The sequence below is a fragment of the Streptacidiphilus fuscans genome (genome assembly GCF_015690355.1).
Classification (GTDB): Bacteria; Actinomycetota; Actinomycetes; order Streptomycetales; family Streptomycetaceae; genus Streptacidiphilus; species Streptacidiphilus fuscans.
Map to the genome: position 1 here is coordinate 742,956 of NZ_JADPRT010000001.1, position 42,479 is coordinate 785,434.

At 70.8% G+C, this 42,479-nt stretch carries 38 protein-coding genes; 22 read left to right on the forward strand and 16 right to left on the reverse strand.

Features of this window, described 5'->3' with window-relative positions; all coding sequences use genetic code 11:
- Positions 1-305: 305 nt before the first annotated feature.
- Positions 306-515, reverse strand: coding sequence for a hypothetical protein (locus I2501_RS03435; protein ID WP_196192244.1), 210 nt, complete (start codon positions 513-515; stop codon positions 306-308).
- A 131-nt stretch (positions 516-646) separates the two neighbouring features.
- Positions 647-1,090, reverse strand: coding sequence for a cupin domain-containing protein (locus tag I2501_RS03440; RefSeq protein ID WP_196192245.1), 444 nt, complete (start codon positions 1,088-1,090; stop codon positions 647-649).
- 276 nt (positions 1,091-1,366) lie between these two features.
- On the opposite strand from I2501_RS03440, the gene I2501_RS03445 reads away from it, so the two are divergent.
- The gene (locus I2501_RS03445; protein ID WP_196192246.1) at positions 1,367-2,362 is read left to right on the forward strand and encodes a quinone oxidoreductase family protein; all 996 of its coding nucleotides are present in this window, start codon (positions 1,367-1,369) and stop codon (positions 2,360-2,362) included.
- Positions 2,363-2,827: 465 nt separating this feature from the next.
- On the opposite strand, the gene I2501_RS03450 is transcribed toward I2501_RS03445, so the two are convergent.
- Positions 2,828-3,484 carry a hypothetical protein gene (locus tag I2501_RS03450; RefSeq protein ID WP_196192247.1) on the reverse strand — a complete coding sequence of 219 codons (657 nt, stop codon included), beginning with the start codon at positions 3,482-3,484 and terminating at the stop codon, positions 2,828-2,830.
- A 263-nt stretch (positions 3,485-3,747) separates the two neighbouring features.
- Complete coding sequence (locus tag I2501_RS03455; RefSeq protein ID WP_196192248.1) at positions 3,748-5,454, reverse strand: hypothetical protein; 1,707 nt, start codon at positions 5,452-5,454, stop codon at positions 3,748-3,750.
- Between the two features lie 412 nt (positions 5,455-5,866).
- Here I2501_RS03455 and I2501_RS03460 point away from each other — a divergent pair, with 412 nt between their 5' ends.
- The 3 genes from I2501_RS03460 to I2501_RS03470 all read left to right on the forward strand — a co-directional run bounded on the left by I2501_RS03460 (position 5,867) and on the right by I2501_RS03470 (position 8,914).
- Positions 5,867-6,769, forward strand: coding sequence for an NADP-dependent oxidoreductase (locus I2501_RS03460; protein WP_196192249.1), 903 nt, complete (start codon positions 5,867-5,869; stop codon positions 6,767-6,769).
- 304 nt (positions 6,770-7,073) lie between these two features.
- Positions 7,074-8,057, forward strand: a complete 984-nt coding sequence (locus I2501_RS03465) for a hypothetical protein (protein ID WP_196192250.1) — start codon at positions 7,074-7,076, stop codon at positions 8,055-8,057.
- A gap of 191 nt (positions 8,058-8,248) precedes the next feature.
- Complete coding sequence (locus I2501_RS03470) at positions 8,249-8,914, forward strand: adenylate kinase family protein (protein ID WP_196192251.1); 666 nt, start codon at positions 8,249-8,251, stop codon at positions 8,912-8,914.
- Between the two features lie 69 nt (positions 8,915-8,983).
- On the opposite strand, the gene I2501_RS03475 is transcribed toward I2501_RS03470, so the two are convergent.
- Complete coding sequence (locus I2501_RS03475; RefSeq protein ID WP_196192252.1) at positions 8,984-9,202, reverse strand: hypothetical protein; 219 nt, start codon at positions 9,200-9,202, stop codon at positions 8,984-8,986.
- Positions 9,203-9,457: 255 nt separating this feature from the next.
- Between I2501_RS03475 and I2501_RS03480 the strand changes: the two genes are divergently transcribed.
- A complete protein-coding gene (locus tag I2501_RS03480) occupies positions 9,458-10,180 on the forward strand; it encodes a DUF2625 family protein (RefSeq protein WP_196192253.1) in 723 nt (240 codons plus the stop codon).
- Positions 10,181-10,352: 172 nt separating this feature from the next.
- Here I2501_RS03480 and I2501_RS03485 read toward each other — a convergent pair whose 3' ends face one another.
- Positions 10,353-11,786 (reverse strand): hypothetical protein, encoded by a 1,434-nt coding sequence (locus tag I2501_RS03485; protein ID WP_196192254.1) that lies wholly within the window; start codon positions 11,784-11,786, stop codon positions 10,353-10,355.
- A gap of 168 nt (positions 11,787-11,954) precedes the next feature.
- Here I2501_RS03485 and I2501_RS03490 point away from each other — a divergent pair, with 168 nt between their 5' ends.
- The 3 genes from I2501_RS03490 (at position 11,955) to I2501_RS03500 (ending at position 14,264) form a co-directional block, all read left to right on the forward strand.
- On the forward strand, positions 11,955-12,485 hold the full coding sequence (locus I2501_RS03490) for an AAA family ATPase (protein WP_196192255.1): 531 nt from the start codon (positions 11,955-11,957) through the stop codon (positions 12,483-12,485).
- Between the two features lie 160 nt (positions 12,486-12,645).
- Positions 12,646-13,545, forward strand: coding sequence for a polysaccharide deacetylase family protein (locus I2501_RS03495; protein ID WP_196192256.1), 900 nt, complete (start codon positions 12,646-12,648; stop codon positions 13,543-13,545).
- Between the two features lie 86 nt (positions 13,546-13,631).
- Positions 13,632-14,264: a maleylpyruvate isomerase N-terminal domain-containing protein gene (locus I2501_RS03500; RefSeq protein WP_236045752.1), complete on the forward strand. Its 633-nt coding sequence runs from the start codon at positions 13,632-13,634 to the stop codon at positions 14,262-14,264.
- Positions 14,265-14,425: 161 nt separating this feature from the next.
- Here I2501_RS03500 and I2501_RS03505 read toward each other — a convergent pair whose 3' ends face one another.
- Entirely contained in the window at positions 14,426-15,058 is a 633-nt protein-coding gene (locus I2501_RS03505) for a TetR/AcrR family transcriptional regulator (RefSeq protein WP_196192258.1), read from the reverse strand.
- Positions 15,059-15,130: 72 nt separating this feature from the next.
- On the opposite strand from I2501_RS03505, the gene I2501_RS03510 reads away from it, so the two are divergent.
- The 7 genes from I2501_RS03510 (at position 15,131) to I2501_RS03540 (ending at position 23,840) form a co-directional block, all read left to right on the forward strand.
- Entirely contained in the window at positions 15,131-15,910 is a 780-nt protein-coding gene (locus I2501_RS03510; RefSeq protein WP_196192259.1) for an MBL fold metallo-hydrolase, read from the forward strand.
- 99 nt (positions 15,911-16,009) lie between these two features.
- Positions 16,010-16,876 (forward strand): oxidoreductase, encoded by an 867-nt coding sequence (locus tag I2501_RS03515; protein WP_196192260.1) that lies wholly within the window; start codon positions 16,010-16,012, stop codon positions 16,874-16,876.
- Positions 16,877-17,010: 134 nt separating this feature from the next.
- A complete protein-coding gene (locus I2501_RS03520; RefSeq protein WP_196192261.1) occupies positions 17,011-17,685 on the forward strand; it encodes a formylglycine-generating enzyme family protein in 675 nt (224 codons plus the stop codon).
- 491 nt (positions 17,686-18,176) lie between these two features.
- Positions 18,177-19,691, forward strand: coding sequence for an FAD-dependent oxidoreductase (locus I2501_RS03525; RefSeq protein WP_328806180.1), 1,515 nt, complete (start codon positions 18,177-18,179; stop codon positions 19,689-19,691).
- A 249-nt stretch (positions 19,692-19,940) separates the two neighbouring features.
- Complete coding sequence (locus tag I2501_RS03530; RefSeq protein WP_196192263.1) at positions 19,941-20,900, forward strand: DMT family transporter; 960 nt, start codon at positions 19,941-19,943, stop codon at positions 20,898-20,900.
- A 121-nt stretch (positions 20,901-21,021) separates the two neighbouring features.
- Positions 21,022-22,413, forward strand: a complete 1,392-nt coding sequence (locus I2501_RS03535) for an amidohydrolase (protein ID WP_196192264.1) — start codon at positions 21,022-21,024, stop codon at positions 22,411-22,413.
- Entirely contained in the window at positions 22,410-23,840 is a 1,431-nt protein-coding gene (locus I2501_RS03540) for an MFS transporter (protein WP_196192265.1), read from the forward strand. Before I2501_RS03535 ends, I2501_RS03540 begins: the two co-directional genes overlap by 4 nt.
- Here I2501_RS03540 and I2501_RS03545 read toward each other — a convergent pair.
- Positions 23,807-24,430, reverse strand: a complete 624-nt coding sequence (locus I2501_RS03545) for a DJ-1/PfpI family protein (protein ID WP_196192266.1) — start codon at positions 24,428-24,430, stop codon at positions 23,807-23,809. The two genes, I2501_RS03540 and I2501_RS03545, sit on opposite strands and share 34 nt — an antisense overlap.
- 88 nt (positions 24,431-24,518) lie before the next feature.
- Here I2501_RS03545 and I2501_RS03550 point away from each other — a divergent pair, with 88 nt between their 5' ends.
- Positions 24,519-25,856, forward strand: a complete 1,338-nt coding sequence (locus I2501_RS03550; protein WP_196192267.1) for an aminotransferase-like domain-containing protein — start codon at positions 24,519-24,521, stop codon at positions 25,854-25,856.
- Positions 25,857-25,898: 42 nt separating this feature from the next.
- Here the strand turns inward: I2501_RS03550 and I2501_RS03555 are convergent, their stop codons facing one another.
- Complete coding sequence (locus I2501_RS03555; RefSeq protein ID WP_196192268.1) at positions 25,899-26,987, reverse strand: alcohol dehydrogenase catalytic domain-containing protein; 1,089 nt, start codon at positions 26,985-26,987, stop codon at positions 25,899-25,901.
- A 104-nt stretch (positions 26,988-27,091) separates the two neighbouring features.
- Here I2501_RS03555 and I2501_RS03560 point away from each other — a divergent pair, with 104 nt between their 5' ends.
- Complete coding sequence (locus I2501_RS03560) at positions 27,092-27,985, forward strand: LysR family transcriptional regulator (RefSeq protein ID WP_196192269.1); 894 nt, start codon at positions 27,092-27,094, stop codon at positions 27,983-27,985.
- A 12-nt stretch (positions 27,986-27,997) separates the two neighbouring features.
- Here I2501_RS03560 and I2501_RS03565 read toward each other — a convergent pair whose 3' ends face one another.
- The 3 genes from I2501_RS03565 to yczR all read right to left on the reverse strand — a co-directional run bounded on the left by I2501_RS03565 (position 27,998) and on the right by yczR (position 31,935).
- Positions 27,998-28,630, reverse strand: a complete 633-nt coding sequence (locus tag I2501_RS03565) for a nitroreductase family protein (RefSeq protein ID WP_196192270.1) — start codon at positions 28,628-28,630, stop codon at positions 27,998-28,000.
- 382 nt (positions 28,631-29,012) lie between these two features.
- Entirely contained in the window at positions 29,013-30,290 is a 1,278-nt protein-coding gene (locus I2501_RS03570; protein WP_236045753.1) for an aminotransferase class V-fold PLP-dependent enzyme, read from the reverse strand.
- Positions 30,291-30,411: 121 nt separating this feature from the next.
- Complete coding sequence (yczR, locus tag I2501_RS03575) at positions 30,412-31,935, reverse strand: MocR-like transcription factor YczR (RefSeq protein WP_196192271.1); 1,524 nt, start codon at positions 31,933-31,935, stop codon at positions 30,412-30,414.
- 255 nt (positions 31,936-32,190) lie between these two features.
- On the opposite strand from yczR, the gene I2501_RS03580 reads away from it, so the two are divergent.
- Positions 32,191-32,703 (forward strand): universal stress protein, encoded by a 513-nt coding sequence (locus I2501_RS03580; protein ID WP_196192272.1) that lies wholly within the window; start codon positions 32,191-32,193, stop codon positions 32,701-32,703.
- Between the two features lie 166 nt (positions 32,704-32,869).
- On the opposite strand, the gene I2501_RS03585 is transcribed toward I2501_RS03580, so the two are convergent.
- Positions 32,870-33,577: a DUF2182 domain-containing protein gene (locus I2501_RS03585; protein WP_196192273.1), complete on the reverse strand. Its 708-nt coding sequence runs from the start codon at positions 33,575-33,577 to the stop codon at positions 32,870-32,872.
- Between I2501_RS03585 and I2501_RS40140 the strand changes: the two genes are divergently transcribed.
- Positions 33,576-33,698, forward strand: coding sequence for a hypothetical protein (locus tag I2501_RS40140; RefSeq protein WP_268926844.1), 123 nt, complete (start codon positions 33,576-33,578; stop codon positions 33,696-33,698). The genes I2501_RS03585 and I2501_RS40140 overlap by 2 nt on opposite strands.
- Positions 33,699-33,732: 34 nt before the next feature.
- Here the strand turns inward: I2501_RS40140 and I2501_RS03590 are convergent, their stop codons facing one another.
- The 3 genes from I2501_RS03590 to I2501_RS03600 form a co-directional block, all read right to left on the reverse strand.
- The gene (locus I2501_RS03590) at positions 33,733-34,329 is read right to left on the reverse strand and encodes a DUF1326 domain-containing protein (protein ID WP_196192274.1); all 597 of its coding nucleotides are present in this window, start codon (positions 34,327-34,329) and stop codon (positions 33,733-33,735) included.
- Between the two features lie 101 nt (positions 34,330-34,430).
- Positions 34,431-35,156, reverse strand: coding sequence for an iron-containing redox enzyme family protein (locus I2501_RS03595; protein ID WP_196192275.1), 726 nt, complete (start codon positions 35,154-35,156; stop codon positions 34,431-34,433).
- Positions 35,157-35,254: 98 nt separating this feature from the next.
- Positions 35,255-35,908 carry a hypothetical protein gene (locus tag I2501_RS03600; RefSeq protein ID WP_196192276.1) on the reverse strand — a complete coding sequence of 218 codons (654 nt, stop codon included), beginning with the start codon at positions 35,906-35,908 and terminating at the stop codon, positions 35,255-35,257.
- A 403-nt stretch (positions 35,909-36,311) separates the two neighbouring features.
- On the opposite strand from I2501_RS03600, the gene I2501_RS38985 reads away from it, so the two are divergent.
- Genes I2501_RS38985 through I2501_RS03615 form a run of 3 tightly spaced genes read left to right on the forward strand, consistent with a single transcriptional unit; the run spans position 36,312 to position 42,303 of the window.
- Positions 36,312-37,403 carry a hypothetical protein gene (locus I2501_RS38985; protein WP_196192277.1) on the forward strand — a complete coding sequence of 364 codons (1,092 nt, stop codon included), beginning with the start codon at positions 36,312-36,314 and terminating at the stop codon, positions 37,401-37,403.
- A gap of 11 nt (positions 37,404-37,414) precedes the next feature.
- On the forward strand, positions 37,415-39,286 hold the full coding sequence (locus I2501_RS03610; protein ID WP_196192278.1) for an HSP90 family protein: 1,872 nt from the start codon (positions 37,415-37,417) through the stop codon (positions 39,284-39,286).
- A complete protein-coding gene (locus I2501_RS03615) occupies positions 39,283-42,303 on the forward strand; it encodes a tetratricopeptide repeat protein (protein WP_196192279.1) in 3,021 nt (1,006 codons plus the stop codon). Before I2501_RS03610 ends, I2501_RS03615 begins: the two co-directional genes overlap by 4 nt.
- The last annotated feature ends 176 nt before the right edge of the window (positions 42,304-42,479 follow it).

Here is a 42,479-nt window from a genome sequence, read left to right on the forward strand (position 1 = left end):
CCGTTGGCGGGGGTGGGGGGGGGGGGGGGGGGGGGGGCGCGGGGGGTCGCCGGGGGGGCCCCCCCCCCCCCCACCGAAGGGGATCAGGGGCTCGTCGACATCGAGGAAGAGCAACGGCCGAACAGATTCGACTCCTGCCTCCATGCGCGCACAGTACTCCTGGAGCTGCACAGTGCGTTGCCCATGCGAAACGAGAGCGGAGTCGGAGTCGGGGAGAGCGTCGCTCAGCACAGTCCAGCGGCCCACTCCGCCAGCACGGAGAAATCGTCCGTGCGCAGCCCGAACCGGGGGTCAACCCCGCGGGCTCACTCCCGCCATGACCCCCACCATTCCTCCCCTCCACGCTCCTCATGCTCCGCCTGATGGCTGTCGGCCTCGCTCCCACCTGCCGGGCCGCCACGGAGTCTGCGGTGACGGAGCACGATGTCACGGCTGAGCACGGTGATCATCAGGAGTATCAGCGCCGTCATCGGCAGGACCACCACGAACAGCACGACCAGCTTGAACACCTGCACGCGCACCCCCGGGTCAACCAGCTAGGCCGAGCAAGGCCGGGTGAACAGCATCTTCCACCGCCACCAGCCGTTCACCCCCCCGATCTCCGGAGGCGACATCCTCCATGTCCGGGTGGGCCAGCAGCGAATGCCTACTCGCTGCCGGCGTCTACCTCGGTGTCGTGCTCCACCGGCGCCCACAGGCTCGGCATGTTGACCACGATGCCCTCCTGACTGCTGCGCGCGATCACCACGACGGCCTCCTGCTCGCCGGGGTTCTCTTCGCGGTGTGGCACGTAAGGCGGTACGAAGATGTAGTCGCCCGGCTCGGTCTCGATCCGCACTTCCTGCTCGCCCTCGGCGAAGACGAACACGGGATTGCCGGACAGGACGAAAATGGCGGTCTCCGTCCTGCCGTGGTGGTGATCACCGGAGCTGGTGCCTGGCGAGACGTGGGTCTGCCCCATCCACACCTTTGTCGAGCCGACGGTTTTGCCGGCGATCGCCTCGTAGCGCGTCATGCCCGTGGTCTGGCTCGTGTTCCCGCTCAGCTCCGAGCCACGGACGTGTCGCAGTTCGCCGTGCCAGTGATCCATGGGGTTCTCTCATCTGCCGTATGAATGCTGACTGCCGCGTTCGCGCTGGCGCGGGCGCGGGCGTGTCCGTTTGAACAGGCCCGCGGCTCGGCTCCGGGGAGGTCGGCGATCGTCACTTCCACCGCGATGGGCGCGGAGCCAGCCCATGCCCTCAGCCTAGCTGTGTCGGGCGGCGACGCGGTCACTCCCCGAGGACGAGTTGAAGCCTCACGCCCCCTGTCCCGCCCTGCAACTGACAGCATGGCAGTACACGAACCGATGTTCTTGGAGGTGCTCATGCGAGCCGTGCGGGTGGACAGCTTCGGTGGCCCCGAGGTGCTGAGGGTTGTCGACGTGCCCGACCCTGTGCCAGGCCCGGGCCAGGTGGTCGTCCAGATCGAAGCGGCAGGCGTGAACCGCGCCGACGCGCTCACGCGAGCCGGTCACTACCACCGGGGTGGCAAGCCGCCCCTGGTCCTCGGCCTCGAGGGGGCCGGCGTGGTCGTCGCCCTCGGGGAGGGCGTGGAGGACTTCCGCATCGGGCAGAAGGTGCTGGCGACCGGTGCCGCGAACGCTCCGGGCTTCTACGCCGAAAAGGCCGCCGTGGCCGTCGAGCGCACGGTCGCGCTGCCTGACGACCTCGACCTCGTGCAGGCCGCTGCGCTTCCCATCGCCTGGCTGAGCGCGTGGTACTGCCTGCATCATCTGGGCCGCATCGAGTCGGGGCACACGGTGTTGGTCCATGCCGCTGCCAGCGGTGTCGGCAGTGCCGCGGTTCAGATCGCCAAGGACGCGGGAGCGCGGGTGATCGCCGCCGCAGGCTCGCCCGCCAAGACGGAGTGGGTGGCGAAGCTGGGCGCGGACGAGGTTCTGGACTCCCGTGCGCTGACTCAGGAACAGCTGCTGGCAAGGGTGATGGACCTGACCGACGGCCAGGGAGCGGACGTGGTCCTGGACACCGTAGGCGGTGAGGTCTTCGCGCTCAGCCTCAAGGCGGCCGCGTTCGGTGGCCGGGTCGTGGCCCTGGCCAACGTCGCACTGCAGCCCAGCACGATCGACACGCGCGATTTCTACCCGAAGAACGTCAGCATCCACGGTTACCAGAGCACCAGCCTCATGGAGCACGGATACGACCCGCGTGGCGACCTTGAGCAGCTGGTCGCGAGGGCAGCCCAGGGGGCGTTCGAGGTCCCGGTGGACAGCGTCTTCTCCCTGGAGGACGCGCCCGCCGCGCACCAGCGGCTGGAGGCTCGCGCCAACTGCGGAAAGATCATGATCAGCACCACGCTGTGAAGCCGATCTCCAGCCTTGGCACCGTCCGCCGGACCGCTCGCGTGCAGGCGAGAAGGGGAGAGGGGCTGACGCTCCGTCGGACTTGACGGGCCACCAGATTCCGGGCCGGTACCACGGCGCGGCCGTGGTACCGCAGCGTCTACCCGCAGCGGTGAGCCTTCCGTCAGAATGAGCCTGTGGAATTCGAGGGTTCTCGTCCAGTCGCTCCGCAGCTCCTCCTCGCGGACCGCATCGGGTGGTTCGCGCTGGAGCATCCCGTGTTCATTCCCGCGGGTTGTCGCTTCTGGAGCGAGTCAGACGCGTTGGTAGTCGAGGAGCCCACAGGCGGGCAACACAGGTATCCGGGCAGTCGGATCCGCTGACCTCGCCTCACGCGTGCCACTGCACCGGCCGCCGTCTGCTCCGGCCGCCGTCTGCTCCGGCCAGGTCACCTCAACGTCGCCCAACGGGCACGCTGTTGGGCGTTCAGCTCTCAGGCTCCGGGGCTGGGCGACCGACGAGGTAGATGCGGTTGCGGAGTTCGGTTTCTGCCCAGTCCAGGTCCGTCCAGAGATCCAGCCAGATCTGGTCCTTCCTGTCGGCTGGCTCGTCGAGTCGGACCGCGACCCAGCTGAAAGTGCCGGTGAGGACTTCTCGCTTTGATGCGGTGACGGACAGGGCGAAGGACAGAGTCAGTCCGGCCCTGGTGACGATGATCTGGTCGTCGTGGCCGGGGTCACGGCGGGCGCCCGTGAGGTAGCGGGGTGTGTCGAGGATCTTGACCCAGTCCAACACTGCTTTTGGATCTTGGCCGGTCAGGCAGTTCGTGATGGAGTCACGCAGCGCCTGAACGGGATCATCACCGATCCAGGCGAGCCAGTGGTCGGACTCGGTGAGCTTGGCGAAGTCGTCCTTGGGAGGACCGTAGTCCGGGTTCTCCATGAACTCGCCGGTCAGCTTGCCGTCCGGACCGACGATCCAGACTCCTTGGACAGCCTCGCCGGGTATGAAGCCGTTGGGGTCGCCGATGTAGTCGGGGTCGATCTCCGCGACAGATCCGCCGGGATTCGCCGCCGCCTCGGCAACCAGCTCGGGCGGTGGCGACTGCAGGATGCGCTGTCGCCGCGCCGAGATGTCGCCCATGGTTCAGCCCCTTGCTCCGTAGGTGGCAGCTTCCCCGACGAGCCGTGGGAAGGCTGCTCTTGATCCGGCATGTTCGCATGCGCGGTGATGAGGTGTGCTGATCGGGGTCCGCCAGCCCGTCGAGCCACGGTCGGTTCCTGGCAACGCAAGGTCCTCACCTGAAGAGTGAGGACCTTGCGAACTCAGCCCGAAGAGGCACTGGGCTCCGCCGTGATGCGGGTTGGTGCGGGTTGCTGCCCCGGACGCGGTCGGGTGTCGCGGTCCTACAGCTTCACGCACACGGTGCTGCTGGTGGAGGGGAGGAACGGCTCACCGGTCCCGGTGAAGGTGGTGACCGCGCGGTAGCAGCCCGGGCTCCACACGCGGGTGTGGAACGCGATCGGCTGCTTCTCGACGAGGTTCACGTTCTGGTAGGCGACGCTGCGCCAGGCGGACGAGCCGGGCGGCGCCCATTCCAGGCGTACCGCGTACAGGTCGGGGCCGAGGGCGAGCCAACGGCCTTCGTAGTTCCACCAGACGCGGGCGTCCACGGTGAGCCAGGCGCCCCGGCTCACCTGCCGGGCGGAGGCGGAGATCGTGGTCCCGCTCGCGTAGTCGGTGCTGAGGGGGACCGTGCTGACCGTGGTCTGGCCGGAGTCCGTGACGACCGTCAGGTGCAGCGCCTGCGCGATGGCGGTGTTCTTGGGTGTCGTCCAGGTGAGGTTCGGTGCCTGCGGGTAGCTGCCGGAGGCGATGGTCTTTCCGGCGTACGTGTAGGTCCAGGACTGGACCCGGCTGAATCCGTCCGGGGACGTGATCGTGGGGGATACGTGCACGGTGGAGCCGACGACGGCGGTGACCGCGCCGTGAGGCCAGGTGACCGCTAGCGGGCGAGCGCCCACGGAGACCGGTTCGGTGAGGCTTTCGGCGACGCCGTCCGAGTCGGTGACGTGGAACGTGAGGACGTGACGGCCGACCGGGAGCGGCTGGGGGGCCGCAGCACCGGCCGGCACTACCTGCAGGACGCAGGCGCCGTTGGTGTTCTGCCCGAGTTGACCGGCCGTGACGGCCCCGGCGTACCAGGGTGTCCCGTCCACCTGGACCTGCACCTGCTGCGCGTTGGCGTAGCCGTCGGCGAGGTCGCACTGGGGATAGTCCACGGTCGCACGCGCGTTGGCCCACTGCGGGTAGGTGTAGTCCACGCGCAACTGACGAGGGTCGGTGCTCAGCGCCATCGTGCCGTCGGGGGTGAGCGTGAAGCCGTGCTCGACCTCGACGTGCTCCTCGGCGTCGAAGGCCCAACCGCTGACGGTTCCGTTGCTGTCGACGGCGACCAGCATGGCCGGGTAGTAGCCCGCGGGGATCTGGCCGGCGTCGAGCTCTCCAACCCAGGAGGTCGGATCGGTCGCCGACTGCGTCAGCTGCAGCACCGTGCCGTTGCCGAGACTGGGGATCTCAAGCATCACCTGCGCGATGCTCGTGCCTGCGGGAGCGTCCGCGGCCGTGCTCGCCTTCGCGTGCACGAGCACCTGGTCGTTGCCGCTGACGATGGTCCAGCCGGACGTGCGGGCGGGGTCGGTGGCCACCGCCGGCCGGTGGTTGTCGACCTGGACGCTGACGTCCTGCCAGCTCAGCGCCCTGTTCTGGGCGTCGAGCGCGACGACGGAGAGGTCCTGCTGGCCGTCCTGGAGCTCCGGCAGCCCGGGTGCCCCGGCGGTGCCGGGTCCGGCGGCGTTGGTGTCGAGGTTCCACTGCACGACGCAGCCGCTTGCGCAGCCCGATGCGGGGACCGGCACGTCCTGCGTGATGCCGCCGTGGCCCGAGATGTCGAATTCGAGCTCGGTGACCGGATCGGTCGTGGAGGACGCTGTCACGGTTGCGGTGACCTGGACCGCGCCCGAGAGCGTCTCGCCTTCCGTGACACCGGCGATCGAGACCGTGGGAGTCGCCGTCGTGGCAGATGCGGCGGTGGCAGCGGGCCCACCTATCAAGGCGAGGGATCCGCCGATGGCGGCAAGCAGCAGGCCGTTGCGTCTGTGCCGGAGTCTCGCTCCATGCACCGGCAGCCTGCGGGCCGGTGCTGCGTAGTGTTCACGTTGCATGCGAAGGGAATATCACGGCGCTGATCGGACCTGGAGACCGGCCCGTGTCTTGCCGTCAGGTACTTCGTGCACACCGGAGTCCACCATGGACGCTGACCGGATCCAAAGCGACCCGTCCCCCGTGTTCCTGTGGCTTTCGACCTGGCCCGCGCCGCCGGACCTGCCCCCAGTTATCAGCGCGCCCTGCCGGGGTGTCCGAGCGTGGGGCGCGGGGGCCGGGGACGTACGGTGTTCGAAGGAACGGCGCCCACGGTGTGGCGCACAGCGGGCGCGACAGCGCAGGGCAGGATCGGAGCCGTGGATGAAGGCCGCACGCTTCAGTCGGTTCGGGGGCCCGGAGGTCCTTGAGATCGTGGATCTGCCTGACCCGCATCCGGGGCCCGGCCAGGTCCGGATCGTGGTACGTGCGGCCGGCGTCAACGCGAGCGACTGGAAGAAGCGCAAGGGCCTGATGGATGCGGGGCTTCCGCAGACGCTGGGCTACGAGGCGGCGGGTGTCGTCGACGAGGTGGGTGAGGGCGTCTCGGACGTGGCGGTCGGCGATCGCGTGTTCGGCTTCTGTCCTGACGGAGCGGCACAGGCCGAGCTGGCCGTGCTGGCGTTCTATGCGCCGATCCCGCCGTCGCTCGACTTCGCCCAGGCCGCCGCGCTGCCTGCCGCCGTGGAGACGGCCATGCGCGCGATCGACCAGCTCGGCGTGAAGAAAGGCAGCACAATGCTCGTCAGCGGCGCGTCCGGGAGCGTGGGCAGCGCCGCGGTTCAGTTCGCGGTGGCGCGGGGCGCCCGCGTCATCGGCACCGCCAGCCCGTCGAACCACGCCTACCTGAGTTCCCTGGGAGCCGAGCCCGTCGCCTACGGCGAGGGCCTGGTCGAGCGAGTCCAGGCGCTCGTGCCGGGCGGTGTCGATCTGGCGCTCGATGTGGCCGGGAGTGGCGTGCTGCCCGAACTGATCGGGCTGACCGGCGGTCCCGAGCACGTCCTGACGATCGCCGACTTCGCCGGCGCGCAGAAGCACGGGGTGAGGTTCAGCCGCGGGGACGACGGACGCGCGGTCCATGCGTTCGGCGAGATCGGCGAGTTGATCGAGGCCGGGCGCTTCGCGCTCCCGGTCGCGCACACCTTCCCGCTCGCCGAGATCGCCGAGGCACACCGCGTCAGCGAGGACGGCCACGTGCGGGGGAAGCTCGTTCTGCTGGTCGGCTGACGCGGCTGCGGCTGCCGGCGGTGGTACGGCTCTGCTCCGCTACCGGCAGCTCTGCAGGCCGCGAACGAGACCGAGCTGATGCTCCGTCAGACTGCCACGCGCGCAGCCGGATCTGTCGGACCTGTCCGGATCCTCGGAGCGGGTGACCACTGTCTCTTACCCACCTGTAACCATGAAGTGCTGAGGTCGTGAGGCTCCTGTGACTACTGTTCAGTGCACGGAGCAGGTCGCCAGGGGAACCAAGGCGCCGCTCCCACTTAACTTTTGCGGCACAGTCCGCATGATTCGAGGGGAACCTTTGCCCGTGCGCTCTCGCACCCTTGCCACCGCCGCCACGGCGGCCCTTCTCACCGCCGGTATAGCGGTGGCGCTTCCCGCTGCCGCCAACGCGGCCGCCCCCGTCGGGCCCACGCTGCCGATCGCCCTGACCGTCTCCGCAGACGCCCCGGGCAAGGCGCTGCAGCCGGGCGGTCCGACCGAGACGGTGACCATCAAGGCCGCCAACACGACGGCCAAGGCCGCGGACATCAACCTCGAGGACGTCAGCGTCTGGAGCGGCCCGCTGGCGCCGAAGCCCGGCAGCCTGTCCCTCAAGGTGACGTCCGAGGGCGCGACGCCCGCCACCGGCTACTCGCTCTCCCAGGGAAGTTTCGGCTTCGGCCTCGACGCGACCGTCTTCCCGAAGGGGCACCCGGACGGGGCCTTCACCATCCCGGCGCGCACCACCTTCGAGTGGCAGGTCTCCGTCGGCGTCAACAAGAACTGGCCCGCCAACGACGGCAAGGTCAACCTCTGGGTCACCTTCGAGGAGCAGGGCAAGACCCTGCACGGCCACGGCAACTACGGGACCCAGCTCAGCGTCGGCCAGGGCACGACCGGCGGCCCGGTCCTCCTCTCGCTGTCCGGTGGCACCAAGGTGGCCCCGGGCCGCCCGGCCTGGGAGAAGGTCACCGTGACCAACCACAGCGGCGCGAAGATCGCGGAGCCGCTGCGCGTCATGCCCTACGCGTTCGCCGCCGGGCCCGTCAACCAGGTGAACCTCGGGCTCTTCGAGTGGGTCGGCGCCCACGGCAACGTCAAGGCGCACTGGCAGGACGTCACCCACTCCGGCGTCGTGGTCGCCGCCGGAGTGGCGAACAACGCCTCCGCCTCCACCTGGCTCGAGCTCCGCGTGGTCTCCTACAAGGCGACGGCGGCTTCGGAGGCCGGGGCACTCGTCGTCTCCAGCCCCGACCTCCTGCCCACCACGGAGGACCAGGCACGCGAGAGCCTGACCGTCCTGCGCTGACGTCGACCACGCCGTAGCCCGAACGGACGAGCAGCCTGGCCCTCAGGGTCCGGGCTTCTCGCCGAGCCGCCGCCGGGAGAGCAGTGCCTTGGCGGCGGCTCAGTTTTGCGGCCTTGACGACATCATCACGGAACTCCGCCAAGATCCTCCGTTGACTCGAGTGCGTTCGACAGAGAAGGAGTGACAGCCGAATGCGCGTCGTCCTATTGGAACCACCGCCATCGGGGCAGCGGGAATCCTCGGCAGCGTCACTGGCAGAGGCTCTGGCCGTACCGCGCATCTCCTTGGGCGACCTGATGCGCGCTCACATCTCCCAGGGGACCGAACTGGGGACGCAATCTGCCGAGATGATCAACTCTGGCAGGCTGCTCCCGGACGCGCTCATCACCGCGGTCGTCGGCGACTACGTGGTCCGGGCGACTGATGCGGGCTTTCTGCTCGAGGGACACCCGCGCAGCGCAGCCCAGGCGCTCGCCCTGGACGAGCTGCTGCGCGAGCTTGGTCAACCCCTCGACTGCGTGTTCTATCTTCGTCTTGCTGAGGAGGAGCTGGAGCGCCGCGTCCTCAGCCTGACGGGCCGTCGAGTGTGCCGCGAGGACGGGACCCACGTTTTCGAGCCGTCGCAGGAGCCTTATGTGGTCCCTGCCGCCTGCGGTGTTTGTGGCGGCGAGCTGTATCAACGCGCGGTTGACGGTGATAACAGTGTCCGTGGTCGTTTCCGGTCCTTCGAAGCGATGCAGGAGCCCATTGCCCAGCACTACGCCAGGCAGGACCTCCTCGTTACCGTCGAGGTCGTCGGCTCGCCACATGACGTAGCGGCGCGCGCTCTGGCCGCGCTACGGGAGCACAGGCGGTAACGGCGGCTAACGGGTGATATCAGGCGGCCGATCCTGGTTGGGGTCAGACGGCGGGGCCTTCGTCGTGTCTCAGGCGACCTTGGCGTCGAGGATGGCCCGCGCGTAGTCGTCGATCACCCACTGCTCCTCCGGGACGCCGTACTGAGCGCCCAGAGCATCCAGCTCCAGCCGGCTTCCGGCAGCCCGCTCGATGGCGACCTGACCGTTGGCAGCGTTGTAGACCGTCACGGTGACCCCGTCGCCACGGGATTTGCGGACCCAGAAGTGGAGTACCTCGGTGTCATTCATGGCATCAGCATCAAGGGCCACGTTGCCTGTCGCATCCCGAAGCGATCAGCCGTGGTGACAGTCTCACGGGTGCTGCGTGGTGCGGGGCGCCCGTACGTCACAGGGTCAACCAGCAAAAGAGCTGTTGGCCCGGAGGCCTGAGCACGCTGGGCCAGTCCGGACAGGGTTTCCGGGACTTCGGCCGTGACCGTGGCGTTGAGACCGATCTGCAGACCCCAAGGATTGCTCGGCTTGTCAGCCTGCGATCATCCTTACGTGCGTGAACTCGACGAACTGATCAACGTCAGTGACCCCGCCTGGCCGCATCTGCTGGAGCTGTTGGCGTCCAGTGCCACGCCGGTGGAGGTGCTGCCGGGAGACGCTGCCGAGGGCCACCGCGCGCTGCAGCAGATGCAGGTGACCGCCCGGTCGGCGCTCGGCGGTCTGGTGTTGAACAGCGGCGGCCTGGTCGTGGACCACGGCTGGGTTCGGGTGTTCGGCGGCGGCTCGGCCGGCCGCGGCATGCCGAGCCTGGCAGAGGTCAATCAGTTCCCCGTCGGCTTCGACCCGACTTGGCACCCTGCTGCTGGTCTGGTCGTCGGTCACGATGTGGTGGGTGGGGTGTTCGCCCTCAACGGCCACGACCCTGCCGCAGTGGGCCGCCCGGGCGAACCGGGCCAGATGACGTACTTCGCGCCGGACACGCTCGCGTGGGAGGCGATGGAGATGGGCCACTCGGGCTGGCTCTCCTGGCTCTTCTCGGGCCGCCTGGAGAGGTTCTACGACGGCCTGCGGTGGCCCGCCTGGCGTGAGGAAGCAGCGGCCTTGGCCTTCACACAGGGCATCACGGTCTATCCATTCCTGTGGTCCAAGGAGGCCAGGGCCGACCTTGGCGCGACTCGCCGCCGGCCGGTGCCGATGCGTGAGGTCCTCGGGGTGGCGGCAGACTTCGCTCGGCAGATGGGGTCGGCTGATCCGGGATTCCTTGGCGAGGTGTAGCCAAGGAACCCGCCACTGGCACGCCGCGCCGCCCGGAGCATCAACCGGACGACAGAAGCTGACGGCGTTGAGCCCGAGGGTGTCGGGACGCTCAGTTCGGATGTCCGGCCAGGCGCTGGCTGCCGGGGTGGCGCTCCCAGTACGCCCCCGGCTGCCACGCCCGCCCCGCTGCCTAACGCCTGTTCAACTCGGCCAGCCGGGCAGTGAGCAAGGCGTGCTCCTGCTCGGCTTCCAGCCGCAGGCCGGGGAGCTTGTCACGCTCGGTGATGAAGGCCGTGATCGCCTGCCGCGCCCTCTCATGGTTGGTCGACTTGCGCCCGTCGGCTTCCTCCTCCGCCTCGGCGGCGAGCTTGCGGGCGGTGAGCCAGTTGCCCTGCTCGGGTTGGTGGCGTTGGTCCACCAGGGCGTCCAGGTGGGAGAGTTGGGGCGCGAGCGGCTGATCGACGAGCAGGGTGAGCGGCTGTCCGTCGATCTTCGTCTCGACCTGGTCAGGCGGCTCTGGGCAGGCCTCGGCGAGCAGCCGGTCGGCGAGCGGGCCGATGCTGCCGGACAGAGCCTGCTGGGCGACGGCACGCAGCGGCGAGCTGCCCCGGAGGTCCGCCACAAGCAGGGTGAGCAGGTCGTCGGTCGGGTCGTCCCAGTGCCGTTCAGTCTCGGTCACTTCCCCGGAGCGCAAGCGGCGTACCTCTGCGGTGAGTTGCTCGGCGCGCAGCAGCAACGCCGTCTCCTCGGGGGCGCCTTCGCCGATCAGGGAGTCCAGCAAGGCGGGCGAAGGCGCGGGTCGGGACTCGTCGGCGGCTGCGGCGGCAGCGGCGGCTTGGAAGAGTCGGCCGAGCTCAGCCAGTTCCCGCACGGCGGCCTTGGCCTGGAAGGTCCGCGCCGGGTCGTACTCGGCCTCCGAGCCGCGCGGGCGCGGGCGCAGCATGGTGTGCAGTTGCTCCACGGCCTCCGCATCCTGCATACGGGCGGCGAGCCACCGCACCACAACATCGCGGCCTGCGTTCCCGTACACACCGGCCCCGGCCAGCGTCCACACCTCCCTTACAGCGACGCTCAGTTGGCCGCCGTTCCGGACCGCCGGGCCGAGTGCCCGCTCCAACCACGGCACCGCGAGCTCGGGCACCCCAGCCAAGGGAAGGGCCAGCGCCAGGAACAGGCCGGTGCGCTGGGGGTCCACTCCCGCTGCCTCCTCCAGCGCGGGCCGGGCCGCGTCCCCCTCGCCATCCACCAGAGAGGCGAGCCCGTTCACCGCCTGGGGCAACCAGTACCCCTGGACCGCCTCGGCCCGCACCGCGGCGCGTTGCCCCTGGACCAGAGCGCCGAGCAGCGCCCGCGCCCGCTTGCGCGCGGCCGCCTCCGGCGCGTAGCCCGCCAGCGCGCCCCGCACCTCGGTCAGCTCGACAAACGCGTCGAAGGCCGCGCCCAGCTTGGCCACCTGCCGCTCCAGCGCCTCCTTCTGCGCGGTGACCCGGTGCAGCTGATCCCGCACCCGCGCATCAGCGTCGGCCGCTCGCTCCTCCGCGACCCGCCGCTGCCGACGGACGTACATGTCCTCGTCCTCGTACCACTTGCGCCTGTTGATCCACCCGTCGGTGTCCCAGTCCACGGTCGCCCCGCCCCGCCGCTCGATGTTCGATTCAGGGGCCCGACGCTACCGCTTGATTGAGTGATGTCGGCGTGGTTCGGTGTGACCTCGATCCGCCTGTGGCTAAGGCACGTGAGCAGGCAGAAAATGCGGTGGTCGTCCGCCCGGCGTCCCTGAGACGATCTGGCTGTGACCACGTTGTTCCTGATGGTCGGCCTGCCAGGGGCCGGAAAGACGACGAAGGCTCGGCAGCTCGCCGAGGAGCACGGTGCGCTGCGCCTGACGCCCGACGACTGGATGATTCCCCTCTTCGGCGAGGCGGAGACGGATGCGGAGAGGAAGCGCGACGTGCTGGAGGGGCGCATGCTCTGGCTCGCCTTGGAGGCGCTCAAGCTGGGCACCAACGTCGTGGTGGACTACGGCTGTTGGTCGAGGGACGAGCGTTCCGCGATCCGGTGCCTGGTGGAGGCCGAGGACGCGGGCTTCCGCATGGTCTACCTGCCGGTCGACGAGGAGACCCAGCGCGCCCGGATCGCCCATCGCTGGGCAACCACCCCCGAGGAGACGCTCCCGATGACCGAGGCGGACATCCAACACGGCCGGGCGCACTTCGAGGAGCCTGACGCGGCGGAGCTGGAAGGCCGCGGGGCCGCCGGTCCGCCCCTCGGCTGGACCGGCTGGCGGGAGTGGGCCGCGGACCGGTGGCCCTCGTTCGCCTGACGGTCTCGGCCCACCACCGTGTGACTCGGCGGATGCCGCCCGCGCGTTGACCTCGTATCGGCACCATCCGTAACCCGTTGGCGGTGAGAGGGGACTCAGCCCGGGAGCGGGAGGAAATATCCCCTGGCCGGGGTGTTGGCCGAGGTCTCACACTGCGGGTATGGACGAAGTCGTACTGCCTTCCGGGCTCCCGCAGCCGCCGGCGCTGTCGTGTGAGGCGCTCGGCTATTCGCCGGATGCCCGGCTGTTGATCGTCAACTGTGATGACTTCGGGATGTATCCGGGGATCAACGCTGCGGTGGTCGAGTCGATCGAGGAGGGGATTGCGAGTTCGTGCAGCTTGATGGTCCCGTGTCCCGGGGCGGTGGACGCTATGCGGCGGTTGCGTCGACGGCCGGAGATCGGGTTCGGGATCCATCTGACGATGGTGTGTGAGATGCCGCGCTTGCGGTGGGGCCCGCTGGCCGGTGCGGAGAAGGTGCCATCGCTGTTGGATCGTCAGGGGAGCTTGTTCGCGCCGACGCAGGCTGGGCGTGCCGCTCTGTTCGGTCAGGCCCGTCTCGACGAGGTGGAGTTGGAGTTCCGCGCGCAGATCGACGCCGTCGCTGACGCGGGGCTTGCTCCGACTCACCTGGACTTCCACTGTCTGGCTGACGGGGGACGTGGGGGCATCTTCGAGCTGACGTTGGAGCTGGCCGCTGAGTACGGTCTCGCGGTGCGGGTCTGGCTGGATCCCGGGCGACACACCGCGCGACAGCGGGGGCTGGTGGTCGTCGACAACGACTTCCTGGACAGCTTCTCGCTCGACATCGAGGAGAAGGCGGCCCGATATGTTCAGTTGCTGCGCGACCTGCCGAGTGGGCTGAGCGAGTGGGCCGTCCATCCCGGCCTGGGCGACCCGAACTCCCGGGCGGTCGACGATGGTTGGCGTGTGCGCCGTACTGACTACGAGTTCCTGACATCGCCTCAGGCACAGGAGGCATTGCGTCGGGAGGGAATCGTGGTGGTCGACTACAAGCAGATCCAGCGAGCCTGGACGCGGGTCCTCAGCCCCCGATGAACCTCGTCGCCCGGCCAAGGCGAGGGTGATACCGGGCCGGCCGGAGAGCGGGTCCGTCGTCGGCGAGTGCGTGATACAACATGCATATGATCAGCGAGAGTTACCTCGCCGTCGCCGAAGCGGCGGTGTCGCTGTTGGGGCACCGGTCCGTGGCCGATGCGTGGGACGAGCCCAGCGCGTTGGCGGGCTACGCCGTCAGCGGGCTCGCGGGCCATCTGGCCGGGCAGGTCAGCGTGGTGGCGAAGGCGCTCGACGGCCCGGAGCCGGCCACCGAGCCGGTGGCGCTGCTGGACTACTTCCTTCAGGCCAGATGGATCGACGCCGAGCAGGACAGCGAGGTCCACCGCGGGATCCGAGGCAGCGGCGAGCAGTACGCCGAGGTCGGCCCGCACGCGCTGGCGGCCAGGACCGCCGAGGTGCTCGACCGGCTGCGCCGGGACCTGCCGCGCCAGCGGCCGGACCGTGTGGTGCAGTTCCCGTGGGGCCCGCCGTCTCTGCGGCTGGACGACCTGCTGACCAACCGGATGATGGAACTCGTCGTGCACCTGGACGACCTGGCGGTCAGTGTGGGCATGCCGACGCCCGAGTTGCCCGCCGCGGCGACCGACGCGGTCGTCGCCCTCCTGGCCACGCTGGCGGCCAGGAGGCACGGCGCCGTTCCCGTGCTGCGGGCGCTGACCCGGGCGGAACGCGCGCCGGACACGATCGCCGCCTTCTAGGCGGGTTTCCTTCCCGCGAGCGGCGTTGGGCGGCCGACCGCTGCCTGTGCGGCGCTCGCTGGTCCAGGCTGTGAGCGATCGGCTCCAGCGCCCAGGTCGTGACGCCCCGTTGGGAACGTTGCACCCCCGGCGGGCCGGCTGGCCCGCTCGGGCTGGCCGGCTCACAGCAACGTGGCGGAGAGCATGTCGGCCAGCCATCGCTGGTAGGCGGCGCCGTCCCAGTCGGCCTCCGTGGTGAGCTTGGCGAACACCGCTGTCGTGGTGAGAGCCCAGCAGGCGTCCGCGCCATGGGCCGCGTCCACATCGGGCCGCAGCGCGCCGAGGTCGGCGAGGTGGTCGACCAGGACGCGGACCGAGACACGCCGTTCCTGCTCGCCGGTCGCCAGTACGGCGGCTCCCTCGGGGCCGGCCTGGGCCAGCAGGGTGGCCAGCGGGGTCACCCGCTCGTGGATGGCCCGGACGTTCCCAGCGAACAGCCACAGCTTCGTTGCGGGCTCGTCGGCGGCGAGCACCGCGCGTGCCTGCTCGCGGTCGAGCATGGCCACCGGCTCGTCGTCGCCCGCCAGGGTGATGTCCCACAGCGCCTTGATCAGTCCCTGCTTGCCGCCGAAGGTCTTGTAGACGGTCTCGGCCGACACCCCGGCCCGCTCGGCGACCGCCCGGATGGTGGCGGCCTTGAAGCCGTCGGCGACGAGTAGCTCGCCGAACGCGCGCACCACCGCCGTGCGGGTCCGGCGCGCGGCGGCGGTGCGCCGGGTGGAGTCGTAGGGCTTGCGGCCCGGTGTCGTCGGCATGGAGCATGGTCCTCAGAGATTAGATACAGTTGACTGTAGTCAAATAGTGACGCGCGCAGCAGTGAGGAGATCATGTCCCGTCGCACGCAGTCCGATCGAGTCCAGCGGGTCGCCCCGTCCGTCGAACGCCTGGGCGACGGGATGGTCAACTTCTACCTGGTCGACCACCCGGACGGCCTGGTCCTGGTCGACGCCGGACTCCCGGCCCACCTCGGGCAACTGCGGGACCACCTGGCCAGCTCCGGCAGGTCGCTGCGAGACATCCGGGCCGTGCTGCTCACCCACGGCCACCTCGACCACACCGGGCTGGTCGTGCCCGTCCAGCAGGCCGGCGCGGACATCTGGATCCATGAGGCCGACGCGGCGATCCTCACCGACGGGCCCCGCAGCTCCATGCGCCACGCCAAACCGGAACGCTCCCTGCTGCCCTACCTGCTGCGCCGCCCCGCGGCGATCAGCGGCCCGCTGCACATGGCCCGGATGGGCGGCTTCACCGGCAAACCGGTGCACGGCGCGTACTCGTTCCGCAGCGACCAGCCGCTCGACGAGGTCCCCGGACGCCCGCAGCCCGTCGCCCAGCCCGGACACACCAAGGGCAGCGTCGCCTACCACTTCCCGGCACTCGGCGTGCTGTTCACCGGTGACGCCCTGGTCACCCGCGAGGACATGATCGGGCGCACCGGCCCGTCCCTGGTCTCCCGCGGCTTCACCCACGACAGCGCTGCGGCGCTCGCCTCCCTCGACCGGCTGGCCGAGTTGCCGCCGGCGCTACTCCTGCCCGGCCACGGCCCCGCCTTCGCCGACGGACCGCAGGAGGCCGCCGCCCAGGCCCGCAACGCGGGACGACACTGACACCCGCCCGACTGACACCTGCGTGACTGGCACCTGGCACCGGGCCGCCCGGCAGTGGCCCGGCGACGACGACACCCGGACGACGACGAAAGGCACGACATGGCTACCACCACTCCCGGCGGAACCCTGACCCTCGCGGACGACCTCGTCCTGTCCCGGATGGGCTACGGCGCCATGCAACTGGCCGGCCCCGGGGTCTTCGGGCCGCCCAAGGATCGCGCCCAGGCCCTGGCCGTACTGCGCGAGGCCGTCGACCTGGGCGTCACCCACATCGACACCAGCGACTACTACGGCCCCTTCGTCGTCAACGAGCTCATCAAGGAAGCCCTGCACCCCTACCCTGCCGACCTCCGCATCGTCACCAAGGTCGGCGCCCGACGCGACGACAACGGCGCCTGGATCCCCGCGCAGTCACCCGAAGAACTCACCGCCCAGGTCCACGACAACCTCCGACACCTCGGCCTCGACGCTCTGGACGTCGTCAACCTGCGCATCCCCTCCTTCGACGGAACCTCCGAGGACTCCATCGCCGAACAGTTCGGCACCCTGGCCGACCTGCGCCGACAGGGCCTCATCCGCCATCTCGGACTCAGCGGCACCACAGACGCCCAGCTGACCGAGGCCCAGGCCATCGCGCCCGTCGTCACCGTCCAGAACCTCTACAACCTCGCCAACCGCAACGACGACGCACTCGTGGACCGCTGCGCGGCCGAGAACATCGCCTACGCGCCGTTCTTCCCCCTCGGCGGCTACAACCCGCTCCAATCCCGCGCCCTCACCGACATCGCCACCCGACTCGACGCCTCCCCGCAGCAGGTCGCCCTCGCCTGGCTGCTCCAGCGTTCTGCCACGACCGTTCTCATCCCCGGCACGTCCTCCCCGGCCCACCTGCGCGAGAATGTCGGCGCCGCCGACCTGGTGCTGCCTGCCGACGCAGTCGCCCGACTCGACTCCATCAGCGGGTAGAGCGCAGATCCGTGACTGACCGTCAGGGGCGGTCGTTGCGAACGGCTTTCCGGGGGGGCGCCGTGGCGGGGTGTGGGGCGATCCAGTTCGGCCATGCCGTTTCGCAGGGCGGCTCTGGCTAGGATCTCGTGATCATGGACGACGTTACGGGCAACGAGATGATCGCGATCCCGGCGGGGCGGGTGACGCTGTCGGACCGGCGGACGCAGCGCAGTTGGTCGGTCGAGCTTGCTCCCTACCAGCTTGCGGCGGTCCCGGTCACTCAGGCGTTGTACGCACAGGTCACCGGCGAGCGGCCGAGTACCGCTCGCGGGGACGTGTTGCCCGTCGAGTGCGTCTCGTGGTGGGACGCGGCGCGGTTCTGCAACGCACTGTCTCTACGCGACGGATTCACGCCCGCGTACCGCTTCCGTGACGACGGCGGGGAAGGCGTCGAGTGGGACGGGTCAGCGGACGGGTACCGGCTGCCGACTGAAGCCGAGTGGGAGTACGCCTGCCGTGCCGGTACGGAAGGACCGCGTTACGGGGACCTCGACGAGATCGCCTGGTACCGCGGGAACTCGTGCGAGCGCATCCACGAGGTGGGCGGCAGGCGCCCAAACGCGTGGGGGTTCTACGACATGCTCGGCAACGTATGGGACTGGTGCTGGGACGTCTACGACGCCGACGTGTACGGCGACTACCGGGTGCTCCGTGGCGGCGGTTGGTTCGACGAGCACTGGAGCTGCCGGGCCTCCGCGCGGCGCCGCAGCCACCCGACCTTCCAGGTCGACGACGTGGGATTCCGCGTCGCGCGTTCGCTCGTGTGAGGACCGGTTCGCTCCCGCCCTCGGGCGCGACGTCCGCCGAACCGACAGGCTGCAGTCCGGTCACCTGAGGCTCCGCGACCGTGCGGTAGATCGAAGCGCTTCATGGTCGTGCCGCACTCAGGTCGGTCGCTCCAAGCCTGCTTGATCTCGACGATGGTCGGTGTGCCGACGTCAGTCAGCAGTTCTTCCAACCAAAGCACCCCGGACACGTCCACCCGATCACTCTGCGGAGTCCGGCGGATCACGCCGGAACCACGAGAGGCCGGAGCGTACGAGGGGGCACGGGCGCGGCGTTTGCTGCTGGTGACGGTGCTTCGGGCTCTGCGGCCTGTTCTGAGTGGGTGGTTGCCGCTTCCGGGCGTGGCCTGTTCCGGGTTTGTGTGGGGCCCGGTTGGGGGTGGGGGTCCGGTTGATGATGGGCGGGTGTGGGGTTTGGCGGTGTTGTGGGCCTGGTGGTGGGAGGGGTGGGTGTGGTGAGGCGTTTTGTGGTGGTGGGGAATGGGATGGCCGGCGTGCGGGTGGCGGGGGAGTTGCTGCGGCGCGAGCCAGGTGCGCGGGTGACGGTGTTGGGTGCGGAGCCAGGCGTGGCCTACAACCGGACGCTGTTGACGGATCTGTTGGCAGGTTCGGTGGGGGAGCCGGACCTGGAGCTTGTGGGGGAGGTGCCCGAGCAGGCCCGGGTGTGGTCGGGGACGGCCGCGGTGGGGGTGGATCGGACTCGGCGCGTGGTGGTCGACAGTCGTGGCGGCGTGCACGGCTATGACGTGTTGGTGTTGGCCACGGGTGCTGCGGCGCAGGTGCCGGGGATTGCGGGGCTGCGCGGTGCGGGTGGTGCGCTGAGGCGGAATGTGGCGGTGCTGCAGAGTCTGGCGGACTGTCGGCGGATCGTGGAGTTGGCCAGGCCCGGTGCGCGCGCCGTTGTGGTGGGTGGGGGGCTGCTCGGCTTGGAGGTCGCGCGGGCGCTGGTGGCGCGGGGCCTTGGGGTGCGCGTGCTGCACGGCGCGGGCGTGGTGATGAACCGTCAGCTGGACGCAGGGGCCTCGGCAGTGCTGGTGGACCAGTTGGCCGGGTTGGGGGTGTCGGTCGAATTGGACTGCCAGGTGGTGGCCGCCACAGCGGACGCGGACGCGGCCGGGGACGGCGTGTCGGGCGTGGAGTTGGCCGATGGGCGGCGGGTGGAGTGCGACCTGCTGGTGGTGGCGTGCGGGACCCGGCCGGAGACGGGCTTGGCCCGTGCGGCGGGTCTGCCGGTGGACGTGGGCGTGCTGGTGGGCGAGGGGATGGTCACGGCGGATCCACGGGTGTACGCGATCGGGGACTGCGCGCAGACGGACGGCGTGGTGACGGGACTGGTCGCCGAGGCATGGGAGCACGCGAGGATCGCGGCGGACGCCATCGCCGGCCCCGCCCCCGACGACGCGGAGACCGGGCCACTGGGCGACAGTGCGGACCGCGACCGGGGTGGCCGGGCATCGGGGGCGCGGGTGTCGGCACCGACGCGGTTGAAGGCCGAGGGGGTCGAGTTGACGGTGATGGGCGCTTCGAATGCGCCGGACGGTCCGGGGGTGGTCACGTTTGCGGACCGGGAGCGGGGGTTGTACCGGCGGATCGTGCTGCGTGAGGGCCGGATCGCGGGTGCGACGGTGCTGGGCGGGGAGCCGTCGGACGCGCTCGCGGTCCTGGAGCACTACTCGTCGAGGTCTCCCGTGACGCGGGAGCAGGCCGCACTGTTGCTGCGCCCGGCCGAGGCGGCGTCCGGCGCGGACCGTGCCGCGCCGGTTGACGCGCCGTCCGCCCCGACGGCTGTGGCGGGGCTGGATCGGGGGGTTGTGGTCTGTTACTGCAACGACGTCTCCTGCGGTCGGATCCTGGACGCGCGGGACGCGGGCGCCGACACCGTCGCGGCGATCGCCCGCCGGACCCGGGCGACGACGGGGTGTGGCATCTGCCGGAGCAAGGTCCAAGCCCTCCTGACGGCGGGACAGCCGGTGACCGCACCAGCGTGACCAGGCGAACCGCGTAACCGGGTGACACGTAACCAGGCGGCGCCGTGACCAGGCGACCAGGTGACCACGCGGCAGCATGGCTGCGTCCGGGCTGCGGCCTGGTCGTGGTGGCTCGGTGGCCGTGGTCTGGTTCGCAGGCCACTACTCCGTGATTGGCCCTGGTTAGTGGCCAGGCGGCCCGGTTAGCGTCCGCAGGGAGGCCGCCGTGTCTTCCTGACGCGTTGTGTGCCGGCACAGAAGGGATATGTGATGAGCACGCCTGTTTCGGGTGGTGATTCGCGTCGTCATGCCACCGGGCTGGTCCTGGCCGCGCTGGGCGTCCTGGCTTTCTCGTTGACGTTTCCCGCGACGCAGAAGGCGATGGTGTCGTTCAACGCGTGGACGATCGGTATCGGGCGGGCCGTCGTCGCGGCGTTGTTGGCGGGTGTGTGGCTGTGGGTGCGGAAGGCGGCGCGGCCCACGCGGGAGCAGGTTGGTTCGCTGCTGATCGTGGGTGTCGGCGTGGTGGCCGGGTACCCGATCTTCACCGCGCTGGCGCTGGAGCACGTCACCTCCGCGCACGCGGCGGTGGTGACGGGACTGCTGCCGCTGGCGACGGCGACGTGGGGCCGGCTGCGGGGCAACGAGCGTCCCAGCGCCCTGTTCTGGTGGGCGTCGGCTGCGGGCGCGGCGGTGATCGTCGCCTACACGCTCCGCAACGGCCTGGGCGCGTTCAGCCTGGCTGATCTGCTGCTGGTCGGGTCGCTGGTGACCGGTGGCCTGGGCTACGCGGAGGGCGGCGGGCTGTCGAAGTCGATGCCGGGCTGGCAGGTGATCTCCTGGGGCCTGGTCCTCTCGCTGCCGTTGACGCTGCCGATCACGGTGGTCTCGCTGGTGGTCTCACCGCCGCACAACCTCGGTGCGCAGTCGCTCGCCGGGTTCGGTTACGTGTCGGTGTTCTCGATGTTCCTGGGATTCTGCGCGTGGTACCCGGGACTGGCTCGGGTGGGCGTGACGCGCGGCAGTCAGCTCCAGCTGCTCCAGCCGCTGCTGACGGTGGGTTGGGCGGCATGGCTGCTGCACGAGTCGATCGACATGTGGACGCTGGTCGCGGCGGTCCTGGTGCTGGTCTGCGTGGGTATGGCGCAGTGGGCGCGCCTGTCGTCCTCCGCTCCCGCGAAGGCGCCGGAGCCGGCCGCGGACAAGCCCCTGGTCGCCGAGCACTCTTGACGTGAGGTTGTGATCTGTTCGCGGGTTGAGTGGCCCCGGCCGTATCGGCCTGGGGCCGTTCGGCCTTGAACTCTCTCCGTGGGCCCGTTCGGGCCCTGACCGCGTTCGAGCAGGAGGCATCATGCACCCGAAGCCGAGTGGCCCCGACGCCGTTTCCGACTCCGTCCCCAATCCCGTACCGGCCGGCCCCGCGCCTGACGCTGCGTCGGATGGCGTGGCGCCGGGCCTGCGGGAGGTGTACGAGGACCTGCACGCGCATCCGGAGTTGGCGTTCCAGGAGGAGCGGACCGCCGGAGTGGTGGTCGAGTGGCTGGCCGGTCATGGGTGGGAGGTGACCGGCGGCGTCGGGCGGACCGGAGTGGTCGGGGTGCTGCGCAACGGTGCGGGGCCGGTGGTGTTGCTGCGTGCGGACATGGACGGGCTGCCGGTGCGGGAGGCGACCGGTCTGTCGTACGCCTCGACGGCGACCGGGGTGGGTGAGGACGGCAGCCGGGTGCCGGTGATGCACGCGTGCGGGCATGACATGCACGTGGCATGTCTGCTGGGGGCGTGCCAGGAACTCGCCGGGTCTCGGGAGCGGTGGGCCGGGACGGTGGTGGCGGTGTTCCAGCCTGCGGAGGAGAGCGGGTTGGGCGCGAGCGCGATGGTGGACGACGGTCTGTTCGAGCGGTTCCCGAGGCCGGACGTGGTGCTAGGACAGCATGTGGGTCCGGGGCCGGCGGGGATGCTCGCGACGGTTCCGGGCGTCGCGATGGGAGCCGCGGACAGTGTCGTGGTGCGGTTGTTCGGGCGTGGCGGGCACGGTTCCAAGCCGGAGTCGGCGGTGGATCCGGTGGTCATGGCGGCGCACCTGGTGACGCGGTTGCAGACGGTCGTCTCGCGGGTGGTGGCGGCGCAGGAGCAGGCGGTCGTCACGGTGGGGTCGATCCGGGCGGGGACAGCGGCCGGAATCATCCCGGACGAGGCCGAACTCGCGCTCAGCATCCGGACGTTCGACGAGAACGTCCGGGAGCGGGTGATGGCCGCGATCGGCAGGATGGCGCGGGCGGAGGCGCTGGCAGCAGGAGCCGAGCGGGAGCCGGACATCACCTCGCGGTACCGGCTTCCGGCGACGGTCAACGATCTCGCGGCGACGGAGCGTGTGGCTGAGGCGCACCGTGGCGAGTTCGGCGCGGGCCAGGTGGTGCAGTTGGGCCCCAATACGGCCAGCGAGGACTTCGGGGTGCTGGGCGCTGCGGCGGGGGTGCCGTCGGTGTACTGGTTCTTCGGCGGGAGCGACGCGAAGGAGTTCGAGACCGCGTTGCTGGCCGGTCGGTTGGCCGAGGACGTTCCGCAGAACCACTCGCCCGCGTTCGCGCCGGTGGTCGAGCCGACGCTGTCGACCGGGGTACGGGCGCTGACTGCGGCGGCACTGGCTTGGTTGGCACAGGGTGACGATCCGTCAGCCCCCGACAGCGACACCGACGCGGTCGCGGCCTCGGATGGCTGGGTCGGCGTGGCCGCGTCCCGGTGACGCGCACCCCGCAGGGCGGCCTGCGGTATGCGGCGGGTGCCTGGGTGACCGGGACGTTCGGGACGGTGCCGGGGCTGCTGCTGCTCTACTACCTGACCGACACTCTCGCGGTTCCGGCGGCGGTGGCCGGCGCGGTCGTCGCGGTGCCGAAGCTGGGGGAGGTGTTCCTTCATGCCTGGGTGGGTCGGCGCGTGGACGCGACGGCCCGTGCCCGCCCCGGCCGACGTGCGCGTGGGCGGCGGGTGTGGATGGCCTGCGCGGGCGTGGGGCTGTCGGCCGGCTTCGCCTTGCTGTTCGCGGCGCCGACACCGCGCGGGCCGCTGTCCGCGGTCTGGACCGCGCTCTTCTTTGTGGTGTGCGTGGGCGCGTACTCGTGTTTCCAGGTGCCCTACACGGCGGCGTTGGCGCAGGTGACGACGGGTTCGGTGCAGCGGGTACGGTTCGCGGCCTGGCGAACGGCGGTGTACGGCCTCGCGGTGCTGGCATGCGGCGCGCTGGCGCCGCGGATCGCCCGCCACGGTACGGGTCAGCGCGCCGGGTACGCGGTCGCGGGCGTGGTGTTCGGGGTTCTGGTGCTGGGCGCGGCGCTCACCGCGGCGTTCAGCGTCCCCGCCGATGCGCCTGCCGCTCCCGCCGACACCGCTGTTGACGCGGGCGGGCCTGTGACGTGGCGTCAGCAGGTCGCGCTGGTACGCGGGTCGGTGCGGTTGCGGCGGCTGTTGGGAGTGCAGGCGGGGCAGAGTGTGGCGACGGCGATGATGCTGGCCGGCGCGCAGTACTTCGCCACGTACGGGCTGCATGACGCGGCGGCGACCTCGGTGCTGATGTGCTGCCTGGTCGTGCCGCTGCTGGCCGCAGCGCCCGTCTGGCACGCGGCCTGCCGAAGGGGTGGTGCTGCGGGGGGCCTGGCGGTGGCGGTGTGTCTGTTCGGGGCGGGTGCGCTGGCGTTGGGTGCGGCGTCGGTGGTTCCGCGTGCGGTGGTCTACGGGTGCGTGGCGGTGTGCGGGGTGGGCTACGCCGGGATGCAGACGCTCGGGGTGTCCCTGCTCGGCGACCTCATCGCCGCGGGCGACCCGAAACGGCCGGGCCACGACCGGGGCACGGGCATGGGCACGGGTGGTGGGACGGCCGGCGCGTGGTCCGCGGTCGAGGCGGCCGGTACGGCGGTGGGCCCGGCCGTGTTCTCGGTGCTGCTGGCTCTGACCGGCTTCGTCGCGTCTGCGGCGGGGCGAAGCGTCGTCCAGCCTGGTGCGGCGCTGGCCGCGATCGTATGCGGGGTGTCCGTGGCTCCCGCGCTGGCGCTGGTGCCAGCCGTGGTCTGCGCGGTGCGTCTGCGGGGTCCTGACAGCGGGAACCCGGACGGCCGGGAGCGCGGGGACCAGGACGGGGACCGTCAGGTGAGCGCCGGCGCGGGGGCGGGCAGGTAGGGGGTGATGTTGCGCCAGGCGCGCTCGATGTACTCCTCCTTCTCACCGACCGGGGCGACGTAGTGCAGCGCGCCCTCGGCGGCTTCGTGGCCCTGGAGGCGGGCGATGATCCAGGCCGCGAGGTAGTGCGAGGCCAGGCAGCCGCCGGCGGTGGCGATGGTGTCCTTGGCGAAGAACGGCTGGTTGAGGACGTCGACGCCTGCGGCGAGGACCCATGGCCTGGTGGTCAGGTCGGTGCACGCGGGCATGTCGTCGAGCAGGCCGAGCTTGGCCAGCACGAGCGCGCCGGAGCACTGGGCCGCTGTGAGTTGGCGTGAGGGGTCGAGGCCGCGCAGGACGTTCATGATCGCCGGGTCCTCGACGACCTCGCGGGTGGCGATGCCGCTGCCGATGATGACGGCGTCCGCGGCGCACGCCTCCTCAAGAGTGGACATCTGCTCGATGACCACCCCGTTCATCGAGGTGACCTTGGGGCTCGGGGTGGCGATGGTGACGCGCCAGTTGTCGGTCCTGACGCGGTTGAGCACGCCGAGCGCGATCAGGGAGTCGAGCTCGTTGTAGCCCTCGAAGGTGAGGATCGCGATGTGCATCGTGGCTGTCCTTCCGGGTCCGTGAGTAGAGACGGTAGGAACCCGTGAGCAGGACAGTCAAAGAATTGTCATGGATACAATCCGGTGCATGGCGGCCCCGCGATACAAGACGCTGGTGGACGCGCTCGCAGCCGACATCCGGGCCGGGCGCCTGACCCCGGGTGCGCGGCTGCCGACCCACCGGGCGCTCGCCGCCCGCGAGGGCATCGCCGTGGTGACCGCGACCCGGGTGTACGCCGAGCTGGAGGCGATGGGCTTGGTGAGCCGGGAACAGGGACGCGGCACCTTCGTGCGCGACATCGCGGTCCCGGCCGGCCACGGCATCGACCAGCAGGCCGTCGCCACGGACGCGGTCGACCTGAACTTCAACTACCCGTCGCTGCCCGGCCAGGCCGATCTTCTGCGGCAGGCCCTGCGGGAGGTGGCCACCTCCGGCGATCTCGACTCGCTGCTGCGCTACCAACCCCACCGAGGGCGTCCCCAGGACCGGGCCTCCATCGCACGCCACCTCCAGCGTCGCGGAATCACCGCACACCCGGATCGGGTTCTCATCGTCAACGGCGCGCAGCAGGGCCTGGCCGTCACCGTCATGGCCCGGCTGCGGCCCGGCGACGTCGTCGCGGTCGACGCACTCACCTACCCGGGCTTCAAGGTCCTCGCGCACGCCTTCCACCTCGACCTTGCGCCCGTCCCCGTCACCGCCGACGGGCCGGACCTCGACGCCCTGGAGAGACTGTGCGCGACCCGCCCGGTGCGCGCGATCTACACCATGCCCACCCTGCACAACCCGCTGGGCTGGGTCATGTCCGCAGCCGACCGCGTCCGCCTGATCGAGATCGCTCGGCGGCACGGTCCGCTCGTCATCGAAGACGCCTCCTACGCCTACCTGGTCGAGGACCCTCCACCGCCCCTGGCCGCGACCGCGCCGGACATCACCGTCTACGTCTCGGGACTGTCCAAGAGCGTCGCCACCGGCCTGCGGGTCGGCTTCGTCGTCGCCCCGCCGTCGACGGTGCCCTCGCTCGAACGCGCGATCCGGGCGACCACCTGGAACACCCCCGCCCTGACCACCGCGATCGCCTGCCGCCTGCTCGACGACGGCACGGTGGACCAGCTGGAAGCGCGCAAACGAGACGACGCAAAGGCCCGTCAGGCCGTCGCCGGGCAAGAGCTGGCAGGCCTGCCCCTCGTCAACCACCCCTCGTCCTACTTCACTTGGCTACCGCTCCCCGACGACGCACGCGCCGACCGCCTGACCGCCACGCTTGCGCGCCGGAACATCTCGGTCAGCACGGCGGAGCCGTTCAGTACCGCGACGCACACACCGCAGGCACTCCGCCTCGCTCTGGGCTCGACCGATTTGGACACTCTCCGGTCGACGCTGCGTACGGTGCGACAGGTCGTCGTCGAGGACGCCTCCACCTGAACTCCCGCCGTGGCCCGGCGGGGCGGAGAACGGTCGGGTGTGTCAGCGCGCCTGCGGGGTGAGGGCGGTGCGGTCGAACGGGCCGCCGTGTGACGCGGCGTACGTGACGGCCTCGTTGACGGCGTCGAGGCCGAACGACCGGACCCGTTCGGGGGCGAGGTCCAGGGCGCCCGAGGCGAGGAGGCGGATGATGCCGACGTTCGCCGTCCGCGGGTACATCCACTGGCCGCGCACAGTGATCGAGTTGCGCATGAGCCACGGGTACGGGAGCGCGAGGTCGTCGCCGCCGAGCATCCCGACGCCGCCCATGAGGACGACCCGGCCGTACTCGCGCACGGTCATGGCCGCCGTGCGGGCAACCGAGCTGGGTGCGCTCGGCGGGAGCAGGTCGATCACCATGTCGATCGGGCCGTCGGCCGCCGCGGACATCGCCGCGCGGTCGGCGGCCTTGTCGCCGGTGAGCGGAACCGGGCGCACCCGCGGACCGAACCGGTCGGCGAGGAGGTCGAGCGCGGCCCGGTTGCGGCCCGGGGCGACCACACGCCCCGCGCCCATGGCCAGCGCGACCGCGACTGCACTGCTGCCGAGGTTGCCGCTGGCCCCGCTGACCAGCAGCGTCTCACCGGCCGCGAGGTTGCCCGCCATCAGCCCGCCGTAGGGGATGACGTGCACACCGAGCGCCGCCCAGCGAGCCGGGTCGTCGCCCGCCGCCGCAGGCAGCGGGAACACGTTCTCCGTCGGGACCCGCATGAGCTCGGCGAACGACCCGTCGTGCCAGTGCCGGGCGAGCCGCGCGCCGCCCTCGCCGCGCGAGCTCCAGCCCTGCAGCGTGATGTCGGGCGTGAGCGCGTCGTCCCGCGAACGCACCGTGCAGTCGCACCACACCAGGTCGCCCGGGCGCAGCCGGGTGGCGTCCGGACCCACGTGGACGACCCGTCCCACACCGCCGATCCCGGGCACGACGGGCGGGACCAGGGGATAGTTCCGCTCGCCGCTGAAGACCTCGGCCGCGTACGGGGCCACAGAGGTGGCGAGCACCTCGACCACCACCTCGCCGCCGCCGGCCTCGGGATCGGGCACCTCCCGCACCGTCAGCGGGGCGCCGAACCGCGTCAGAACTGCTGCTCGCACGTCATGGACCTCCGTGTTCGACCGTGTCTCGTTGTGATCGACACTAGGAGTCCTGAGGGCATGCGGGAAGCGACGATCCGGCATCTGTGGTATGCGTATGTCGCATGGACATCTCCAGCACGGGCCTGCGGGTCCTGCGGCAGATCGCCGAGTCCGGCAGCTTCACCGCGGCCGCCGCCCGGCTCGGCTACACGCAGTCGGCGGTCTCGCGCCAGGCCGCCTCCCTCGAACGAAGCGCAGGCACAGCGCTGTTCGAACGACGCCCCGACGGAGTGCGGCTCACCCCCGCGGGCCTGACCCTGCTGCGCCACGCCCGCACGATCCTGGACTGCCTGACCGAGGCGGAGCGCGACCTCACCGGCACCGCGCCACAGACCGAACTGGTGCGGCTCGGCCTGTTCCTGAGCGCGGGCGCGGCGCTCCTGCCGCCGACGCTCGCCCGCCTGGCGGCAACCGACCCGCACATCGACGTCACCACGACCGAGGGCACCACCCCCAGCCTGATCCGGGCCCTGCGCGCCGGGTCCATCGACCTCGCCGTGCTGACGTCCCGCCCGCCCCACCGGCCCTTGGACGGCGAGTCGCCGCGCCTGCACGTCGAGACCGTCGTGGACACCGAGCTGGTCGTGGCGGCGTCCTCGACCGGACAGTTCGCCGACCGCACCACCGTGCACGTCGACGAACTGGTCGGCGCCGCGTGGATCGCCACCCCGGCGTCGCACTCCGAGCCCCTGCTCGGCGTCTGGCCAGGCCTGCCCGGACGGCCCCACATCGTCCACCGCGCGCGCGACTGGCTGACCAAGCTCCAACTGGTCGCGGGCGGCTTCGGGGTGACCACGGTGCCCGCCCGGCTCTCCCCGGTACTGCCGCCCGGCGTGAGCCTGCTCCACGTCGAAGGCGCCCCTCCCGAGACCCGCCGAGTCCTCGTGGCCCGCCTCCCGGGCCGCCCCACCCCCGCGATCACGGCCGTCACCCGAGCGATCACCTCGACCGCCTGATAGGCGTGCGGGTTATGACTGTTCGACGACCAGGGGGAGGCTGCTGATGGTCGTCCAGGACCGCGCCAGCGCGGACACCGGAACGGGCACGGCATCGGGAGTCGGGAGTTGGGTGATCTTCTCGGCGGGGTTCTGGGGTGGGCGTGGGGCGGGAGTGCGTGGTGTCTGTGTGGTGCCGACGTAGAGCCAGCCGAGTAGTTGCTCGCTGTCGCTGATGCCGTGGAGTTCGCGCACCTGGGGGGTGTCGATGAGGGTGCCGGTGCGCCAGATCGCGCCCCAGCCGCTGTCGTGGAGGAGGAGCAGCAAGGTCTGCATCGCGCAGGCGGTGGCGGCCAGTTGTTCCCAGCGCGGGACTTTGGGGTGGTCGCGGGGGCAGAACACGACGGCGACCAGCAGGGGTGCGCGCAGCGCCTTGGCGGCGGTGCGCTCACGGGTGGCGTCGTCGCCTGCGGCGTCGGCCATGGCCTCGCCGAGCTGATTGCGGGCGTCGCCGCGGATGGTGACGAGTCGCCAGGGGGAGAGGCGGCCGTGGTCGGGTGCGGTCATCGCGGCCTGCAGGAGTTCTTCGAGTTCCGTGTCGCTGGGGGCTGGGGCGGAAAGGCGTATCGCGCTGCGCCGGGTCAGTACCGCGTGGGTCAGGTCCATGTCCTCCGCCTCGTCGTCCGGTCCTGTGGCGTGCGCAGCCCGCAGCCCCAGCGCGCGGCCCGCAGCCGTGGTGCTTTGGCCTGGTTTCTCGCGGCAGGTGGTCTTTCTGCTGTGAGTGGCCGGGCTGGTGGGTTGCGCGGTGTGTTTCCATGCTCGGTCGAGGTGGTGTGGCGGGGCCAGGTGATCGGCTGTCTTCTTACGGGCATGCCCGGTTCAGGCATGCCCGTAAGAGGCCCGTACGACTCAGAGGGCCCGGTCCGGGGAGGGGAGGCCGGATGAGGAGGGCCCGGTTCAGGGCATGCCCGGTTCCGGACCCCCTCGGGCATGCCCGGTTTGGGACATGCCCGCTTCCGGGCCGGAAGCGGGCTGGGGTGGGCCTGGCTCAGGCGTAGCGGTGGAGCGCGGCGCGGATTCCGTCGCTCAGTGCGGTGATGTCGTCCTCGGTGTTGTAGAGGTAGAAGCTCGCGCGGGTGGTGGCCGGGATGTTGTAGCGGTCGCAGATGGGGCGGGCGCAGTGGTGTCCGGTGCGCACGGCGATGCCGAGGTCGTCCAGGACGTCGCCGACGTCGTGCGGGTGGACCCCGTCGAGGGTGAAGGACACGGTCGCGCCGCGGTCCTCGGTCGTGGTGGGGCCGATCACGGTGACTTCGGGGATCTGCGCGAGCTGGTCCAGCGCGGTGCGGGTGAGGTGTTCCTCGTGCGCTTGCACGGCGTCCATGCCGAGGGCCCGCAGGTAGTGGACGGCGGCGGCGAAGCCGGCGGCCTGGGGCGCGGGCGGGACTCCGGGCTCGAACCGCTGGGGCGGGGGCAGGAACGTGGTCCGCTCCATGGTGACGTGCTCGATCATCGAGCCGCCGGTGAGGAACGGCGGCATCGCGTCCAGGAGTTCGCGCCTGCCCCACAGTGCGCCGATGCCGAGCGGGCCGAGCATCTTGTGGGCGGAGAAGACCAGGAAGTCCGCGCCCAGGGCGGTGACGTCGACCCGCTGGTGCGCCACCGACTGGGCGGCGTCGACCAGGACGAGCGCACCGACGGCATGGGCGCGGGCCGCGATGGAGGCGACCGGGTTGACCGTGCCCAGCACGTTGGACTGGTGCGTCAGGGCGACCAGCCGGGTCCGCTTGTTCAGCAGCCGGTCGACGGCCGTGTCGTCCAGGCGTCCGTCGGCGGTGAGCGGGATCCAGCGCAGGGTCGCGCCGGTGCGCTGGGAGAGCTGCTGCCAGGGCACCAGGTTGGCGTGGTGCTCCATCTCGGTGACCAGGATCTCGTCCCCGGGCGCGAGCCGCAGGTGGGCGCTCTCGCTGCCCGCGTACGCGGTGTTGCCCATCGCGTAGGCGACGAGGTTGACCGCTTCGGTGGCGTTCTTGGTGAACACCAGCTCGTCGGGCGCGCCGCCGATGAAGCCCGCCACCGTCTCGCGGGCCGACTCGTACGTCTCGGTGGCGGCCTCGGCCAGCTGGTGGGCGCCGCGGTGGGCCGCGCCGTTGCGGGTGAGGTAGAAGTCGCGTTCGGCGTCCAGGACCTGAAGGGGCTTCTGCGCGGTGGCGGCGGAGTCCAGGTAGACCAGCGGCTGGTCATCGCGTGTCCGACGCTGCAGCAGCGGGAAGTCCTTCTTCACCGTCTCGGGGTCGAAGCCACCGCTCGGTGTCGTGCCCATCATGTCGTCCTCTCTGGCTCTTTCACGTCGTCTGCCCGCGCCCGGGCCTGTTCATCGGCCCGCCGGGCACGTCCGGCCTTCAGGGCTGTCGGTCCGGCCCGGGTTGGTTGTTGTTGTCGGAGGGTCAGGCGACCCAGTGGGGGGTGTCGGTGGAGCGGGTCAGCGGCAGGCCGCTGTCGAGTGCGGTGGCCAGTCGGCGCACCGCTTCGTCGAGGGCGGCGGGCGGCAGCGTGTAGGGGATGCGGAGCCGGTGTTCGAACATGCCGGGGTCGGCGCCGAACCGGGTTCCGCTCTCGATCCGGACGCCGTGGTCCAGGGCGCGGGTGCTGAGTGCCGTGGCGATCGGGGCGCCCAGGTCGACCCACAGGGACAGCCCGCCGGGCGGGACCTGGGTGGTCCACTGGGGGATGTGCTGCGCGAGCGCGGAGGTCAGGGCTGCGCGCTGCACGCGTACGCGGTCGATGCGTGCCGCCAGCGGCGCGTCCGCCACCGTGCCCGCCGCAGCTCCGGCAGGCGCGGTGCTGGAGCCGCCTCCGGTGGCGTCTTCGAGCAGGGCGTGGGCGATGAGCTGGTTCAGCACGGAGCCGGACATGTCGGCGGTGACGCGCAGCGCGGCGAGTTCGGTGACCAGCCGGGGCGTCGCCCTCACCCAGCCGATCCGCAGGCCGCCCCAGTGGCTCTTGCTCATCGAGCCGATCGTGATGACGTGGTCGGCCTCGCCCGGGTTCGCGTGCGCGGCCAGCGGGGCCGGGACCGGCACGTCGAGGGCGACCTCGGTGAGGGTCTCGTCGATGACCAGCCACGTCCCCGACAGGCGCGCGGCCCGCAGCAGCCGGTCGCGCTGCTCCTGCGGCATCAGCACGCCGGTGGGGTTGTGGAAGTCGGGGATCAGGTAGGCCAGCCGCGGCGCCGCGTGGCGCAGCGTGGCGTGCAGCAGATCGCCGTCCCAGCCCCGCTCGGTGACCGGCACCGCCGCCGTGCGCAGCCGCGCCTGGCGGACCGCGTCCACGGCGTTGGGGTAGGACGGGTTCTCCAGCAGGACCCGGTTCCCCGGCGCGCACAGCAGCGCCAGGGTCAGCACGAGTGACTGCTGGGCGCCGGAGGTGACCAGGATCTGCTCCGGCCGGGTCGGCAGGCCGCGGCGGGCGTACCGGTCGGCGATGGCGGAACGCAGTTCCGGCAGGCCGAAGGGGAGGTAGCCGGAGCTGTGGGCGTGCCGCGCCAGCTCCGGTTCGCTCGCGCGCAGCGCGGCGGAGAGCAGCGCGTGGTCCATGCCGGGGGCGGCCGTGACCAGGTCGATGGTCTCCGCACCCGCGCCGACCAGGCGGCTGACGCCCTGCGGCGGGCGGCCGTCCGGCAGGGCCGTCCAGGTGCCCGAGCCGCGCCTGCTGGTCGCGAAGCCGTGCTCGCGCAGCAGGTCGTAGGCGGACGTCACGGTCACCCGGCTGACGCCCAGGGCGGAGGCCAGTTCACGCTCCGCGGGCAGCTTGACGTGCAGCGCGATCCGCCCGTCCAGGACCAGCGCCCGTACCGCCTGGGCCAGGTGCCGGTAGGCCGGGCGGGTCTCGGACAGGTCCGGCAGCAGCGCGACCAACTGCCGGGCCGCGATCGTGCGGCCCGCGGACCGCCCTTCTCCGTCACCAGTCATGCCACTCCTCCCGTATTGGCCCTGGAAACGCGGCCCAAGCTACCACCAGAATTGAGGCCAAGCCGATTGTTTGGCCGGGAAGTTGGCAGCAGTCGCCAGGCCGGATACCGCAACCCGGCAGGAAGAGGCACGACCAGCAGCAGCGGCAGGACAACACGGGCAACGCAGGCACTGCGGGGAACACGGGCATTGCGGGCAACACGAGCACTGCGGGCAAGACAGGCAACACAGGCAAGAGGAGTGGAAGGGCCGATCGTGTCGCGGGAACAAGGACGCGTCGTCGTCGGAGTCAGCGGATCAGTGGCCGGCGTGTGCGCACTGCGCCGCGCCGTCCGTGAGGCAGGCAGGGACCACCGCCAGGTGCTCGCCGTCCTGTGCTGGGAACCACCCGAGGGAGACCGCCTCTACCGGGCCCGCCCCTGCCCGGAACTGGCCGCCCTGTGGCAGCGCCAGGCCACCGACCGCTGGCAGGCCGCCTTCGTCGACGCCTTCGGCGGCGTCCCGACCGAGGTCCCCGTCGAACGCATGGTCGTCCGCACCGACTCACCCGGCCACGTCCTGTGCACGCTGGCCGACGACCCGGACGACCTGCTCGTCGTCGGCACCTCCCACCGCAACCGCCCCTGGGACGTGCTCCGACCCCAACGGGTACTGCGCCACCTGCTACGCAACGCCCGCTGCCCGGTCCTGCCGGTCTCGGCTCCGCAGATGCCCAAGGGCGCCCTCGGCGCCCTGCGCCGCGCCGCCCCCGCCGACTTCGCGCGCTGAGCCGGCCCTACGGCGGCCCTGTGCCTGAAGGCCGCCCGGGTGGCACCCCTGCGGTGCCACCCTTGGGCCCTTCGTCAAGCCGACGCCCGTCCAGAGCGGCCGTACTTGTCAGCCACCTTCCGGGCATCCGCCCCCCGGCGCGCCCCCCGGAGTGGCCGCCCGGCGGTCAGCCGACCAGCGCCGCCACGGGCGTGTGCACCAGCGGCTCCAGCATCAACGCGACCCCCAGGACGACCATCACCCCACCCGCCGCACGGGCGATCACCCGGCCCGTCCGCAGCACCCGCTCGGCCAGGAACAGCAGCGTCAGCGCCCCCATCCACAACAGGTTGCTCAACCCCACCGCCGCCTGCACCAGCATCAGCGCCCAGCAACACCCCAGGCAGTACAAGCCGTTGAGGGCGCCCGCCCGCAACGTCCCCGCCGTCCCTGCGGTGAAGTCGTGCGTGAGGACGAACGACAGCGGACTGCGACACACCGTCAGGCAGCGCGTCTTGAGCCCCGTGAACTGGAACGCCCCGGCGGCCGCGATCACCAGTCCCGTCCCCGCCGTACGCCACACCCCCGCGCCGGAGGGCACCACAGCCCGCTCGGCGACCATCAGCAACAGCGGAACCAGTCCGGAGACCATCCACACCAGCAGGTACCCGGCGATGAACACGGCGGTCGCCACCGTCCCGGCCCGCCCCCGGGTACGGGTGACGAACCGGTGCGCAGCGACCAGCGGGACCGCCACCGGCAGCATCATCGCGATCACCATGCCGGCCCACATGGCCAGGAACATCACCGCGTCGGCGGCCGAGACGCCCCCGGCCCCCGCCGCGCCGCCCCCGCCCATCCCCGGCATGGACCCCATGCCAGGCATGCCCGGCATGGAACCCATCCCCGGCATCGACGGCATGGAGGGCATGGACGGCGCCGGGGACTGGCCGCCGGCGTACATCCACCACCACGCCAGCGCCGACACCGCCAGCATCCAGACGGCAGCGGAGTAGGTGAGCCGCCGCAGCACGGCCCTCGGCGCCGTCGTCACTCCGCCGACCCCATCTTCATCGGCCCGAAGTCCGCGTGGACCAGCGGCCAGTCCCAGCCCAGCTCCGGGTCGGAGAAGCGGCTCTCGGTCTTCGCCAGCAGCCGCTCACCACCGAACGACATCAGCGCGTTGTGCACCGCGATCGGCGTCGTCCCGTCCCGCCCGAGCAGCGGCTTGACCGGTACCAGACTGGGCCGCCCCAACTGGAAGAACGGCTTGTCCCCGGCGTCGTCCAACGCGATCGGCACGCGTCGCACACCCTTGAAGTCCGCCACCAGCGTGAACAGCATCGCCAGCAGCCCGCCGGCCTTGCCGGTCAGGATCTGCTCCAGCGCCTCCGACTGCGCGGGCCCGGTCTCCTCGTCGATGTAGACCGCGACCTGCAGCCCGCCGTCCCACACATGATGGACCGTCCGGTACGCCACCCCCAGCTTGCACCCCGCCAGGTCGGTGTCGCCGTAGAACCCCTTGTCCACCACACCCACACCGATGGCGTCACACGAACCGTGAGTCGGCTCCTCGGCGAACCAGCACGGACACGGCGTCCCACAGTTGCACGCCCCGGCGAGCCTGCCCTCGATGGACCACTCCATAACGCCCTCCGCAAAAGGTCATTTCGGCACTCGGAAAGGGGCCGGGCACCGCGGGAACCCCCACGCCGCCCGGCCGCACTCACTACAGGCACACCGCCAGATCAGGCGGAAGCCTTCGCCAGCTTCGCCTCCTGGGCGCGGGTGGCCTCGTACGCCTCGGTGAAGTACATCGCGAACAGCTTGTACAGGTGCTCGAAGTGCCCCCGCAGCCGCTCGACGTCCTCCTCCGAACTCACCAGCGACATCAGCGTGTTCCACACATCACCGGTGTGGTCCTCGTCGATGTCGTAGTTGACGTGGGTGCGCGCGCCGCGCACCTCGTCCGCGCCCAGGACCTTCTCCAGGTTGTCCAGCCAGTGCGGCTGCGTCTTCCGCGTCGTGTACTCCAGGAAGTAGCTGCTCGCGATCGCCGCCAGCGGCGTCCCCTCGAACTCCAGGCAGTACAGGAAGTAGCCGTTCAGCAGCTTCGTGGCCAGGAACGGATCGGTCGAGTAGACCTCGTCCGAGGGCACGCCCAGACGCGCCAGGTCGGCCAGGAACAGCTTGTCGTGCAGCATCTCGTCGTCCGTGTACTCGGCCCACTCCTTGGCCGTGACCGGGTCGTGCAGCGTGAAGTACCGGATCGCATGCGCGTCGATCGTCCGCTTCCGACGGATGCGCAGGATCGTCTCGATGGTGTGCCGCTTGTAGTACGGCATGTCGACATCGGTGGCACTCAGGAAATGCGCCGCGTACGGCACCTCCTGGTAGAACCGCTTGATGTAGCCGTCGAGCAGGTCGTCGATCTGCTTACGGAGCTCCGGACGAATGATCTCGGCCTGAGACATAGTTCGCTCACTCCTCCAAAAAACGGGAACACCACAGAAAACACGGAATCCAGCACCCTGCTGACAGGGCGGGCGGCCGACAAAAGCCACCCTCGGCGCTACTTCGCCGGCTCCAACGTCGTCGAATCGGAAACGTCCGGCCGCGGCCCCACGAAATCCTCCAAGGAGAACTCCGACTTACCCGCAGCCGCCGCCTCGACCAGCGGCTTGAAGCCGTAATCGACCAGCCGCTCCACCACCACGGCTACATCGGCCACGATGGTGAAGTAGTCGTCACCACGCCCGGGCACCTCGTAGGGGCCCGCGACGACCTCCGCGCCGCACGCGGTGAAACCTGACAGCTTCCCGCGCCGGCAGTACGAGACCACCTTCTCGATCGGCAGGTTCCCCAACGCCCACGCGGACGCCCAACCGAACAGCAGCCGCGAGTACGGCAGGTCACGCCCACGGCTCGACAGCGAGACCAACCGGCCCAGCTCCCACACCCCGGGGTCACCCACAAGTTCCTCGGGCAGCAGCCCGAGCCGCTCGATCTCCGTGGTGGTGGCGGTCACGGGAACAATGCGCAACGACGCAGTGGCCCGATCGTCCTTCCGCAGCAGGAAAACCTTCCCGTGCAGATCCTGGTCCTTGTCGAGCCACCAGAACTCACTGTCGGGAAAACGCGGCTCGTACCGCAGAAGACGCAACGCGTGCGCCTCCGACAGGTCGTTCACATCCTGCGCCAGAGAGAATCTGTAGAAATCGTCCATCAACCCTCCCGATCAGACCCCGCGTCCCACCCCTGAACCCCGAGGCACAGGAAAATCACGACCCCGTTTCCTCGACAACTCCATCATGGTCCACACACTCTGATCCACCGACACAAATCCCCGCCCTGAACGGGGCATGCCCGGTAGACGACACCACCGGGCGCCGAAGACGCGATTGCTGCGGTCGGCCAGGTTTCACGGCGCGGTCCTCTGGCACGGCTCCCGAGGCGATTTCAGGCGCACCGTCGCAGATCCGGGCATTCGGAGCGGGTCGTGCCGTCCCGACCCTTCCGAGCTGCGGTGGAGCGGGCGAAACGTGGTGTCGCGCTGTCCGAGGAGTCGGCTAACCTGCCGCTGCCGATCATGTGATTGTGCTGCCGGGTCGGCCTTGGGAAGGAATCTTGTGTCGAACCTCTCGTTCGTAGGGCCCGCTCTGGTCGTGGCCGGGTTGGTCGCGCGCACCGTCGCCCAGGGGAAGCGGTCCCAGGCTCGGGTGCGGTCCTCGGGGCCGCGGCCGGTGTCGGTGCATCACGACTACGACGACCCGGAGCTCGCCGAACTGCTGAAGGCTGCAGGGAGGGCGGACTGGGACGCTACGGCTGCGGTTCTGCGGCCGTGTCGGGATCGGGGTGATCACAATCGGTTGATCTGGTTGATCGGTTGCATTGAGGATCACGGCGGTGAGTTCCTGGTGCGGGTCGGTGAGCGTCGGGCTGATGACGCGCTCGCGCGGACGGTGTGTGGGGCCCGGCATGTCGCGTGGGCGTGGGAGGCGCGGACCCGTGCGCAGGCCTCCCACGTGAGTCGGGAGCAGTTCGAGCTGTTCCACGAGCGGCTGCGCATGGCCGAGGAACACCTGTATGCGGCTGTGGAGTTGGACCCGGAGTCGGCCGCGCCGTGGTGTTCCCTGACCGTTGCCTCGCGTGGTCTCCAGCACGGGAGCGATGTGACGCGGCGACGGTTCGAGGCCGGTGTCCGGCGCGCGCCGACGGACCTGGGGCTGCACGCGGCGATGCTGCAGCAGGTCTGCGCGAAGTGGGGCGGTTCCCATGAGGAGATGCATGCCTTCGCCAGGGAGTCGCTGGTGAAGTCTCCGCCGGGCAGTGGCATCGGCGCGTTGACGGCGTTCGCGCATATCGAGCACTGGCTGGATCTGCCGCAGGTCGAACGCGGCGCCTACATCCGTACTCCAGATGTCGTCGAGGAGCTTCGTCGGGCCGCGGCTGTGTCCGTGCTGCACGCGGACTACGCGCCCACCGAGTCGCCCTTTCCCGCGCTCAACGCGTTTGCGATGGCGTTCTGGCTCGCGGGTGACCTGAACAGTGCCCGGCCGCTCTTCGAGCGCATCGGCGATCATCCGACGCGGTATCCCTGGGGCTTCTACGGGAACGCCGGTCAGGCGTTCGCGAACGCGCGTCAGGAGTGCACGAAGGGCAAGCCGTCCAAGCCAGTACCGCGGGCCGAGAAGCCCAAGCGGTCGAAGCAGCCGAAGTAGGAGCCGGACCAGTGACTACCAGCCAGCCGGGCCACACGTTCCAGGTCGACCTACGCGGTCTGGTCGACCTGCTGTCCCACCATCTCTACTCCTCTCCCAGGGTCTACCTGCGCGAGTTGATGCAGAACGCGGTCGACGCGATCACCGCGCGCCGGGTTCTCGACGGGTCCGCTCCTGCGCGGATCACCATCCGGACCGGCCTGTCGGGCGGCGGTATCAGCGTCGAGGACTCCGGTGTCGGGCTCACCGAGTCCGATGTCCACAGTTTTCTTGCCACCATCGGCCGTTCGTCCAAGCGGAACGCCAACGGAGACCTGGACCTGACGGCCGCTCGGGGCGATTTCATCGGCCAGTTCGGCATCGGCCTGCTCGCGTGCTTCGTCGTCGCCGACGAGATCACGGTGGTCACGCGCAGCGCGAAGGAGCCGGGCGCGCCGGCGGTGGAATGGCGTGGCCGCAGCGACGGTACGTACAGCATCCGGACGCTGCCAGCAGGCGCGGTCGCGCAGCCCGGCACGACCGTGACGCTGACCCCGCGCGCCGACGGCAGTGAGTGGCTGGAGCCCCGCAGCGTGCTGCAACTGGCCCGCCATTTCGGTTCGTTGCTGCGGTATCAGGTCCAGGTGGTGGACCGGCACGGTGACGTGAACCAGGTGAACGACACCCCGCCGGTGTGGGAGCGGACCTACCGTTCACCGTTGGCCCGACGTGAGGCGCTGGCCGCGTACGGCAAGGCCGTCTTCGACTTCGTGCCGCTGGACACCATCGACCTGGACATCCCGCTCGTCGGGCTCAAGGGTGTGGCCTTCGTGCTGCCGACGCCCGCCCACCCGACCAGGCGTTCCGGGAACCGGGTGCACCTGAAGGGCATGCTGCTGTCCGACCAGGCCACCGAACTGGTGCCGGACTGGGCGTTCTTCGTGGCGTGCGTGGTCGACACCACCGGCTTGCGCCCGACCGCATCGCGCGAGGCCTTGTACGAGGACGAGACCCTGGCCGCCGTCCGCGACGCGATCGGCGAGCGGGTGCGGCAGTGGCTGACCGGCCTGGCCGCCCAGGACCTGGCCACGCTGCGGCAGTTCCTCGACGTCCACCACCTTGCGGTGAAGGCCTTGGCGCGCCACGACGACCAGCTGCTCGCGCTGCTGCTGCCGTGGCTGCCGTTCGAGACGACGGACGGCCGGGTCAGTCTGGACGAGTTCGCCCGCACGCACCCGGTGGTGCTGGTCACTCAGACAGTCGAGGAGTTCCGGCAGGTCGCGCCGATCGCGGCGGCGGCCGGGCTCGGGGTGGTCAACGGAGGCTACGTCTACGATCGCGAGCTGGTGCACCAGTTGCCGCAGGTCCGCCCCGGGGTCTCCGTGGCGGATCTGGACCCGGAGACCGTCACGGCGCACCTCGACGGCGTCGACCCGGCCGCCGAGCTGGCTGCCGCGCCGTTCTTGGCCCGTGCCCGAGCGGTCGCGGACCGGCTGGAGACCGATGTCGCGCTGCGCGCGTTCCAGCCCGTCGGCGTCCCGGCCATGCTGGTGGACAACCGGGAAGCCCGGCACGAGCGGCGCCGCGCCGAGCTGTCCGCCGGGGCTGACGACCTGTGGGCGGGCATCCTCGGGTCGCTGAGCTCCTCGGAGCCGCGGGCCCAGCTCATCCTGAACTACCTCAACCCGTTGATCCGCGAGCTTTCCGAGCTGGCGGCGACGGTGGACCCGCAGCTGTCCGAGACGGCGGTCGAGGCGCTGTACGGGCAGGCGCTGCTGCTCTCCCGACGGCCGCTGCGGCCTTCGGACCACGCTTTGCTGAACCGCTCGTTCCTCGGCCTGCTCGAATTCGCGACCCAGGCGGCCGACGCCGGCACCCGAGGTGGACCGGAGGGGACGCGGTGACGACCACACCCACCACGCGCGAGGAGTTCTTCGAGGCGCTGCGCGAGAACCGGGAGCGGCCCAAGGGGAGGGCTGCTGCCGCGGTCGCTGAGGAACTCGTCGACGCCGCCGAGACGTTCGGCGACGACGAGGTCACCGTCTCCGCCCTCGTGGAGCTGATGCGCGCCTACCACGGCAGCGGCGAGCTGGTGAAGTACCCGGTCGCGTTCGCCCGGCTGCTGCAGCTGTGGGACGCGAACCCGAAGGCGTTCGACGAACAAGAAGTCCACTCGCTGTACTGGTTCTTCAAGTGGGTCACCTCCGGGCTGCTCGCCACGCCGGACGTGCCGCTGGCCTCGATCCGCGGCTGGATCGCCGAGATGCGACGCCGCTACCAGGCCGCCGGGCACGATCTGCAACCCGTCTACGCGCAGGAGCACCATCTGGCCTGCCACCTGGGGGAGAGCCAGCAACTGAGCTACGAGCTGTGGGCCACCCGCGGACGGACACAGCTCAGCGACTGCGCGGCCTGCGAGGCCCGGCAGCGCGCCGACTACCACGTCGACCGCGGTGCGGACGAGCGCGGGCTCCTGGAGCTGCAGCCGACGTTCGACGGCCGCCACAGCTGCGACGAGGAGCCGCACAGCAGCCAGGCGCTGGCCCTGTTGCCGCTGCTGCGCCTGGGCCGGTACGACGAGGCCCGCGCCATGCACCTCACCTCGTACCGCAAGGTCCGCGGGAAGGAGGCGGAGCTCACCGACATCGGCCGCCACCTGGAGTTCTGCGCACTGACCGGCAACGAGGCGCGCGGACTTGAGCTGCTGTCGCACAGCCGGGCCTCGTTCGGCTTCGCGGCCTCTCCCTCGGGGCGCCTGGCGTTCCTCACCGGAGTCGAGGTGCTGCTGGCGCGGCTGGAGGAGACAGGGCACGGCACTGTGCCCTGCGGCGGACCGCTCGGAGCGCAGTGGACGGTGGCGTCGCTGCGGGCTTCCGTCGCGGCGCAGGCTGATGAGCTGGCTTCACGCTTCGACGCCCGCAACCAGAACAGCGCGGTCTCCGCGCGCCGCAGCGAGCGGCTGGCCCGGCGCCCGCTGGTGGCGCACCTCAACCTGGGCGTGCAGACCGCGGCCCTGGCGACGTCCGCCGGGATTGAGGCGGCCGAGCCACAGGGTTCCCAGACCCCGGCGACGGGCTCGCCCGCGCTCGCCGACGAGGCACTGCCCGAAAGCCTTGAGGAGATCTTCGCTGAGGTGGGTCGCCTGGCCCGGATGAGACACCCGCGCGCACAAATGCTGTGGGACGCACTGATCGCGCGGGTGGAGCTGATCGAGCAGGCGGAGAGCGAACCCGGCGGCGTCGATGCGCTGACCCGCGGCGGGATCGCAATGGAGCTCTCGCAGCGCGCGGTCGTGCGCAAGGACTGGGACACCAGTGCCGCGCGTCTGGCCGAGGCGGTCGAGCTCTACGGCCAGGCGGGACTTGAGGCCCGCAAGATCTCAGCCGAGTCCCGGCTCGCCTGGTGCACCGTGGTGCGCGCCGAGCCCGCGGACACGGGCACCGCCATCGAGGCGGCCTGGCCGCTCCTGGATACCCACTTGGCGCGCGTCGAAGCCCTGCTGACGGCGGGCTTCGACGACCAGGAGCAGCGGGACAACGCCCTCTACCGGAAACTGACGGTACGCCAGAATCGGGTCTACTCCGCCTGGCGCGCCGTGCTCCGGGTCGACGGAGCGGAGCAGCAGGCCCGTTGGCGTGAGGTGCTCTTCGCGGAGACGGGGGAGTTGATCGCCGAGAGTTCCGCTGCGGGCGTGTGGGGGAAGGCCACCCTGGGCCACGAAGTGCTTGCGGAGTTCCAGGCCCGGCACGGCGAGGCGGCACAGGGCGAGGCCAGTGCGCGCCGCGCGGTCGAGATCCTCGAGGAACAGGGCTGGACCTGGCGAATACCGCACGCCCGGCAGCTCCTCGCACTCGCACTCAGCGCCCAGGACCGGCACGACGAGGCGATCGCAGAGCTCGAACGCGGCCTCGCGCAGGCCCCGCCCCAGGTCCCGCCGAAAGAGCTGACCCCGCTGCACCGCATGCTCGGCGCCACGGCGCTGCGCACACGTCAGTTCCCGACGGCCGTCCGAGCGTTCTCAGAGGCCGCGGCGCGCCTGGACCGCGAGGGCGAGCCCGCCCAGGCGCGCCAGACACGCCTCCAGCTGGGCCGGGCGCTGTGCGCGCAGGGCTCGCTGGGAGACGGCGTGGCGGTCCTGGAGTCGCTGCTCGAGCCGGTGACACCCGGCACGGCCCGCCCCGAGAGGGAGGCCGGAGAGGAGCGCGAGGACGGGACGCCGACCCCGGACGAGAAGCTGACCGCCCAGATACGCGCCGACCTGGCCAACGCCTTGATGGACCTGGGCGAGGCCCGGGACGCCGCCACGCAGTTCCTCCAACTCGCCGACCTGGTCAGCGGCTGGCCCGAGCAGGAGTGGCTGACCTCCGCCGCGGCGGGAGCCGCGCACGCCTTGGCGCTGGCCGGGAACTGGGACGGCGCCCGGGCGGCCCTGGAGCGAGCACTGGAGTCCAACCGTGAGGCACCGCGGCTCTTCGACCTGACCGAGGCCCTGCGCTCCCTGGCGCTGGCGGCGGTCGACGCCCGCGGCGCGGATGCAGCGGAAGAGGCGCTCGGCTACCTGGACCAGGCCGACCGGCTCCGCGAGGAGTTCCCCGACACCGCACGGGAGCAGTTCCGCAGCGTGGACGTGGACCTGGCCCAGTGCCTGCACACCCGCGGCCGGATTCACGCGGCAACGGAGCGCCCGCAGGAGGCGCTGGCGGCGTTCGAGCAGGCCGCGGCCGTCTACGTGCGTGCCGGGTGGGCGAAGGTGCCGCAGCGCTTCGAGGCCCTGCGGCTGGCCGCCCTGGTGGAGGGCCGGACCCTGGGCCACACCGACGCGGCCCGCAAGCGCCTGAACCACGCCGCCACGGAGGCGGACACGGCCGGCCTCCCGGACGCCGCGACCACCCTGCGCCGCCTGCGCGACAGCTTGTCGTGACGTCAAACCCTCGTGGGTATGCCTTGGGCGGGATATGACGGCTTCAAGCTCCTTACGTTGTTGATGGGTTGATTCCGGTCACTCGTAGGATCGGGAGGCCCAGGGGCATCGGGTGTGGCTGTCAAGTTCATGCCGTAGAAGTGGCTTCTACTGATTGGCCGCCCGGTGCCCCGCGA

Bases quoted from the DNA above. Each gene is read 5' to 3' on its own strand.
- I2501_RS03470 (WP_196192251.1), top strand. From the start codon at position 8,249: ATGCGCGTCGTCCTATTGGAACCACCGCCATCGGGGCAGCGGGAATCC.
- I2501_RS03500 (WP_236045752.1), top strand. From the start codon at position 13,632: ATGATCAGCGAGAGTTACCTCGCCGTCGCCGAAGCGGCGGTGTCGCTG.
- I2501_RS03495 (WP_196192256.1), top strand. From the start codon at position 12,646: ATGGACGAAGTCGTACTGCCTTCCGGGCTCCCGCAGCCGCCGGCGCTG.
- I2501_RS03565 (WP_196192270.1), bottom strand. From the start codon at position 28,630: ATGGACCTGACCCACGCGGTACTGACCCGGCGCAGCGCGATACGCCTT.
- I2501_RS40140 (WP_268926844.1), top strand. From the start codon at position 33,576: ATGGAACCCATCCCCGGCATCGACGGCATGGAGGGCATGGACGGCGCC.
- I2501_RS03510 (WP_196192259.1), top strand. From the start codon at position 15,131: ATGTCCCGTCGCACGCAGTCCGATCGAGTCCAGCGGGTCGCCCCGTCC.
- I2501_RS03520 (WP_196192261.1), top strand. From the start codon at position 17,011: ATGGACGACGTTACGGGCAACGAGATGATCGCGATCCCGGCGGGGCGG.
- yczR (WP_196192271.1), bottom strand. From the start codon at position 31,935: ATGACTGGTGACGGAGAAGGGCGGTCCGCGGGCCGCACGATCGCGGCC.
- I2501_RS03560 (WP_196192269.1), top strand. From the start codon at position 27,092: ATGGACATCTCCAGCACGGGCCTGCGGGTCCTGCGGCAGATCGCCGAG.
- I2501_RS03550 (WP_196192267.1), top strand. From the start codon at position 24,519: ATGGCGGCCCCGCGATACAAGACGCTGGTGGACGCGCTCGCAGCCGAC.
- I2501_RS03590 (WP_196192274.1), bottom strand. From the start codon at position 34,329: ATGGAGTGGTCCATCGAGGGCAGGCTCGCCGGGGCGTGCAACTGTGGG.
- I2501_RS03570 (WP_236045753.1), bottom strand. From the start codon at position 30,290: ATGATGGGCACGACACCGAGCGGTGGCTTCGACCCCGAGACGGTGAAG.
- I2501_RS03445 (WP_196192246.1), top strand. From the start codon at position 1,367: ATGCGAGCCGTGCGGGTGGACAGCTTCGGTGGCCCCGAGGTGCTGAGG.
- I2501_RS03460 (WP_196192249.1), top strand. From the start codon at position 5,867: ATGAAGGCCGCACGCTTCAGTCGGTTCGGGGGCCCGGAGGTCCTTGAG.
- I2501_RS03530 (WP_196192263.1), top strand. From the start codon at position 19,941: ATGAGCACGCCTGTTTCGGGTGGTGATTCGCGTCGTCATGCCACCGGG.
- I2501_RS03595 (WP_196192275.1), bottom strand. From the start codon at position 35,156: ATGTCTCAGGCCGAGATCATTCGTCCGGAGCTCCGTAAGCAGATCGAC.
- I2501_RS03475 (WP_196192252.1), bottom strand. From the start codon at position 9,202: ATGAATGACACCGAGGTACTCCACTTCTGGGTCCGCAAATCCCGTGGC.
- I2501_RS03535 (WP_196192264.1), top strand. From the start codon at position 21,022: ATGCACCCGAAGCCGAGTGGCCCCGACGCCGTTTCCGACTCCGTCCCC.
- I2501_RS03600 (WP_196192276.1), bottom strand. From the start codon at position 35,908: ATGGACGATTTCTACAGATTCTCTCTGGCGCAGGATGTGAACGACCTG.
- I2501_RS03450 (WP_196192247.1), bottom strand. From the start codon at position 3,484: ATGGGCGACATCTCGGCGCGGCGACAGCGCATCCTGCAGTCGCCACCG.
- I2501_RS03545 (WP_196192266.1), bottom strand. From the start codon at position 24,430: ATGCACATCGCGATCCTCACCTTCGAGGGCTACAACGAGCTCGACTCC.
- I2501_RS03585 (WP_196192273.1), bottom strand. From the start codon at position 33,577: ATGCCGGGCATGCCTGGCATGGGGTCCATGCCGGGGATGGGCGGGGGC.
- I2501_RS03515 (WP_196192260.1), top strand. From the start codon at position 16,010: ATGGCTACCACCACTCCCGGCGGAACCCTGACCCTCGCGGACGACCTC.
- I2501_RS03505 (WP_196192258.1), bottom strand. From the start codon at position 15,058: ATGCCGACGACACCGGGCCGCAAGCCCTACGACTCCACCCGGCGCACC.
- I2501_RS03440 (WP_196192245.1), bottom strand. From the start codon at position 1,090: ATGGATCACTGGCACGGCGAACTGCGACACGTCCGTGGCTCGGAGCTG.